This is a genomic window from Yersinia sp. FDAARGOS_228, assembly GCF_002073315.2.
GTDB lineage: Bacteria > Pseudomonadota > Gammaproteobacteria > Enterobacterales > Enterobacteriaceae > Yersinia > Yersinia intermedia.
The window spans coordinates 1,557,132-1,614,802 of sequence record NZ_CP020409.2 but is presented as its reverse complement, the minus strand read 5'-3'; the positions used below and the strand labels follow the sequence as shown (position 1 = coordinate 1,614,802).

The window sequence follows — 57,671 nt, the reverse complement described above, 5'->3', positions numbered from 1 at the left end:
AATTGAGTCAGAACCTGATACTGCTGAGTTCTGAAATCGCCTAGTGAGGCAAACCAGGCTGGTAATGCTCTTTCGCCGTGCCCCAATAAGGCATATGCCACGCCCACCAACCGCACAGGTATCCAGTCCAGCCAGTGTAACAGACGATCAATACCAGATTGAGAACGCTGCAAAGGCGTATGGTGCCGGGCTAACCAAGTTTGGTATCCGCGTAACATCGCGTAACCCGCTAGCGCCACAGGGCCATAGTTAACACACACAACGAACCAGAATATAGGGGCTAAATAATACCGGAAGTTTATCCACAACAAGGCATTTTGCAGGGATTGTAAGCGAGCTTTCTCTCCGCTATCCATGGGTAAACCATGGATTAACGCTAACTCCACTGCCATTTTATCGGTGGCATGAGCATCATTTTGGCGTGCAGCTTTAAGGTAGGCTCGATAGTGTTTACGAATGCCCCCCGCACCAATACACAGCAGGCAAATCAGAATCCAAATCAACAACAGGGGGAAACCAAACAAGATATTCTGCACTAACTGCAAAATCAGCCATACCAAGGCCATCCACACAGCGGTCAGCAAAATAGTTTGTGCCAACGAAAAGCGATGTAAACGCGCAAATACGACTTCAAGGCGATGATCTAACTGCCAATGTTCGCCCAGTTTAAACAAGCGCTCCCATGCTAGTACCAGCAGCAGCGTAAACAGTGTCATTAGCTCTTATTCTCCCTTTAGCACTTAACCAGCCCTGAACAGGGCATATGCCTCCCGGCATGCATAAACCAAACGATAAAACCAGGCGACGAGCAGATGATCCCTCGACAACGAACCTGCGGTAAAGACTAAATCGCCCACATTACGATGGCGATGATAACTTCACCAAATTCTGCTGATACAACGCCCAATCAAAAGCGGGACCAGGGTCGGTTTTACGTTGTGGCGCAATGTCACTATGCCCCGCCACCCGATCAATGGTTATCGGATAATTGGCAAATAACAGCGCACTTATCTCATTCAAACTACGATACTGTGCGGACGTAAACGGTAACACATCCGTTCCTTCCAGCTCGATCCCAATCGAAAAATCATTACACCGCTCACGCCCACCAAAGCTCGATACTCCAGCATGCCAGGCGCGGTGATCAAACGGAACATATTGAATAATTTCACCATCACGACGAATCAGACAGTGGGCTGAAACTCGCAAATGAACAATATCAGCAAAATAAGGATGTTCATCAGCATTTAGTGTGCCAGTGAAGAGTTGATCGATGTATGGGCCACCGAACTCGCCAGGGGGCAAACTGATATTATGAATTACCAGCAGCGAAGGTAACTCGCCTTCTGGCCGTTGATCAAAATGGGGGGAAACAACCCGTTTAACCCCTGAAATCCAGCCATTATCTAACTGCATTGCTTATCTAAGCCCCCTAATAGTACACTTCAACTGGCTCTTTTATGGCACTTCAGCCAGCAACAGAGTAGCATGTTTGAACTATTATCTATCCGCCCTTTCGGAGTTTTCTATGCCGACTCGCAGCTATAATGCCGACAGCCGCCGTGCCGAGCTATTGGAACGAATTCAATGTGATATCCCGTCAACTGTTGCCCAAGCGTTGAGCGAAGACCTTGGTGGTGAGGTTAATGCAGACCGCGACCTCACCGCACAATTGCTCCCAGCGGATAAACAAGCCAATGCCACGATTATTACACGCGAAGCTGGTATTTTTTGTGGTCAGCGCTGGTTGAATGAAGTGTTTATTCAACTTGGCGCCCAAGTGGCAGTTGAATGGTTAGTTAAGGATGGCGACAAGTTGACAGCCAATCAGGTACTTTGCCATCTGACTGGCCCTGCCCGTACCCTACTTACGGGTGAACGCACTGCACTTAACTTCTTACAAACCTTATCCGGTGTCGCTACCGAGGTTGGCCGCTATGTAGCGGAGCTTTCTGGGCTACATACACAATTACTCGATACCAGGAAAACCTTGCCAGGGCTACGTACCGCCTTGAAATATGCCGTCCTCTGCGGTGGTGGCAATAATCACCGACTCGGTTTGTCGGATGCTTTCCTTATCAAGGAAAATCACATTATTGCTGCTGGCTCTATTAAAGAAGCGGTTGCTAAAGCATTTTGGATTCATGCCGATGTCCCCGTCGAGGTTGAAGTTGAATCCCTTGATGAATTACAGCAAGCATTAACCGCAGGTGCCGATATCATTATGCTGGATAACTTTACTATTCCAATGATGCGTGATGCTGTACTCATGCGTAATGAGCTTGCCAAGACCCAAGAGAGCGCACAACTGGAAGTTTCTGGCAACGTTACGCTAGAAACTCTGCGAAGCTATGCCGAAACAGGTATTGATTTCATCTCGGTCGGCGCACTAACCAAACACGTTACCGCATTAGACCTTTCCATGCGATTTCAATAAGCCTATCAAATTATCTTCGGCCGATGATAGCCATTAGCAGATTCGAATTCTGTTTTTGCGAGCATCGCCGAAGATATCTGTGACCCCAACTGTAACAACCTAAATACTCGACAGCCTGCTTCGCAAATCGATGTAATGCCCCTGTTGCTATCAATAAAAAAGCTGCACTCTTGCCTCGTTTTCACACACAAGGAAAGTGGCAAATGAATAAGCAACAGGGTTTTACCTTAATTGAATTAATGGTCGCCATCGCCGTCATTGCAGTGCTCAGCGGTATTGGTATTCCTTCCTACCAGCGCTATATCCAAAAAGCCGCACTCACCGATATGTTACAAGCCATCGTCCCCTACAAAATGGCCGTGGAGCTTTGTGCTCTGGAGCATGCCAAGTTCGATAACTGTAGTGCGGGCAATAACGGCATACCGGCCGGACAATCATCGCGTTATGTCAGTGCAACAACCATTGATAAAGGGGTGATTACTTTTACCGGTCAACATACCCTTGCCGACCTGACTCTAGCGATGACTCCCACATTCAGTAGTAGTGGAAATATCGTCTGGACCAGAACATGTACCACCGTAGATAACAATCTTGCTGATAGCTGTAAGACCGTGTTCCGCTTCAATGATAAGGTTTAATGAAATGACTGAATTTATGGCACACCAACCCGAGCGAATCAGCACTGAATTGCACAAACTCTGTCGTCGTTATAGGGCAATAGCCTTAAAACTCGATGGCAAAAACCTGTCTATCGCATCATCAAAGCCAGTAAGTGACGAATTATTAACTGCCCTGCGTTTTACTTGTGGGCGTAAAATCACCGTAGAATATTGGCCTGAGGCCAAGATTGAACAGTCATTAAACCTTGAGTCATCAGCAAAAGAGCCACTAAACCGGGATGTAAAATCTACCCCAAATAGCCAAGGTGTATCGCGACAAGAGAAAGAACGAGCAAGAGGCGACTTATCTTTACTGCCGCCAAAGGACTTAGATGAAACGTTGCTGGATAATGAAAGTGATACCCCCGTTATTCAATTTATAACTCAAACACTCAGGCTGGCGATTCAGAAACGTGCATCAGATATCCATTTTGAACCTTATCAGCATCATTATCGTATTCGTTTCAGAATTGATGGCGTTCTACACGAATCCCCGGCCCCCACAGCAGAATTAGCCAGCCGCATCAGCAGTTGCCTAAAAGTCATGGCTAAATTGAATATCGCTGAAAAACGGTTGCCGCAAGATGGTCAACTAGCTTTAGTGCTAAATGGCACTCGCTACTCCATAAGAATAGCCACTCTCCCTGTACAGTTCGGTGAAAAAGTGGTGCTACGTATATTGAATATTCATCAACAACCTACACTGGCTAATCTGGGGTTGAATACTATCGCCCACCAACAACTCACACGCGCATTATCTGCTCCGCAAGGCTTAGTTCTGGTTACTGGGCCTACTGGCAGCGGAAAAACAGTGACGCTGTATTGCAGTTTAGACCAACTCAATCAACCGCAAAGAAACATCTGTAGTGTTGAGGATCCTATTGAGATCCAGGCTGATGGCATAAATCAGACTCAAACTAACAATAGGATTGGGTTGGATTTTTCTTGTGTATTACGCGCGATGCTACGGCAGGATCCTGATGTGATTATGCTCGGCGAGATTCGCGATAATGAAACTGCTGAGATAGCAGTTAAGGCCGCTTTAACCGGGCATCTGGTACTTTCAACACTGCATACCAACTCAACGTCTGAAACCCTAATACGCCTGACACAAATGGGAATAGAACGTCACTTAATTGCATCGAGCCTGACATTAGTTATCGCCCAACGACTGGTTCGCAGGCTCTGCCTACACTGTCGTCAGGCCTCTCCTAGCCTTTTTCAGGCTCCGGCAGGCGTTTGGCCGAGTCCATTACAGCATTATCTGGCGGTGGGCTGCGAACACTGCTGTGCAGGTTATTATGGACGCACGGGTATTTACGAAATGCTGAGTGTAACTCCGCAAATTCAACATGCCTTGCTCAGCAATGTCAGCCCGGCAAAACTCACTCAGATTGCGCAAAAGCAGGAACAAGTCACATTGCTTTCTGCTGGTTTGGCATTAGTCGAAAGTGGTGTTACTACACTTAGTGAAATTAATCGTGTTGTAGGAACCCTGAAAGAACCCGAGGCAACATCGTGAGCCACCAGCGTTTATTTTACTGGAAAGCCATTGATAATAAAGGAAAATTACAGACTGGCGCGCAATTAGCAACCGAGCGAAATATTGTTTATGAGCAAATGTTCCGCCAAGGGCTACAACCATTAAATGTTAAGGGTGGCAAGCAATTATCAATTAGTTATTGGCGAGGTGAGCGTCTGGTGGCTGTTACTCGCCAATTGGCGACGCTGTTGCAAGCCGGTCTGCCTTTGGTCAATAGCTTGCAACTGCTAGCGAAAGAAATAGATGCGTTACCATGGCGGTGCTTATTGCAGGACATAAGCCAACAGGTTTCGCAGGGGCTATCACTATCTGAAGCGATGGCGCGTTATCCACATACCTTTCCCCGATTATATCCTCCAGTGATTGCGATGGGGGAACTCACGGGTAACCTTGAACAGTGCTGTATTCAGTTGGTACAGCACCAGGAACGGCAGCAAAAGCTACAGAAGAAAGTGATTAAAGCACTCAAATATCCAGTATTTGTCTGCATTATCGCAATGGTTGTTAGCCTGGTTATGCTGATCATGGTATTGCCTGAATTTGCGCAGATTTATCAATCATTTGATACACCATTACCCACACTGACAGCCACATTGTTGCTGATTTCAGTATTTCTTACTGCTTACGGGCCATATATTGCTGTGTTATTAACATCAATATGTATGGGATACCTTTATGCTCGGCGGCGTCAGGCGCACGTACAACAATGGGAGCAAACGTTGTTATTACGCCTCCCATTCATTTCCACATTAATTCGTGGGGGCTGCCTTAGCCAAATTTTTCAAACATTAGCCATCACGCAACATGCTGGATTACCGCTGACGGCCGGATTGGATGCCGCGATCCTTTCCATCAATAACTGTGCCTATCAGCAAGCATTAAGGCATATTCAACAACAGATCAATCAAGGCGAGCCGCTGCATACCGCCCTTGCACAACAACATCGTCTATTCCCACCGCTATGCCAACAAATGGTTCGTGTGGGTGAGGAATCTGGCGCATTGGATGTGTTATTAGAAAAATTAGCAAGTTGGCATCAGCAAAAAACACAGGATTTAGCCGATAATCTCACTCAAATGTTAGAGCCACTGTTGATGTTAATTATTGGCAGTATCGTCGGGGTTCTAGTGATCGCGATGTATTTACCGATATTTCAACTAGGGGATGTTATTGGGTAATACAGGTATTGAGGGCAGAATGTGGCGGGAAAAAGGCTTCGAAACAGGGCGTTAAATAGCGCCCTGTTTACATCAGTAATCAGTTACTGCCGAATACACGGTTTTCTTGCTCCGCAACGCGGATAAAAGTGGTGCGCTTAGTCAGTTCTTTTAAATGCGAAGCACCCACGTAGGTACAAGCAGAACGCAAGCCACCCATAATGTCGCGTACCGTGTTATCAACTGAACCCCGTAATGGCAGTTTAACAGTTTTACCTTCTGCGGCGCGATATTCAGCGACACCACCAACATGGCGTTTCATGGCGGACTCTGAACTCATACCGTAGAACAGCATAAATTTCTCGCCATTCTCTTCAACCACACGGCCTTCACACTCATCATGCCCTGCCAGCATGCCACCGAGCATGACGAAATCAGCACCACCACCGAAAGCTTTAGCCACATCACCCGGTACAGAGCAGCCGCCATCACTGACAATCTGCCCACCTAAACCGTGGGCAGCATCGGCACACTCGATCACAGCAGATAGCTGTGGATAACCAACACCGGTCTTAACTCGCGTGGTACAGACAGAGCCAGGGCCAATTCCCACTTTAACAATATCCGCACCAGAAAGGATAAGCTCTTCTACCATCTCGCCGGTCACTACATTACCGGCACAAATCACTTTGTCCGGGCAGGCTTCGCGCGCTTTTTGCAGGAAGGAAACAAAATGCTCAGAGTAGCCATTAGCCACATCGATACAGATAAATTTCAGAGTCGGAGATAACGCCAGAATTTGCTTCATTTTGTCGAAATCGGCAGAGGAAGTCCCTGTTGACACCATGACATGGCGCAATACAGATTCAGGAGCCCGTTTTACAAACTCAGCCCATTGTTCAACCGTATAGTGTTTATGAACTGCGGTAAGTACATCAAATGATGCCAAAACTTCAGCCATGCGGAAGGTGCCAACAGTATCCATATTAGCAGCGATGATAGGTACACCAGACCAATTCCAACCTGAATGTTTGAAGGTAAACTGGCGTTCCAGTTCTACTTCAGAGCGGCTTTTCAGTGTGGAACGTTTAGGGCGGATTAACACATCTTTAAAACCTAATTTCAAACCTTCTTCAATACGCATGGCTTATTATTTCCTGGTTAGTGGCGATAGATCGCAAAAGTGATCGGGCGTAAATCACGCCATCCCAGTGAAGCTATCATACGCATGAATAATTCTACGGCAAGACTGCGAATCCACCTTTATTTACGCTATAATCCCACAAATTACTTGAAGAGAGGCAACCGCGCTTTTATCTGCGCGCTCACTTCATTTATTTTTCCACGTAGCTCAAACAGAATGCATACCTTACTATCTCTTCCCACCTGCTTTCAGATACAATTCGACCACTCACTGACAGTATACAAGGCTAGGCAATGACCTATATTGTGGCTCTCACTGGCGGGATTGGCAGCGGCAAAAGCACCGTAGCAGATGCATTCGCCAACTTCGGGGTGCCCCTTGTTGATGCTGACATTATCGCTCGCCAGGTTGTTGAACTGGGTATGCCAGCATTAGCGGCTATCGCATCCCGCTATGGCGACTCTATTTTGCAAGCAGATGGTTCATTAAACCGGAGTGCATTGCGCACAAAAATTTTCAGTGAGCCGCAGGAAAAAGCATGGTTAAATTCATTGCTGCATCCACTTATTCAGCAAGAAACTGAGCGCCAATTAGCGGATATTGATAAACCATACGCACTTTGGATTGTTCCTTTGTTGCTTGAAAATGGTTTACAGCACCGTGCTAATCGTGTGTTAGTGGTAGATGTAGCGCCTGAAATACAACTCACGCGCACGATGGCAAGAGATGGTATTACTCGCCAACAGGCAGAACATATTTTAGCGTCACAGGTTTCGCGGCAGCAACGGCTGGCCTGTGCCGATGACATTATTGACAATAGCGGCGATCCATCCATTATCGCTTCGCAAGTTGCTTCATTACACCAGCAGTATTTAATATTGGCAGCCGTGGCCCAACAGGATTTACACCAATGAGTGACCTCACCTCAACAATACTTTTTGAACATCCGCTAAATGAAAAAATGCGTACCTGGCTAAGAATAGAGTTTTTATTACAACAATTAGAAAGCCACCGTTCATTAGATAATATTGCCACTGCATTAACGTTTTTCCGCGCCGCATGCGATTTGATTGAAGTTTTGGATCGCGGCGAAGTCCGCACTGATTTACTTAAAGAGCTTGAGCGCCAACAACAAAAGTTGCAGCAATGGGCTGATATACCCGGTGTGGATATGTCGCGAGTGGACTCCTTGCGCAGTAAACTAAAAAACCATGCCACAGTATTAATGTCCGCGCCACGTATCGGGCAATCATTAAAAGAAGACCGTTTAATCGCTGTCGTTCGCCAACGTCTTAGTATTCCCGGTGGCTACTGTAGCTTTGATTTACCCACGTTACATACCTGGCTACATCAACCACAGGCGCAGCGTGACCAACATATTGATAAATTGCTGGTAAGCTTAGCGCCACTCAATCAGTCTCTAACCATCATTTTAGATTTAATTCGCCAGTCGGGTCCGTTGCGGGCACAAATCAGCTTGAATGGTTTCTTTCAAGATAATGCCGAAGGTGCTGATCTACTGCGACTGCGCTTGCCATTAGACCCACAACTATACCCACAAATTTCTGGTCATAAAACACGGTATGCTATTCGCTTTTTACCGCTCGACAGTGAAAATGGTACCGTTCCGGCCCGTTTATCGTTTGAATTAGCCTGCTGCTGATGTGGCAATCAATCAGTTGGTTTTTAAGGAGAGAATATGGACTTAGAAGAAATCAAAGTTAACTGCCCTACCTGTAGGAAAATCGTTATCTGGGGAGAGCAAAGCCCATATCGCCCTTTCTGCTGTAAACGCTGTCAACTGATCGACCTAGGCGAGTGGGCTGATGAAGAAAAGCGTATTTCAAGCCATGGCGAGTTATCTGACAGTGATGAATGGAGTGAGGAAGAACCCCCAACGCATTGATGCGCATATCATTGGGGAGCAACCGTGTTTTGCTCCCTTCCCATTGTATTCATTACAATTTTATTAATAAATAATATGGGGTTATCTGGTGAGTAATGCAATGATTGCGGCATTCGCTGGTGGAAACTCCTCGGCAACCAATTCGGATTGCCTTACCCAACGAATGGGCTGCCCTTCACGGCCAAAAGGTTCACCATCCCACGCTTCAACCATATAGAAACTTAATGTCACGATACGATCGGTAAAAGTATGCTCCAAGACGTTGAGTAAAACAGCCTCTTGTACCACGATCCCTACTTCTTCTGATAGCTCACGTTTTAAAGCAAGCTCAGCTGTTTCACCCTGCTCAACCTTGCCACCGGGAAACTCCCAAAAACCTGCCATATGAGAATCAGCAGCGCGTTGAGTAATAAAAATCTCCTGCTGGGAGTTGCGGATAATCCCTACCGCGATCTGTAAATGTTTCAATTCTCTTTCTCCTGATCAGAGCATAAACAGTAAGTTATGTGGCCTCTTGGTATCTGTTCTAAAAAGAACGACAAAAAAACTAAAATAAAGGGCGGTTTTTAAGCCGCCCTCATTTTCAGTATCACCAATGGCCTAAAGTATTACTGTAGGCTGCCATGACACTGTTTATATTTTTTGCCTGAACCACATGGGCACGGATCATTACGACCCACTTTACGCTCAAGGCTAGCGGCAACATTGACTTCATCCTTTGACATCAAAGCACTGTTGTCAGACTGATGGCTTAGTTGCTGCTGTTTCGCCAAACGCTCGGCTTCTTCACGACGTTGTACTTCCAGCGCTTCTACCTCTTCTGGCATCCGCACTTGTACTTTGCTCAGCACACTGATCACTTCATATTTTAGTGATTCCAACATGGCAGCGAACATGGCGAAAGATTCGCGCTTATATTCCTGTTTAGGATCTTTTTGCGCATAGCCACGTAAATGAATCCCCTGACGCAGATAATCCATTGCAGCCAAGTGCTCTTTCCACAAGGAGTCGAGTGTTTGTAGCATCACGCCTTTTTCGAAGTTACGCATCATATCGATGCCAACAACTTCTTCTTTGCGGTGATACACCTCAATCGCTTGTTGAAGAATGCGCTCACGTAACGTTTCTTCATGCAGTTGTGGCTCATCTTGCAACCATTGTGCAATTGGCATATCCAAGTCGAAATCATTTTTCAGGCGCAGTTCAAGGCCTTCAACATCCCACATTTCTTCCAGTGACTGGGTTGGAATGTAGCTGTCGATAACTGTTTTGAATACGTCTTCACGGATGCTGTTAATAGTTTCACTAACGTCAGATACATCCAGCAATTCATTACGCTGGCTGTAGATGGCACGACGCTGATCACTGGCGACATCATCATATTCAAGCAGTTGCTTACGAATATCAAAGTTACGGCTTTCAACTTTACGCTGTGCGTTAGCAATGGCCTTCGTCACCCATGGATGTTCAATGGCTTCGCCCGGTTTCATCCCCAATTTACGCATCATGCCAGACACACGGTCAGAGGCAAAAATACGCATCAAGGCATCTTCCATTGACAAGTAGAAGCGTGAAGAACCGGCATCACCCTGACGACCCGCACGACCACGTAACTGGTTATCGATACGACGTGACTCATGACGTTCGGTACCAATAATGTGCAAGCCACCTGATGCCAGCACCGCATCATGGCGAATCTGCCAGGCGGCCTTAATGGCGGCGATTTGATCTTCAGTCGGATCTTCCAGCAAAGCAATCTCACTCTGCCAGCTACCACCCAACACGATATCGGTACCACGACCTGCCATGTTGGTAGCGATAGTTACCGCACCGGGTTGACCCGCCTGGGAGACTATTTCTGCTTCCATGGCATGGAACTTAGCGTTCAGAACTTTGTGCTCAATGCCCGCTTTGGTCAATTCAGCCGATACCACTTCGGACTTCTCAATTGAGATAGTACCAACCAATACTGGCTGACCGTTCGCTGTACGCTCACGGATATCTTCGATAATCGCACCAATCTTTTCCTGCTCGGTCATATAGACCAAATCAGCTAAATCCTTACGAATCATTGGGCGGTTAGTAGGTACAACAATAGTATCAAGCTTGTAGATTGAGCTAAATTCAAATGCTTCGGTATCCGCCGTACCGGTCATACCGGCCAATTTTTCATAAAGGCGGAAATAGTTCTGGAAGGTAATGGAAGCCAGTGTTTGGTTTTCGTTCTGGATTTCCACGCCTTCTTTGGCTTCAACAGCCTGATGCAGGCCATCTGACCAACGACGCCCTTGCATGGTACGGCCGGTGTGTTCGTCGACGATGATAACTTCACCATCTTTCACAATGTAGTCAACATCACGGGCAAACAGCACATGGGCGCGTAGCGCGGCCGTGACGTGGTGCATCAGCATAATGTTGGTTGGAGAGTACAGCGACTCACCTTCTTCCATGATGCCCGCTTCCACTAACATTTGCTCAATCAGAATCAGGCCACGTTCGGTTAAGTGAACCTGACGTGATTTTTCATCTACCGAGAAGTGACCTTCACCCTGGAAGGTGTCTGAGTCTTCTTTTTCCTGACGAATCAGTTTTGGAATCAGTTTATTAACCCGAATATACATCTCGGAACTGTCTTCCGCCGGGCCAGAGATAATCAGCGGGGTACGAGCCTCATCGATCAAGATGGAGTCAACCTCATCCACCAGTGCATAGTGCAATTTACGCTGCACACGCTCTTCCGGGCTGAATGCCATGTTATCGCGCAGATAGTCAAAACCGTATTCGTTGTTAGTACCGTAAGTGATGTCAGCAGCATAAGCAGCACGCTTAGCGGGTGCAGCCATATTCGGCAGGTTGATACCAACGCTCAGACCGAGGAATTCGAACAATGGACGGTTATTTTCGGCGTCACGTTGAGCCAAATAGTCGTTGACGGTAACTACGTGAACGCCACGGCCACTCAGCGCATTCAGGTAAGCTGGCAGGGTTGCAGTCAGGGTTTTACCTTCACCAGTACGCATTTCTGCGATGCAACGCTCATTCAGTACCATACCGCCCAGCAACTGCACGTCGAAGTGACGCATGCCAAATACGCGTTTACTTGATTCGCGAACTACCGCAAAAGCTTCAGGAATCAAGGTTTCCAGCACAGCGCCTTTTGCCAGACGCTCGCGGAATTCATCTGTTTTGGCACGCAACTCAGCATCGGTCAGTTTTTCAATTTCTGGCTCCATACGGCTGATTTGATCAACCACTTTGCGCATACGGCGTAGAGTACGATCGTTACGGCTGCCAAAGACTTTGGTTAATAATTTGATTAGCATGATTCTTAATATCTCTTACAAGACCACCAAACCGGCGGCCAAAGGTTGTATAAAATTGAGGTAAACCAAGAGAATAATTAGCTTATACCCGTCATACTTCAAGCTGCATGTGCGTTGGCTACATTCAATCACCCGAATCACTTACTTATGTAAGCTCATCGAGATTTTCTCGCTTGCCGCCTTCCTGCAACTCGAATTATTTAAGGTATAGGATAGTAGGCCCGGCACGAATGCCTTGCACTTGTGCAAGCCAGAGTCCAGGTTTGTGTAACGAAAGAACAGGCCGCTTAACTTGCTCGGTGTAACGAATGATAGCCGGTGGCTTAAACTCGTGTGTTAGCAGTGCATTGAGGGTATCCAACAGTGCAAGTTGCTGAATTTGTGATGGTTCAGCTTGCTCGACTGCGGCAACTTCTTGCACCCGCGCATAAGCGACCTGAGGTGCCAATGCAAATGAGAGGTGACGAATAACCGTGCGCAGTGCATGCTGTTGCCAGTAGTCTACGCTGAATGAAGGACGGCGATGCATATCATGCAACAATGCCAAACTGTTAAAGTTTGTCACACCGTAATTCTGACGGCTTTGGCTTGATGATGTGTTCGGTATTGCAGTTTGGTCTGGAACGCCAGACAGGTTTGATGGCACGCCAAGACTCGCCGCTACCATCCCTAACAAGAGATGCGGCCAGAAATAACGTCTGCCAAATTGTCGCCAACGATTTAGAATACCGATCACAAGTTTAAAATCCGCCGGAGCCTTGTCAATGCGTGAAAACCGCCCACAATTATTAGATGTTCTGTTCGACGATGCCATTGCAGCAGAAAACGGACCGCTACATAACGTACAACAACGCGCTACTGCACTGTTAAAACTGAACCGTGCGGTAAAAGGATTGCTCCCTTCACAAATGCAGCCGTGGTGCCGTGTCGCTAACTATCGACAGAGTGTTTTAGTGCTAGAGACCGCGAACGCTAGCTGGTTAATGCGCTTACGTTATGAACAACCCGCGCTGCTCTCTGCACTACGAGCGCAAATTCTACCATCATTGTCTTCAATCGACATCAGGATTAATCCGTCGTTAATGGCCCAAGGCCATAACATTACGCAAGATGCGGCAAAATCAGCGCAAGATCCTGACAAATCGCCGCCATTACGTCATCTAAGTTTGGAAAGTGCTAAGGAATTAAGAGGATTAGCGAGCCGTAGCCCTGAAAAACTTAGAATAATATTGGAACGATTGGCTGCGTTGGCCGGAGAGAGTGCCAACGCAACCAAAAGTGATAAGTAGCTTTACCCTTTGCACTTACAGCGAGGTTAGCTAGCTGTAATGCCAATGACTTTGGGTATAAAAGTACTTAGTAAGCTAATACTGTAGACGGAGCTTTGAATGCCAGTGGCATTTCAGCTTCGTCTTGGAACGTCACAAATTCCCAAGCTTCTTGCTTAGCTAGAACAGCCTGCAACAACTTGTTATTTAAGGCATGGCCCGATTTAAACGCAGTGAATGCGCCAATAATATTATGGCCACACATAAACAGGTCGCCAATCGCGTCCAGCATTTTGTGACGAACAAACTCATCTTCAAAGCGCAAGCCATCTTCATTAAGCACGCGGTAATCATCTACCACAATGGCACAATCGAAACTACCGCCCAGGCACAAACCACGGGACTGTAGATATTCGATATCACGCATGAAACCAAAAGTACGCGCACGGCTGATTTGACGGACGAATGAATCGGCCGAGAAATCCAGACGGTAACGCTGAGTACTTGAGTCAATCGCCGGATGATTAAAATCAATGGTAAAATCTAAACGGAATCCATTGAATGGAGACAATTCAGCCCACTTATCACCGTCTTCAACCCGTACAGTCTCTTTCAGACGCAGGAATTTCTTCGCAGAGTTTAACTCTTCGATACCGGCATCCAGCAGCAAGTACACGAATGGACTGGCACTACCGTCCATAATCGGCACTTCGGGAGCGTTAACTTCAATAATAATGTTATCAATCCCTAACCCTGCCAAAGCAGCGTTGAGATGCTCAACAGTAGAAATACGCACGTCATGCTCATTGACCAGGCAAGTACAGAGCATGGTATCACGCACGGATTTTGCATCTGCCGGAAAATCAACCGGTGGATTCAAGTCAGTGCGACGATAGATGACCCCGGTATTAGCCGGCGCGGGTCGCATTGTCAGCGTGACTTTCTTACCGGTGTGCAAACCGACGCCAGTTGCCTGAACAATACGTTTTAAAGTCCTTTGTTTGATCATCGTTTTATCTCGCAATGTTATCCATCCTACCGACCAAGTTTATAACAAGGTCGGTGGGACAGTTTAGCACAAAGAGCGGAGATTCCAAATATTCGAAAATTAATCGGCTTGCTTGCGCAAAAATGCCGGGATATCCAAATAATCGGGCTCTTTATTGGTTTGAGCAGTAGGGTCATTGACCACTTTAGCCGCAGGTTTAACTTCCTGAGGTAAAGGTGACATGCCATGCTGCTGGTAACGATGGTCCATTACAGGCTGAGTCTGCTTGTTGGTAACCAACGTAATTTCTGGGCGTTTATCCATACCGATACCGGTCGCAACAACAGTTACGCGCAGTTCGTCGTTCATTTCCGGGTCTAACGATGTACCGATAACAACGGTGGCATTGTCGGACGCGAATGCACGGATAGTATTACCCACGGTTTCGAATTCATCCAAACGCAAATCGAAACCAGCAGTGATGTTAACCAACACACCACGGGCACCAGACAGGTCGATATCTTCCAACAACGGGCTGGAGATAGCCATTTCTGCTGCTTCTTCTGCACGGTCTTCACCACAAGCCACACCAGAACCCATCATGGCATAACCCATTTCGGACATCACGGTGCGCACGTCGGCAAAGTCAACGTTCATCAGGCCTGGGCGGGTAATCAGTTCGGCGATCCCCTGAACAGCACCTTTTAACACGTCGTTAGCTGCACCGAATGCATCCAGTAAAGAAATGCCACGACCCAGAACTTTCAATAATTTGTCATTCGGGATAGTGATCAGTGAGTCCACATGCTTGGACAACTCAGCAATACCCTGCTCAGCAAATGCCATGCGCTTCTTGCCTTCGAAGTTGAAAGGCTTGGTAACCACGGCGACTGTCAGAATACCCAGTTCTTTTGCCACTTCGGCAACAACAGGAGCAGCACCAGTACCGGTACCACCACCCATACCTGCGGCGATAAAGACCATGTCCGCGCCTTCAAGAGCCGCACGCAGTGCTTCACGGTCTTCTTCGGCTGAATTACGGCCCACTTCTGGGTTCGCGCCAGCACCCAAACCTTTGGTAATACCGCTACCAATTTGGATGGTTTGGCCAACAGCCGTCTTACGTAGCGCCTGAGCGTCTGTATTAACGGCGAAGAATTCAACACCTTCGATGCGCTCGCGCACCATGTGTTCGACGGCATTACCACCGCCACCACCGACGCCGATGACTTTAATCACCGCGTCATTGGTTAGTTCCATAGGTTCAAACATAGTTTCTCTCCGTTTTGTGCCTGTCGCTTCGAGATCAAAAAATATGTTCAGCATGATCTCTTTGTTGAAACATTAAAACTCTTTTCTCAGCCAGCTATTGATACGTTTAAACCAATTGCCCACTGAGGCACGTTTTTCTACTTCTGACTCACCACTGAGATGAGATTCTTTACCGTAATGCAATAACCCAACAGCAGTGGAGTAATAAGGTTCCTGTGCATAATCCGTCAGCCCGGTGATATTGAGCGGTTGACCGATACGAACCTGGGCATGGAACACCCGTTGTGCGCATTCAGCCAGCCCATCAATTTGTGCAGCACCGCCAGTCAGCACGATACCGGCTGCCAGATGATGCTTCACGCCTTGCTGACGCAACTGCTCCTGCAATTGTAAAATCTCGTCATTAACTAAATTCAGCAACTCGGTGTAGCGTGGTTCTATAACCTCAGCGAGCGTCTGTCTTTGCAGACTACGGGGAGGGCGTCCGCCAACACTTGGCACTTCTACACTTTCGTCCTTGCTGACTATCGACCCGAGCGCACAGCCGTGCCGAACTTTAATCGCTTCCGCATCTGTAGGCGGCGTACCAAAAGCATAAGCTATGTCGCTGGTGACCACATTCCCGGCGTAAGGGATAACTTTGGTGTGCCGTAACGCGCCACCGGTATAAACCGCCATATCCATGGTGCCACCGCCGATGTCAACGACACAGACACCCAGCTCACGCTCATCTTCAGTCAATACTGCATAACTTGCTGCCAAACCGGCGAAAATCAGTTGGTCCACTTTCAGACCACAACGCTCCACCGCTTTAACAATATTCTTCGCCATATCGTTATGGCAGGTAATCAGGTGCACTTTAGCCTGCATCCGCACGCCAGACAGACCAACAGGGTTTTTGATTCCTTCCTGATAATCGATGGCATATTCCTGTGGAATAACGTGCAGGATACGATGCTCATCACGCACACGCACCGACTTCGCGGTATGCACTACGTTCTCTACATCTTCCTGAGTTACTTCTTCTTCTGAAATAGGAACCATCCCTATTTCATTCTGACAACTGATATGTTTACCCGATAAAGCCAAATAAACAGATGAAATTTGGCAATCCGCCATTAACTCCGCCTGATCGATAGCGCGCTGCACGCATTTCACTACCGATTCAAGATCATTAACTCCACCCTTATCCATGCCACGGGATGGGCAACTGCCGACCCCAATAATATTGACCATGCCATCGGGCAGAACTTCCCCTACCAATGCGGAGACCTTTGCCGTGCCGATCTCAAGACCTACTACCAGTTTTCTGTCCGTCGACTTGATCATTGTTGTTTTGCCTGTGCCTGATTCTGTTGCGGATTACTGTTCTGCTGGCCATTTATTGGTGGCTCACCACCCTGACTGTCGATAAATACTGGAGCCCAACCTATTGCAGCCCCTGTCTCATATCGCAAATCAACATAACTGACTCGTTTATCTGGCTGCTGTTGCAACATCGGATATAACTCGATGAAACGTTGCAAACGCCCCATCCGGTCATCCCGTCCCAGCTCCAGCCGAACATCATTATCTAAGGCCAACTGCCAAGAATGCCTGGCGCTCATTGCCACCATTTTTAGCTGATATTTATTGGCCGCTAACACCTTATTTATTGCCCGGTAGCCTTCCAGAACATCCTGTTCACTGCCTTCCGGGCCATACAGTAATGGCAATTTCTGTTTGCCGACCCGCTCGGATGGCACACTAAATGACCGCCCTTGCTCATCGACCATATGTAAATCATTCCAGCGGGCAAAAGGCACATACTCCACCAGATGGATTTTCAGCTCATCCGGCCACTGTTTACGCACACTGGCCTGCTGAATCCATGGCAACCTTTCAATCTGCTGTTGGATGATGTTCACATCCTGCGTCATAAAAGTACCCGGTGCACCCAATGCCAGAATTGCCTGGCGGATATCATCGTTAGTGGTGTAATGGCGCTCACCAGTCACCACCAATTTTGACAGTGGTAATCGGCTGGCATCTTTCATCCACCCCACAACGACCCACCCACCCCAGAGCATGGTACCCAAAACCATCAGCAGGAAAATTAGACCTGCTAATTGGCCTCCGTTACTGCGCCGGGCTACGCTGTTTTCCGCCGCACGTTCGCGCGCATTCAGGGCAGCTTGCGACATATCAGTCAGCCAACGTCAGAATTCGCGCCACTAACTGGGAGAAACTCAACCCAGACTGGCGGGCTGCCATCGGCACTAAACTGTGGCTGGTCATACCCGGTGAAGTGTTCACTTCAAGTAGGTAGAAATTGCCGTCACTGTCTTGCATGACATCAACCCGGCCCCAACCACTGCAACCCAGCGCCTGGTAAGCCTGCAATGACAGTGTTGCTAACTGCTGTTCCAGCTCATCACTTAAGCCACTTGGACAAAAATACTGTGTCTCATCAGAAAGATACTTGGCTTCATAATCATAGAACACACCAGGCGCCTGAATACGGATTGACGGTAAAACGTTGTCTCCGAGGATCGCGACGGTATATTCCGGGCCACTCAACCATTTTTCTATCAGCACATCACTGTCGTGGCGGAAGGCTTCTTCCAAGGCACCGTGCAATTGATCGGCCTGATCAACCTTGCTCATGCCAACACTGGAGCCTTCGTGGCTTGGCTTCACAATTAATGGCAGGCCAAGCTTAGCGACACCTGCCATTAATTCCACTGACGAAAGTGTTTCAAACTGTTGACGATTCAACGCGATATACGGTGAAATCGGTAAACCTGAGGCTTGCCACACCAATTTGGTGCGTAATTTGTCCATCGTCAGGGCTGATGCCATCACGCCGCTGCCGGTATAAGGCAGTTGCAGGAACTCCAACACCCCTTGCAGGGTGCCATCTTCGCCACCACGACCGTGTAAGGCGATAAAGACCTTATCAAAGCCCTGTTCTTTAAGCTGAGTCACTGGGAAGTCTTTGGTATCTATCCCATGGGCATCGATACCCGCTTCTCTCAAGCCCGCTAATACCGCCTGACCTGATAGCAATGACACTTCACGTTCAGCGGAGGTACCACCTAGCAGTACTGCGACTTTCTCAGCCATGATGTTCCTCATCTTTTGTCTGTGGCTGCAATTTAATATCAGCCAATTTACGAGCAATTTTACCAATGTTACCTGCGCCCTGAACCAGAATCAGGTCATCGCCATTCAGCACTTGCGCCAATACTTCCGGTACGGTTTCACTGTCTGAAACCAAAATTGGGTCTAACTTGCCACGATTACGGATGGTACGGCACAACGAGCGGCTATCAGCCCCTGGGATCGGCGGTTCACCGGCAGCGTACACATCCAACATCAGTAGGACATCAACCTGCGATAACACATTGGCGAAGTCGTCGTACAGGTCACGGGTACGGGTATAACGGTGCGGCTGGAAGACCATCACGATGCGCTTATCCGGCCAACCCGCGCGCGCAGCTTTGATGGTGGCATCCACTTCAGTTGGATGATGGCCGTAGTCATCAACCAGCATCGCACTGCCTTCTTTGCCATTGACCGGCATCAGCGGGAAGTTGCCGAGGAAATCAAAGCGGCGGCCAGTCCCCTGGAACCCTACCAACGCACGCAGAATATCCTCGTCTTCGATACCTTCTTCTGTCGCCACGGCAACCGCCGCCGCTGCATTTAGCGCATTGTGACGACCCGGCGCATTCAACGTCACCGTCATCAATGGCTTATCCAAGCGTTTGAGCGTGAAGTGCCCCTGTGGGCCTTCCTGCCGGTAGCTGGCTATCTGCACATCAGCGTCATCACTGAAACCGTAGGTGGTAATGTGGCGGCCTACCCGTGGTAGCAACTCGCGCACCACAGGATCGTCAATACACATCACTGCACGGCCATAGAATGGCAAGTTATGCAAAAAGTTAATAAACGTCTGTTTTAAGTTCTCAAAGTCGCCCTGATAAGTATCCATATGGTCGGCTTCGATATTCGTGACAATCGCCACCATCGGTTGCAGATGCAAAAATGACGCATCACTTTCATCGGCTTCCGCTATCAGGTAACGGCTGGACCCAAGACGAGCATGGGTACCTGCCGCTTTCACCAACCCGCCGTTAACAAAGGTTGGATCCAGACCGGCTTCAGCATAGATACTGGAAACCATTGCCGTGGTGGTGGTTTTGCCGTGGGTGCCCGCAACCGCAATCCCATGACGGAAACGCATCAACTCTGCCAGCATTTCTGCGCGGCGGATCACCGGAATACGCGCCTCGCGAGCTGCAACAATCTCTGGATTATCCGCAGAGATTGCGGTTGAAACCACGACCACACTGGCGTCCAGAACGTTTTCAGGACGGTGATGGAAATAAATCTGTGCGCCCAAAGAAGTCAAATGCTGGGTGACCGGGTTAGGTGCCAAATCTGAACCGCTAATCTGATAACCTTCGTTAGCCAACACTTCAGCGATACCACCCATGCCAGCACCACCGATGCCAACAAAGTGAATGTGCCGGACGCGACGCATCTCGGGCACGATAGTTCGTAGTTTCGCCAGTTGTTGTGTATTCACGTTTCTCTTCACTTTTTTGTCTGTTGCATATTCACAGCCCGCATTAACCTAACTGCCCGCTGTTCATTATCTGTTTTTACTATTACTTACTGGCCGCGACCACTTCGGCGGCTACGCGCTCAGTGGCATCCGGGATAGCCACGGACCTTGCCCGTTCTGCCATGGTCAGTAAGGTTGCTCGATCCCACTGTTCCAATAGGCTGCTGACCGCCTCGGCGCTAAATTGCGGTTGTTCGATAATTTTGGCCGCACCGGCCTTTTCCAGCGGCAATGCATTCCAATATTGCTGCCGATCTTTATGCTGAAACGGCACAAAAATCGCGGGTAAACCTGCGGCGGCAACTTCACTGACCGTCAATGCGCCCGAACGACACACCACGACATCGGCCCAACTATAAGCGGCTGCCATATCGTCGATAAACTCAGTAATTTGGTGCTTATCGCCACCCTGCCCTACTTGCTGGTATGCCTGTAATACTTCTGGCAATGCGCCTTTACCTACCTGATGCCACAGCGTGATTTTCTCACCCAACAGTGCGGCAACCTGCGGCATCGTCTGATTTAGCACCCGCGCACCTTGGCTACCACCGATAACCAATACACGAATCGGCCCTTCACGGCCTACCAAACGTTGCGCCGGCAATGGCAGCGCAAGAACATCGGTACGAACCGGATTACCAACAACATCTGCATTTGGGAATGCGCCGGGGAAGGCCTGTAACACCTTTTTAGCAATTCTGGCCAGCCAGCGATTAGTCAGACCCGCGATGCCATTCTGCTCATGCAACACCACTGGAATACCGCACAGCCATGCGGCCAAACCACCGGGCCCGGAAACATAACCGCCCATGCCCAGCACTACATCCGGCTGGTAATCACGCATGATTTTCTTGGCCTGACGCACCGCGCGATAAATCCGCACTGGTGCCATCAGTTGGGCCATCAGCCCCTTGCCGCGTAAACCAGAAATCTGGATGAAATCGATCTCAATGCCATTTTGAGGTACCAATGACGCTTCCATTCGGTCTGCGGTGCCGAGCCAACGCACCTGCCAGCCTTGCGCCATCAGATGATGTGCCACGGCCAATCCGGGGAAGACATGCCCCCCTGTGCCACCCGCCATCACCATTAAACGCTTGGTCTTGCCACTCATCGGGCACTCCTTACAAACGCCTGGGCTTTTGCCAGACGTGTTTCAAAATCAATACGTAACAACAGCACAATTGCCGTTGACATAATAATCAGGCTCGAACCACCGTAACTGATCAGTGGCAATGTCAAACCTTTGGTCGGCAACATCCCGGCAGCAGCCCCAACGTTAACCAGTGCCTGAAAACTAAACCAGACGCCGATTGAGCAAGCCAAAAAGCCAGAAAACCGCTGATCTATCTCTAATGCGCGACGCCCGATGGACATAGCACGAAAAGCGACGAAGAATACCATTAACAGTGCCAGAACCACACCGAAATACCCCAGTTCCTCGCCTAAAATCGAGAAAATAAAGTCAGTGTGCGCTTCCGGCAAATACTCCAGTTTCTGCACTGAGTTCCCTAAGCCTTGCCCCCAGAATTCACCTCGGCCAAAAGCCATCAGTGACTGGGTTAACTGATAGCCACTGCCGAACGGATCAGCCCATGGATTCCAGAAGGATGTCACACGGCGCATACGGTAGGGTTCAGCAACAATCAGCAGACAAACCGCAAACACACCAGAGCCGATAATCGCCAAAAACTGCCACATTTTCGCGCCAGCCAGAAACAGCATCGCCAGGGTAGTAATAAACAGCACTACCACCGTGCCTAGATCGGGCTGTGCCAGCAGTAACACCGCCAGAATGACCATGACCCCCATCGGTTTGCAAAAGCCCCAGAAGTTACTGCGAACCTCTTCAACCTTGCGCACCAGATAGCTGGCCAGATAACAAAACAGTGACAGCTTGGATAATTCCGCAGGCTGAATACGTAGCGGCCCCAGTGAAATCCAGCGTGACGCCCCGTTTACCGAGCTACCCACCACCAATACCACCAGCAGCATCACTATCGAAATCAGCAGCATAATGTTGCTATAGCGCTGCCAAACCGCCATCGGGATACGTAATGTCACCAGCGACAAACCAAATGCCAGCGCCAGATAGAGGGCATCACGCTTGGCAAACAGGAAGGGGTCACTGGCCAGACGCTGACCAATCGGCATTGATGCCGATGTCACCATCACAAAACCGATAATCGCCAAACCAAATGTCAGCCACAGCAAGGTTCTGTCGTAAAGCACCATGCTGGTGGTATCGCTCTCCCGCGATCCCATCACAAAGTGTTTTACGGTATTAAACAGCCCCAGCCCCGGCATCCGCATCAGCCCAACTCCTCTGCCAGGCGAGCAAACTCATCACCACGTTGCTCAAAACTGCGGAATTGGTCCAAACTGGCGCAAGCAGGAGACAGCAACACCATATCCCCCGGAGCCAAGCTCTTCGCCAGCAGTACCATGGCCTGTTCCATTGTCTCGGTAAGCTGAGAGACTTCGGGCCGCAGTTCAGCCAGTTGCTCACCATCACGGCCAAAACAGTAAACTTTGATATGGTCGCCTTGCAGAAAACGCGTCAACCCTGAGAAATCAGCGGATTTACCGTCGCCCCCCAGCAATAAATGCAAGGTGCCTTCAACCTGTATGCCATCCAACGCTGCTTCCGTACTGCCCACATTGGTTGCTTTAGAGTCATTAATCCAACGCACGCCGTTGTGCTCAAACACCAGTTGGAAGCGGTGTGATAAGCCGGTAAATGTGGTCAATGCTTTCAAACTTGACGAACGGGGAATCCCTACGGCATCAGCCAGTGCCAGTGCTGCCAACGCATTGGTATAGTTATGGCGACCGGTCAATTTCATTTCGCGGGTATTCAAGACTTTTTCACCCCGAACCCGCAGCCAGATTTCTCCCTGCTGCTTATTCAGATGGTAGTCACCCACATCCACACCAAAGCTAATACAGCGGCTATCAGCGCCACGCACCGGCATGGTAAGCGCGTCATCGGCATTCACAACACAGACTTTAGCGTTTTCATAAACTCGCAGTTTAGCTGCGCGATATTGCTGCAAACCGAACGGATAACGGTCAGTATGATCTTCTGTTACGTTCAAGATGGTGGCCGCACTGGCATGCAAGCTTGAGGTGGTTTCCAACTGGAAGCTCGACAGCTCTAGTACTACCAGTTGGTTTTCTTGTCTCAATAACGTCAGTGCCGGAACACCGATATTGCCACCGACGCCTACCTGCCAGCCCGCCGCTTTAGCCATCTCGCCCACCAGCGTGGTCACCGTGCTTTTACCGTTAGAGCCGGTAATCGCCACTACAGGCGCCTGATTCTCACGGCAGAACAGCTCGATATCGCCGACAATCTCGACACCGGCCTCGGCTGCGTCATTCAAGGCAGGATGTGCCAGCGCAATGCCTGGGCTGGCCACAATCAAATCTGCATCTAATAACCACTGCTGATTAAGATCGCCGACATGGCGCTCAACGCTTTCAGGCAATTTATCCAGGCCTGGCGGATTAATACGGGTATCCATCACACGCGGCGTAACACCACGCGCCATAAAGAAATCAACGCAGGAAAGGCCGGTTAGCCCCAGCCCGATAATGACTACTTTTTTACCCTGATAATCAGCCATAATTACCGCACCTTCAGCGTCGCCAGGCCAATCAGCACCAGCATCAGCGAAATAATCCAGAAACGCACGATAACCCGTGGTTCCGGCCAGCCTTTAAGTTCGTAGTGATGATGAATCGGAGCCATGCGGAAAATACGCTGCCCACGCAACTTAAAGGAACCTACCTGTAGGATTACCGACAGCGTTTCAACCACGAATACCCCGCCCATAATCACTAATAAGAACTCTTGGCGCAGTAATACCGCGATAGTGCCTAACGCACCACCCAAGGCCAACGAGCCGACATCACCCATAAAGACCTGTGCCGGATAGGTGTTAAACCATAAGAAGCCCAACCCGGCACCGACAATCGCGGTACAGACAATCACCAGTTCACCGGCATGGCGCAGATAAGGAATGTGCAAGTATGCGGCGAAGTTCACGTTACCGGTCGCCCAGGCAACCAATGCAAAACCACCGGCGACGAACACGGTCGGCATGATAGCTAAACCATCCAATCCGTCAGTCAGGTTCACCGCGTTACTGGTACCGACAATCACAAAGTAAGCCAGCAAGATATACATCAAACCCAGTTGCGGCATGACGTCTTTGAAAAATGGCACCACCAGCTCGGTAGCCGCGGTGTCTTTACCGATGCTGTACATGGCGAATGCTGCCGCCAGTGCAATCACTGACTGCCAGAAATACTTCCAGCGGGCGATCAAACCTTTGGTGTTCTTACGCACCACTTTGCGGTAATCATCGATAAAACCGACGATGCCATAACCCACAAGAATGAATAGCACACACCAGACATATGGATTGGAAGGGTAAGCCCACATCAGCACCGAAATGGTGATAGAGAACAAAATCATCAGGCCGCCCATGGTTGGCGTGCCGCGTTTACTGAAATGTGACTCTGGCCCATCGTTACGGACTACCTGACCAATCTGCAATTTCTGCAAATAAGCAATCAGGTGCGGCCCCATCCACAAAGAAATAAACAGTGCCGTCAACAGACTGACAATGGCTCGGAACGTCAAATAGGAAAAGACGTTAAAGCCCGAGTAAAATTTTACTAAGTATTCAGCCAACCAAACTAACATGATGCATTCTCCTGTAACGCACGCACGACATTTTCCATGGCGGCGCTACGTGAACCTTTAATTAAAACGGTGATAACCGGATGTTCGAGCAGCAATTCACTCACACGGGCTGCCAATGTGTTCTTATCCTGAAAATGTTCGCCGTTACCGCTCGCATCACTCAGCGTCTGACTCAATGAGCCAACACTCAGCACTTTATCAATACCCGCCTGTCTGGCAGCTTCCCCCACCTGACGATGGCAATCCACCGCGGTATCGCCCAATTCAGCCATATCCCCCACCACCAGCACGCGGTAACCGGGCATTTCCGCCAGCACTTGTGCCGCAGCAGTCATAGAACCGACGTTGGCGTTGTAAGAGTCATCGAGCAGCAATTTACCTGCCGATAATTGAATCGGGAATAAACGGCCCGGTACAGCTTTTAATTGTGCCAGCCCTTGGCGGACGGCAGCTAAATCCGCGCCAACTGACATGGCTAACGCCGTTGCAGCTAAGGCGTTGGCAATGTTGTGCCGCCCCGGCAGGGGTAATTCGATGGCTATGGTGCCAAAGGGCGAATGCAGGGTGAAATGCGTCGTCTGTGGTGTAATACGCACATCACTGGCATAGAAATCGATATCTTCCGCACCGCGAGGTGAAAAATACCAAACGCGCTTGTTGTGCAGCATTTCCTGCCAGTGCGGCCAGTCATTGCTGTCGGCATTAATAATTGCCGTCCCGTTAGCAGGCAACCCGGCAAAAATTTCACCTTTGGCTTTCGCCACTCCCGCCAGTGAACCAAAACCTTCCAGATGAGCGGCAGCTAAATTGTTAACCAAAGCACTCTCAGGGCGGCTTAAATCCGTGGTATAGGCGATTTCGCCAACATGATTCGCCCCCAGTTCAATCACGGCGAAATCATGCTCAGGCGACAAACGCAGTAAAGTCAGTGGCACCCCAATATCGTTATTGAAGTTGCCAGCGGTATACAGCACATTGCCGCATTGACGTAAAATGGCAGCCACCATTTCTTTTACTGAGGTTTTACCGGATGAGCCGGTTAAAGCCACCACCCGAGCAGGCACTTGTTCACGCACCCACGCCGCAAGTTGCCCCAGCGCCAGACGAGTGTCTTTGACCACTAACTGCGGTGCCCCCACCAGTAAGCGTTTACTTACCAGCAAAGCGCCAGCGCCTGCGGCAACAGCATCTTCTGCAAAATCATGTCCATCAAAACGCTCGCCTTTCAGTGCCACGAACAAACAACCCGCTGTAACCTTACGGGTATCAATGGTCACTTCAGTGATATCGACGTTTTCACTGCCAATATATTCAGCGTTAAGCAGCGTAGACAGGAAATGCAGCGAGACCTTAATCATGCCATCACCCCCAACAAACGGGCGACGGTAACTCTGTCTGAATAATCCAGGCGGCGATTACCCACTAATTGATAATCTTCATGTCCCTTACCTGCCACCAGGACGACATCTTCTTCTTTGGCTTGCATAATGGCGCTGGTCACCGCTTCGGCGCGGCCATGAATTGCCAATGCATGCCCAGCATCCAACAAGCCACTGAGGATATCCGCCACGATAGCCTGCGGCTCTTCACTGCGTGGGTTATCGTCGGTGACGACCACCCGATCCGCCAGTTGTTCTGCGATACCGCCCATAAGTGGGCGCTTACCTTTGTCACGATCACCACCGCAACCAAACACACACCACAACTGACCTTTGCAATGTAAGCGGGCCGCAGCCAAGGCTTTTTCCAAAGCATCCGGGGTATGAGCATAATCCACGACCACCGTCGGTTTACCTGGCGCGTTAAACACTTCCATACGCCCACATACCGGTTGCAGGTTTGGTGCGGTTGCTAATAATTGTGCTAGCGGATAACCCAGTGAAAGGAGTGTTGACAGTGCCACCAGCAGATTACTGACGTTAAACGCCCCCATCAAACGGCTTTCTAATTGGCCTTCGCCCCAGCTTGAGTCAAAAGCGATGCTGGCACCGTTATCGTGATAATGAACGTTATTCGCCGATAACCACGGGCCATTCCAGCCCGTAGGAACCTGGCCTTCCATGCTGACAGCGACTGCTTGCGGCAACTGCCCTAACCAGCGGCGACCGACTTCGTCATCAGCATTGATAATTTTGTGTTCGGATTGATGGGTGGAGAACAGCAACCATTTTGCCGCCTCATAACTCGCCATATTGCCGTGATAATCCAGATGATCGCGGCTTAAGTTAGTGAACACGGCGACAGCAAACGGCAATGCAGCTACGCGGTTTTGAATCAAACCGTGGGAAGAAACTTCCATCGCCGCAAAAGTAGCCCCTTGATCAACCAAATTGCGCAGTAAATGCTGGATATCAACCGCTGAACCGGTGGTATTTTCCGTCGGGATCACTTGCCCTAACAAACCATTGCCAACCGTACCCATTACCGCGCTGGTTTCCCCCAGTGCCTGGCTCCATTGTGCCAACAATTGGGTGGTGGTGGTTTTGCCGTTGGTCCCCGTCACACCGACCAAACGTAATGCTGCACCCGGCTGATGGTAGAATTGCCCCGCCAGCTTGGATAAATGTTGATTCAAATTACGCAAATAAATAACAGGAACACCATGCATCTCTACCACACTGGCATCCGGTGCCACGCCACCGGCTTCGGCTATCACGGCTGCAACACCTTGTGCGATAGCTTGCGGGATATAGCGACGCCCGTCCGTCTGGTGGCCGACAATGGCGACAAACAAATCCCCGGCAGCGGCAACACGGCTGTCTAATGTCATTTCCCGTAGCGCACGCTCCGGGACGTCTAGCCCCCAAGGAGCGAGTAAGTCGCGCAAGTTACGATCTGCCACCTGAACCCTCTTTTGTATTAATCACTAATTCGCTTTTATCACCGGTGGGTAACGCATCTGGCTCAATGTTCATGGTACGCAGAACGCCGCCCATGATGGCACCGAACACCGGTGCAGAAACCGCACCACCGTAATATTTCCCTGCCTGCGGGTCATTGATGACCACAACCAGAGCAAATCGAGGGTTACTCGCGGGCGCAACGCCGGCGGTGTAAGCGAGGTATCGGTCCATATACTTGCCATCCGGGCCAACCTTCTTGGCAGTACCGGTTTTAATGGCAATACGGTAGCCTTTAATGGCGGCTTTCGTGCCCCCGCCGCCAGGTAATGCCACACTTTCCATCATATGCACCACGGTACGAACCAGCGGTTCAGGGAAAATGCGTTCACCGGCCACTGGCGGGTCAACTTTGGTGATCGACAGCGGGCGATAAATCCCCATGCTGCCGATGGTTGCATAGACTCGCGCTAGTTGTAACGGTGTTACCATTAGCCCGTAGCCGAAAGAGAAGGTGGCCCTCTCTATGTCAGACCACCGTTGTTTTTTAGGATATAAGCCACTGCTTTCTCCGACCAACCCCAAATTGGTCGCTTTCCCAAACCCAAACCGTGAGTAAGTATCTACTAACGCTGAGGATGGCATCGCTAACGCCAGCTTAGAAACACCGACGTTACTCGACTTCTGCAAGATCCCGGTCACGGACAGCTCTGCGTAACGGGCCACGTCTTTAATCTGGTGCCCATTAACAAAGTACGGCAAGGTATTCAGCACGCTGTTTTCTTTCACAACGCCATGCTGCAATGCCGTCATCACTACCATTGGCTTCACTGTGGAGCCGGGTTCAAAAATATCGGTTATCGCCCGGTTACGCATCGCATCTTTCGGCGTTCCGGTCAGGTTATTCGGGTTATAAGACGGGCTATTCGCCATTGCTAATACTTCGCCGGTACTCACATCTACCAGCACCGCAGTGCCTGATTCTGCTTTGTTGAATGCCACCGCATTGTTCAATTCGCGATACACCAGCGCCTGTAGGCGCTCGTCAACACTCAACACCAGGTTATGTGCGGCCTGACTATCAACAGAAGAGATATCCTCAATGACACGACCATAGCGGTCTTTACGTACCGTACGCTCACCTGGTTGCCCAGTGAGCCAACGGTCAAAACTTTTCTCAACCCCTTCAATGCCTTGACCATCAATATTGGTGACACCAATAATGTGTGCCATCACCTGACCGGCCGGATAGTAGCGGCGTGATTCCTGCCGCAGATAGATACCGGGGAGTTTCAGTTTATGGATATAGTCGCCAATCGCGGGGTTAACCTGACGCGCCAGATAAACGAAACGCCCTTTAGGATTGGCATTAATACGTGTCGCCAATTGATCCAGTGGGATTTCCAGAGCATCCGATAGCGCTTTCCAGCGAGTATCTAACGTAATACCACCACGCTCGGTCAGCTCTTTCGGATCAGCCCAAACCGCATTGACCGGCACGCTTACCGCCAACGGGCGGCCTGAGCGGTCACTGATCATGCCACGAGCAGTCGGTACTTCCTGCACTCGCAGCGAGCGCATATCACCCTCGCGCACCAGTTTGTCAGGATTAATCACTTGCAGGTACGCGGTACGTAACATCAAACCGACCAATGCCAGCAAAATACAGCCGCACAGCAACGCAAAACGCCAGCTAATAAAGCTGGCTTGTTCTTCCTGGCGCTTTAACTTCCCGGGGCGCGCTGCTTTCATCCGTTACCTTGGCTACTCAACGTCATGGTGGCGACTAATTCCTTTATTTATTGGAAATAACCTATTGTTTAACCACAATATTTTCTTGTGATGGATCAACATGTTGCATTTTCAGTTTGTCAGTCGCGATACTTTCAACACGACTGTGGTCACCCAACGCGTTCTCTTCCAAAATCAGGTTACGCCACTCGATATCCAGCGCATCCCGTTCCAGCACCAACTGCTCACGCTCTGCGGTCAACAAGCGTGTACGGTGAGCGGTGGTTACCACGAAAACAGCAGACACCAACACCGCGATCAGTAAAATTAACGGGATCTTCGCATTGCGGATTAAATCACCGCTGATGACCCCAACTAAACCGTGGCGTTCGTTGCCTATCACTCTTTAATCCTCTCGGCAAAACGCAATACCGAGCTTCGTGCCCGTGGGTTTTCCGCTACCTCAGCATCTGGAGGCATCATTTTGCCAGCCGATTTCAATGTGCGCCCACCCATGCTGCGCAACTGCGCTTCCGTCAATGGCAACCCTGCAGGAACCTGTGGGCCACGGCTATGATGACGAATAAAGTTTTTAACAATGCGATCTTCAAGAGAGTGGAAGCTAATCACTGACAAACGGCCCGCAGGGGCCAGAACTTCAAGTGCGCCATCAAGTGCGCGCTCAATCTCTTCCAATTCACTGTTGATATAGATACGAATAGCCTGGAAGCTACGGGTAGCGGGATGTTTGTGCTTTTCGCGGAATGGGCTGGCGTTGGCAATCAAATCAGCCAGCTCTTTGGTGCGAGTCATCGGTTGAGTAAGGTTGCGCTCAACAATGGCTTTAGCCAGGCGCTTGGCAAAACGCTCTTCACCAAAGGTTTTTAACACCCACGCGATATCGTCGGCGCTGGCTTTCATCAACCACTCAGCAGCAGATAATCCACGGGAGGGGTCCATACGCATATCCAATGGCCCGTCACGCATGAAAGAGAAACCACGTTCAGGGTCATCCAACTGGGGTGATGAAACCCCTAGATCGAGCAATACACCGTCAATGCGGCCAACTAAATCCAGTTCTCGCACATAATGCGCTAACTCGGAAAAAGGACCGTGTACGATAGAGAAACGTGGATCAGTAATAGATTTTGCCGCTTCGATAGCTTGTGGGTCACGGTCAATTGCAATCAGACGCCCTTCTGGCCCAAGCTGGGACAGAATCAGACGCGAATGGCCACCACGGCCAAAAGTGCCGTCAATATAGATGCCGTTATCGCGGATGTTCAGGCCATTTACCGCCTCATCCAGCAATACGCTTGTATGCTTGTAGTTGTTATCTACAATTTTGTTGTTATCTACCATGCTTATAGCGATAAGTCCTGTAGCCGCTCAGACAAGGGTTCCTGAGTGGACTGTTCTGCGTCGATGTCATCCTTGACTTGTTGATACCAGGTCTGTTCATCCCACAGTTCAAACTTGTTGAACTGCCCAACCAGCATCACTTCTTTATTCAGCCCGGCATGCTGTCGCAATGTTCCTGCGATCAGTAAGCGCCCGGCACCATCCATCTGACATTCACTGGCGTGCCCTAACAGCAAACGCTGGACCCGACGCTCAGCCGGATTCATGCTCGACAGACGGGATAATTTTTGTTCAATGATTTCCCATTCAGGGAGTGGATAAAGCAACAGGCATGGTTGGTGAAGGTCTATGGTACAGACCATCTGGCCTTGCGACTCCTCGTTCAGTAAATCCCGATAACGGGTAGGTACGGCAAGCCGCCCTTTACTGTCGAGGTTAACCATCGTTGCACCACGAAACATGACTGAGTTACCCCTTCATGACCCAATTCGCCACTTTACCCCACAAATCCCCACATTAAAGAGTTTACGGATGGTATGAAAACCTTGTCAAGCCAGAGCCGATGCGCTTTGACAATATTTATGGGCCATTTTTGAGATATATCTCGTAGAAGGGGCTATTTTAGTGGTTGTAATAGAAATTAACGTCATGATAAACGGGCTATTTTTCCGCCAATAATTCTAGCTACTTAAATAAATAATTAATTGCCGATTAATTGTCTCATTATTTCCTTCTGCAAGGAATGTCTCATTTTTAGTATGAAAATTGTACGGTCTAAAAATAAACAGCCTGAGTACAAAACCCGCTACCGCTGGCGTCTCCTAAGGAAAAACAGCGATAGTCGGCGGCAAAACCCACAGCAGCACAATAATAACCTTGGGAACAACGAGTGTTACTGGCGCGACATTTTACTTCAATTAACCAATGGGGATTAATCTATTTTGAAATAAATTATTGGTGCATATTTCTTAGCATCACTGAAATATGAATGTCTTCAGGCAGATAAATCTTAAATTAGAAATTTAAGTAAATTAGTTTCTGTTTCACACCTTATTTAAAATTTGAGTTACGTTGCCGGCCCTTTCCTCGCCAACATCAAAAAACACAACCACATGTTTTTAAAGAAAAAATAGACATCCCGCCATTTAAAAAACCACCCAAAGCTCAATTCCTCACAGTACAAAGTATAAAAACCAGACAAATGTTAAAAATAAAAATTTTAAGCTGGTTATATTAATAACGATAGCACTGTAAACTATATCAAAAGCAAAATAGCAATATAATCACCTGCAATTTAAATGATAAGCAATGTATAAATCCTGCTAAAAATCTCATCAATTGGTATTTTGGCAGACTTTTCCCCCAAGTAGGGAGTTAATGACAATGTTTTCAACTGGGTCCCGCCTGCGTAGTGCTGCAGCCGATACTTTTGCGCTCGTGGTGTATTGTTTTGTCATCGGTATGATAATTGAAATCGTGATATCGGGAATGACCTTCCAGCAGTCACTCTCTTCCCGCCTGGTTTCAATACCCGTCAATATCCTTATTGCCTGGCCTTATGGTGTGTATCGGGATGCCTTTATCCGCTTTGCGCGCCATCATGCCGATAAGCATTTTTGGGCGCGGAATCTGGCAGACTTACTGGCCTATGTCAGCTTCCAGTCTCCGGTTTATGCCATAATCTTGTGGTCGGTCGGGGCTGATTTAGAACAAATTACTACGGCGGTTACCAGTAACGCGTTGGTTTCAATGGCGATGGGTGTGGCTTACGGCTACTTTCTGGAATACTGCCGCCGGTTGTTCCGCGTGGCAGGCTATGTTTGAGAATATTCGTCATCTTTCATAATGCAGGTGTGTTGGCGTCACTACTCGGCCCAACAGCGGCCTCACCTCGTTGAGGCCGCTGTTGGCTTCCTACACCATGAAATTTATTGGGTATTAACCGCCCTAACCGGAATATTTATTACTCGGTTACTTGCGGCTCAAACTGCCCCGGCGGAATAAATTGCGGCGAATACGGGTTAACCCCGGTTTCGGTTTATGCGGTTCATCCAGACTGGCTAATACCAACTCCAGCACGCGCTCGGCAACATCACGGTGGCGCTGTGCCACTGCCAGTACTGGGCACTCAAGGAAGTCCAACAGCTCGTTATCACCAAAAGTAGCAATCGCCAGATTACTGGGTAAACGCCCACTTTGCTTTAAGGTCACATCCATAACGCCCTGTAGTAGCTGGAATGAGGTGGTAAATAGCGCCTGTGGCATTGGGTGGGTCTTAAGCCACTGCGCAAACAGCACGCCAGCAGCTTCGCGCTCGTAGCTATTGGCATACAGGTAATCAACTTTACGTGGATCATCTTTCCACGCCTCACGGAATCCCATCTCACGCAAGAAACTGACCGAGAGTTCCGGCAGCGCGCCTAAATACAATACCGACTCTGCGGGGAAGGCACGTAGTTCTTGTGCCAGCATCAGTGCATCTTCTTGATCCGCGCCGACGACGCTAATGAAATGCTCCCGATCAAGCGCCCGATCCAATGCAATGATTGGCAATGGATCATTAGCCCAGCGCTGGTAAAAAGGGTGCTCAGGGGGCAATGCGGTAGAAACGATAATGGCATCAACCTGGCGCTGTAACAGGTGTTCGATACAACGCATCTCATTATCTGGCTGATCTTCAGAACAGGCGATCAACAGTTGATAACCGCGCTGGCGCGCCTGGCGTTCCAGATAATTTGCAATACGGGTATAGCTGGTATTCTCAAGGTCCGGGATCACCAAACCAATGGAACGGGTTCTGCCCGCGCGCAATCCTGCCGCAACAGCATTTGGGTGATAGTTATGTTCCCTGACAACCGCCATAACTTTGTCTACTGTTTTGTCGCTGACTCGGTACTGTTTCGCTTTGCCATTAATGACATAACTGGCCGTTGTACGCGAAACGCCCGCAAGACGCGCGATTTCATCCAGTTTCACATTAACCCCTTATAAACCCAATAAAGTGATGAAAGGCATGATGTCTGCCAGAGCTAAGTATCCCAGTGATTCTCAAAAACGCCGATAAACTGCGGTGTCACAAGCTAAACCACAAGATTTATAGACATAGTTTAACTACGGATATAGCACACTGTAGATCTAACCGCAGAACTCACTCTTGAGCAACCGCTTTAACCGCCATATAACGCTATCTCGGTTAAAAAATAAGAAAAAAAAAGCCCGACACACCTGCCGAGCCTGATTATTGGAGATTAGTCAGTGTTAATAAGTTTCATTAACGCATAATCTTGTCACCGCGTGACACACCGACAATACCTGAGCGGGCAACTTCGACAATTTCTGCCACTTCCCGCACCGCATTGAGGAATGCATCCAGCTTATCACTGGTGCCAGCCAGTTGGACGGTGTAAAGCGTGGCGGTCACATCCACAATTTGCCCACGGAAGATTTCCGCACACCGTTTCACTTCTTCACGCCCGTAACCACTGGCCTGCAACTTCACCAACATGATCTCACGCTCAACATGTGAGCCAGAAACCAACTCACTAACACGCAGTACATCGACCAGTTTATGCAGTTGTTTTTCTATCTGCTCCAGAACCTTAGCATCGCCCACGGTCTGAATCGTCATGCGGGACAGTGTCGGATCGTCGGTCGGCGCGACCGTTAAACTCTCAATGTTGTAACCACGTTGAGAAAACAGGCCCACAACTCTTGAGAGCGCACCTGATTCGTTTTCCAGTAGAACTGATAAAATCCGGCGGCGCATAATTATGTCCTCTCCGTTTTGCTAAGCCACATTTCGTCCATGCCACCACCACGAATCTGCATCGGGTAAACATGCTCCGTTTCATCAACCGTCACATCCACAAATACCAAACGCTTGGTCTCGGATAATTGTGTCAGGGCATCAGCCAGTTTGCTTTCCAATTCATCCGGCGTGCGAATAGAAACGCCAATATGGCCATAGGCTTCAGCCAATTTGACGAAGTCAGGCAGCGAATCCATATAAGACTGTGAGTGTCGGCCAGAGTAGATCATGTCCTGCCACTGTTTCACCATACCGAGATAGCGGTTGTTCAGGTTCAACACCAGCACCGGCAAGTTATATTGCAATGCAGTGGATAATTCCTGAATATTCATCTGGATACTGCCATCACCGGTGACGCAAACTACGGTTTCGTCTGGTAACGCCAGCTTGACGCCAAGTGCTGCGGGCAGGCCAAAGCCCATCGTCCCCAGTCCACCGGAGTTAATCCAACGGCGTGGCTTATCAAACGGATAGTAAAGTGCAGCGAACATCTGGTGTTGACCGACATCAGAGGTGACATAGGCATCACCGCGAGTGAGGCGATGTAAGGTTTCGATCACCGCCTGCGGCTTGATTTTACCGCTGTCTTTGTTGTAACTCAGGCAATTGCGGGCACGCCATTGTTCGATGGATTGCCACCAGTCACGCAAACTATCGCAATCCTGTGTGCAATCAATCTGAGACAACAACTCCAGCATCTGTACCAAGACTTGTTTGGCATCACCAACTATTGGAATATCTGCATTTACGGTTTTCGAAATTGAAGTCGGGTCGATATCGATGTGTACTACCGTGGCATTCGGGCAGTATTTCGCCAGATTGTTGGTGGTACGGTCATCAAAGCGCACGCCAACGGCAAAAATCAGATCCGTATTGTGCATCGCCATATTGGCTTCAAATGTTCCGTGCATCCCCAGCATACCTACGCTTTGGCGATGAGTTCCTGGGAAGCTCCCTAACCCCATCAAAGAGCTGGTCACCGGCAAATTCAGTTTCTCAGCAAGAACGAGCAGCTCTTCGTGACAGGCAGAGTTAATCGCCCCACCGCCGACATACATGATGGGTTTCTTGGCCGCCAGAATAGTTTGCAGCGCGCGTTTAATCTGCCCACGATGGCCTTGTACTGTGGGGTTATAAGAACGCAGGCTAACCTGATCCGGGTAGGCGTAAGGCATTTTTACTGCAGGTCCAACAATATCTTTTGGCAAATCGATAACGACCGGGCCTGGGCGGCCAGTTGATGCCAGATAGAAGGCTTTTTTCAGTACTGTTGGAATATCTTCAGTCCGCTTCACCAGAAAACTGTGTTTCACCACTGGGCGGGAGATCCCCACCATGTCACATTCCTGAAAAGCATCGTAGCCTATCAATGAGCTAGGTACCTGACCGGAAAGCACCACCATCGGTACTGAGTCCATATACGCAGTAGCGATACCGGTAATGGCATTGGTCGCACCTGGGCCTGAAGTAACCAGTACCACGCCAACCTCGCCGGTTGCTCGTGCATAGCCATCGGCCATGTGAACCGCGCCTTGTTCATGGCGCACCAGCACGTGATCGATGCCTCCGACCGTGTGCAGGGCATCGTAGATATCAAGTACGGCCCCGCCGGGATAACCGAATACATGCTTCACGCCCTGATCGATTAACGATCGGACAACCATCTCGGCTCCTGACAACATCTCCATGGGTTTTGCCTCCAGGCTTAGTTTGCTCATTGGATAACGGGAAGTCATTTCCACGGGATCCTGTAGGAAAGGCACTTCGCCCTAATTCCTATATTTATTATTTGTACGTAATAACTTATTAACATAACGTCAGATTTTCTGGCAGGCAAATGGCAATTCGCTGCACTAAAGACAATTTAGTTGGCCGCACTCTGTTTTTGTTCACATTACAAAAACAAAAAACTGCCTGAGAAGGGCTGACCTTAGTTTAAACACCGCCAAGATAATTAATCATAGAACTTAATCAGGCTAAGAATTTTACGCGTTGGTAGAAGAAAAAACGTGGGATGATACCGGGCCAGGTAAGTGAAGGGGCTGAACGTTCAGAAAAACAGCGGCTGCCTGTATCAGAACAGGCAGCAACATGATGACAGTATCGACTAATCGCGGTACATAGAATCAATTTCATTCTGATAACGCTGGAGAATGATTTTACGGCGCAGCTTCATAGTAGGGGTCAATTCACCCGTTTCCATGGTAAATGCCTGCGGTAACAACGTAAAGCGCTTAACCTGCTCGAACAGCGCCAACTCTTTTTGCATATCTTTCAGCCTTTGTTCAAACAAACTGACAATATGGCTATGGCGTAATAACTCTAACCTGTCGTGGTATTTCAGGTTTATCGAACGGGCATACTCTTCAAGTGACTCAAAACAGGGCACTATCAGCGCGGAGACAAATTTGCGCGTATCGGCAATAATCGCAACCTGTTCAATAAAACGATCCTGACCAAGTGTGCCCTCAATCATTTGCGGCGCAATATATTTCCCGCCGGAGGTTTTCATCAAGTCTTTCAGCCGTTCGGTGATAAACAAGTTCCCTTGGGCATCCAACGCCCCGGCATCCCCCGTTTTGAGCCAACCATCTTCGGTGAACGACTCAGCCGTCTCTTGCGGTTTGTTAAAATAGCCGCGCATCACAATGGGACCGCGTACCTGAATTTCATTCTCTGCGCCCAAACGCACATCAATCCCCGGCAGCGGCTTACCGATAGAGCCGAAACGGAAATCTTGCTCTTCCCAACATGAAACGGTGGCACAGGTTTCGGTCATGCCATAGCCGTACTTAATATTGATACCGATTGCCTGGAAAAACAGGATGATATTGTCATCTAACCGAGCACCGGCGGCCGGTAAAAAGCGCACCCGCCCGCCTAATACCCCACGCAATTTACTCAATACCAAGCGATCCGCCAGCTTGTACATCTGCCCGGATAACAATGATAATTTTTGCCCACGTTGCAGGCTTTGGAATTGGCGCTCGCCACACCCTACCGCCCAACGGAACAACATCCGGCGATGCCATTTTGCCAGAGCGACTTTGTCATTGATGGCACTGAACACTTTCTCGTAAAACCGAGGGACAGCACACATCACCGTCGGCTTTACTGCCAGCATCGCTGGTCGCACCCAATCAGTATTGCTGATATACACATTTTGGGCGCCAGTATGCATCACATAGAAGCTCCAGGCCCGCTCAAACACATGGGATAACGGCAGGAAACTAAGAGAGACATCCTCTGCTGTCAGGGTTAAACGCTGATCGTGCAAATAAAGCTGGGCGGCCATATTACGGTAATCCAGCATCACACCTTTCGGTTCACCGGTGGTTCCCGAGGTATAAATCAGTGTGAATAAATCATTTAAGTCGCAGCTATCTATACGTGCAGTGAGTAGATGTTGCTGTACCGCATCAGGCTGCTGCTCAAAATCAGCTAAGTGTTGGGCATATTCACAACCGCGTAAATCAACTGTAGGGTCTAACACAATAATCTGAGCAAGTTGCGGGCACAGCGGCTTTAGCGTTGCGGCTACATCAAATTGCGTTTGTCCGCCGACAAATAAAATACGCACATCGGCATCATTGAGCACATAGGCGGCCTGAGCACTGGTATTGGTGGCATACAATGGAACACTGACACCACGTAACTGCAAAATAGCTAAATCCGCCAACGACCAGGTCATGCTGTTATTGGCAAAAATCCCAATGCGCTCTTGGATGGCAACCCCTAGGGATAACAGAGCGGCTGAAATTTGGGTGACATGGGTATCAACCTGCTGCCAGCTTAATTGCTGTTCGCCCTCTGGCGACCATTCACGCAAGGCTATTTGGTCAGCACGGTGGCTGATTTGTTGGCGCAGTCGGCGCACAAGGTGGTATTGCTCTAATGTGTGGGTCATAACATCGCCGCTCGCTTTGTACTCGCCATCTTTCAAGTTACTGCTGTGAAGCGGCTTGCGCTTATCCAAATCAGGTGACTGGACCAGTTTATCGGGAGCCTTTCGCTTAGCGCCGTCCCGCACCTTGAAATCTATTGGGTATTGATTATCCATTAAAGTGTACTGCAACTTGCAGCTAATTGGCATTCAGCTTACATGTGTTCACTTTTTTTCGCGCAGTCTACCCGCTCTATCGGTTAGAGCAAATAAAATTCAGAGTAGAAGTGTGAGCTGAAATTGACTTTGATGAAAAATAGAGCATTTAGGGCGGCAAGGGGAGTCGGCAGGACAATAGCGTGGCGTTGAACTGAACAATGGCCGACAACAAAAACACACGTTAAGTTAGTTGTTACCTTACCTGCTACTGAGAATAAGATAATTCCAGCAGCAGGGGTTAACAAAAATAATTACGCAGGAATAGTAAGTTGGCTGAGTAGCTCTTTCATCCACTGATGGCCTTTATCTCTATCAGTAGATTCATGCCACGTGAGATAACATGGCCGGTTTGTATTTTTCCAAGGTAAAGAGATAAGTTTCAGATTAAGCGCATCGCTGTATTTTTGAGCAAGCCAACGAGGCGCAATTGCCACAAAGCAAGTTTGAGATACAATATTAAGCACACTATTCATATCAGTACTTTCATATACAATAGTTTGAGCACTGACCTCTGACTCATAATAATGCCCACTGAAAGAACCTACTTTATCCAATGACACTACCGCATGTGACTCTGAAAGGAGTTGTTCTTGCGTAATTGAATTACCAATACGGGGATGGTCTTTCGAGACTACCAGAACGGATTCATCATTAGAGATTGATAAATAATGAAAGTCCGGGCGCTCAAATTTGGTATAACCTATAACAAATTCGGTCTCTTGATAGCGTAACTGATGCTCAATATTATCATTCAAATAGGATTTGATCATGATCTGAACATTAGGCGCTAATTGCTTAATGCATTGTATTATTTGTGCCGTCAATCTGATATCTAACGGACTACAAACAGATAATTTAAAGATTCGCTTACTCTTTTTGGCTTCAAAGCCGGCACCGGGCAACTCATTTTGAACTAATTGCAGGGCTTGCCTCACCGGCCCAAACAACTGACGAGCCCTGGAGGTAGGCTGAATACCTCGGCCATAACGAACGAACAGCTCGTCATTAAACATCACTTTCAAACGGGCAACGGCATTACTCACTGCTGGCTGGGACATTCCCAGTGACTGGGCTGCACGTGTCACGTTATGCATTTGCATCACGGCATCAAAAACGGTTAATAAATTGAGGTCGACACTTCTTAAGTGAACATCACTACCTTCTTTTTTAGTTACTTGGTCGTCGGCTACTAAGTTGTGTTCAAACATGCTTAACTCCACTAAGCTTTATGCAGATGGCATGATTAATAAAAGAACTTTACTGATATTTATATACACCTCAAAATATCTTTATTCTCTTACTATTAACAATACCAATGTTCTCATCACTACTCTTGTTGAGTAAAATGAGTCTCATCCTTGTATAAATGCAAAAGTATTAATTTACTCCCTATCTTTTAGTCAATAACGCCCATAGATAAATTCGCGAACAAAGTATTCACATAAAATATCTTATATATATTTCCACAGAAATTTACATCAAAAATGCCAACCCGTTTAATCATAAGTACCAATAATAAACTTAACAAGATAATCACATCACAAAATGAGATGATTGACAACTATGCCATTAATAAATAATAAATTCATCAATTCAAACTTATTAATCCTTAGTTATTAGCATCAACATATTAAATAATGAATTTAATCTCGTCATTTAATTATACCCACAGAACAAACTCATAACATTTAAAAATAACAAACGCTATTATTTATAATAGTGATGAATATTTATATTAAAAAAATATATATTGTAAAAATAATAAGATTTATTGTGAATTTATCATTGTAATAACTAACAGGCTGCTATTACTTATCTCATTCCCTACCAAGGAGACCTCAATGTGGCATACCAAAACCGACGTTTTCCTCTCTAGGCAGATGATTTATGGCCCAAAATATCAGAGAAGCACAATAATCCATATTATGAAGATTATGCCAAATAAAACAAAATCATCAGTATCTATTTTTAGATTAAAAACCCTATATATTTAATTTTTAGGTTTTTTATGTCGTTATAAGGAATCTATAACCCGCGTAACCAGTTGAACACGCCATTTTAAACAAAAGTTGACATGACCACAAAATTCACGTATCAATTTAGGCAACGCATTATTTTAACCAATGAGAAACTGAAAAATTATGTTCTACTCAACCCGTCTACTAAGCCTACTACTTAACGCATCTCACTTGCGCGGTATGTTGGTGGACGGAAATCAGAACTGATTCAGTCATCAAGATTAACAAGCCCGCGCAAATGCGCGGGTTTTTTTTTACCCGCTAAGCGCAAAAGTAAACACGACAAGGAACAAACCATGAGCCAACAAGTCATTATTTTCGATACAACATTGCGCGACGGTGAACAAGCATTACAAGCCAGCCTGAGTGTTAAAGAGAAGCTGCAAATTGCGCTTGCACTGGAACGAATGGGTGTCGATGTCATGGAAGTCGGTTTCCCGGTTTCCTCCCCTGGTGATTTTGAGTCAGTGCGCACCATCGCTCAGCAAGTCAAAAACAGCCGCGTTTGCGCCTTGGCTCGCTGTGTAGACAAGGATATTGATGTCGCCGCCGAAGCTTTGCGTATTGCTGAAGCCTTCCGTATTCATGTGTTCTTGGCGACATCCACCTTACATATCGAATCTAAATTAAAGCGCTCATTTGATGATGTGTTGGCGATGGCTGTCCACTCGGTGAAACGCGCCCGCAACTATACCAATGACGTAGAGTTCTCTTGTGAAGATGCAGGCCGTACGCCTATTGATAACCTGTGTCGCATCGTAGAAGCCGCGATTAATGCCGGCGCTACTACCATCAATATCCCTGATACTGTCGGTTACACGACCCCTTATCAATTCGGCGGAATTATCACCGACTTGTATGAGCGAGTGCCAAATATTGATAAAGCCATCATCTCGGTCCATTGCCATGACGATTTAGGCATGTCAGTTGCCAACTCCATCACTGCGGTCCAAGCCGGTGCACGTCAGGTAGAAGGTACGATTAATGGTTTAGGCGAACGCGCTGGTAACTGTTCACTGGAAGAAGTGATCATGGCTATTAAAGTGCGTGAAAAGATGTTGGGCGTGCATACCAATATCAATCATCAAGAGATTTACCGCACCAGCCAATTGGTCAGTAAGTTATGCAACATGCCAATACCCGCTAACAAAGCCATTGTCGGCAGTAATGCTTTCGCTCACTCATCCGGTATTCATCAGGATGGCGTGCTGAAAAATCGTGAAAACTACGAAATCATGACACCGCAATCCATCGGCCTGAAAGAAGTGCAGTTGAACCTGACCTCCCGTTCTGGTCGCGCAGCGGTCAAACACCGCATGGAAGAGATGGGTTATCAGGATAAAGATTACAATTTGGACTCCTTGTACGACGCATTCCTGAAGTTGGCGGATAAAAAGGGTCAGGTATTTGATTACGATTTAGAAGCGTTAGCCTTCATTAATAAACAGCAGGAAGAGCCGGAACACTACCGTTTAGACTATTTCAGCGTGCAGTCTGGCTCCAGCGTAATGGCAACGGCATCCGTCAAATTGGTCTGTGGCGAAGACATTAAATCAGAAGCAGCCACAGGTAATGGCCCGGTTGATGCGGTGTATCAGGCCATCAATCGCATTACCGGTTATGAGATTGAACTGGTGAAATATCAACTGTCTGCCAACGGTCAGGGTAAAGATGCATTGGGTCAGGTTGATATCGTGGTTGACCATAAAGGCCGCCGCTTCCACGGCGTGGGTCTGGCAACAGATATTGTCGAGTCATCCGCGAAGGCGTTGGTTCACGTATTAAATAACATCTGGCGCGCTCATCAGGTAGATATTGAGAAGCAGCGCTTGCAACAAAATAATCAGGAAATGGTGTGAACATGACTAAGACTTATCATATTGCCGTTTTGCCCGGAGACGGTATTGGCCCTGAAGTAATGGCTCAGGCAAATAAAGTATTGGATGCGGTGCGTCAGCGTTTCGGCATCAAGATTTCAACCAGCGCTTATGATGTGGGTGGTGCAGCCATCGACCGTCACGGCAGCCCGTTACCCGCAGCGACTGTCAGCGGATGTGAGCAGGCTGACGCTATCTTGTTTGGCTCGGTAGGCGGCCCGAAATGGGAACATTTGCCCCCGGCAGAACAACCTGAGCGTGGTGCGTTGTTGCCATTGCGCAAGCACTTTAAATTATTCAGCAACTTGCGCCCAGCGCGGTTGTATCAAGGGTTAGAAGATTTCTGCCCATTGCGCAGCGATATTGCCGCTAAAGGTTTTGATATTCTGTGTGTGCGTGAATTAACTGGCGGCATCTACTTCGGCCAACCCAAAGGCCGTGAAGGCCAAGGCCAGCACGAGCGCGCTTTTGATACCGAAGTTTATCATCGCTTTGAAATTGAACGTATTGCCCGAATTGCCTTTGAATCTGCGCGTAAACGCCGTGGCAAGGTTACTTCTATTGATAAAGCCAATGTGTTGCAAAGCTCTATTCTGTGGCGTGAAGTGGTAACCGCCATTGCAGCCGATTACCCAGATGTTGCGTTGTCCCATATGTATATCGATAACGCCACCATGCAGTTGATCAAAGACCCTTCCCAGTTTGATGTGTTGCTGTGTTCTAACTTGTTTGGCGATATTTTGTCTGATGAGTGCGCCATGATAACGGGTTCAATGGGGATGTTGCCGTCGGCCAGCTTGAACGAACAAGGTTTCGGTTTATATGAACCCGCAGGTGGCTCCGCACCCGATATCGCGGGCAAAAATATCGCCAACCCGATTGCCCAGATTCTGTCATTAACTCTGCTATTGCGTTTCAGTTTGGGTAAAGACGATGCCGCCGATGCTATTGAGCGCGCGATCAACCAGGCATTAGAACAAGGCTATCGCACGGCTGATTTGGCTGGCGAAGGTAAAGCCATCGGTACCAACGAAATGGGCGATGTTATCGCTAAATTCGTAATGGAGGGAGTGTAAAATGGGCAAGACGTTATATCAAAACAAGACTTTATATCAAAAATTGTACGATGCGCACATCGTTTACGAAGCGCCAAATGAAACGCCATTGTTGTACATCGACCGCCATCTGGTACATGAAGTTACCTCGCCGCAAGCCTTTGATGGTTTGCGCGCGATGGGTCGCCCGGTGCGTCAGCCGGGTAAAACCTTTGCCACGATGGACCACAACGTTTCAACCCAAACCAAAGATATCAATGCCAGCGGCGAAATGGCCCGTATTCAGATGCAGGAGCTGATTAAGAACTGTGCTGAGTTTGGTGTCTCTTTATATGACCTGAATCATCCGTTCCAAGGTATCGTCCATGTGATTGGCCCTGAACAAGGCATGACGTTACCGGGCATGACCATCGTCTGTGGTGACTCACACACGGCGACCCATGGCGCATTCGGATCATTGGCCTTCGGTATCGGCACCTCAGAGGTTGAGCATGTGCTGGCAACCCAGACCCTGAAACAGGGCCGTGCCAAAACCATGAAAATCGAAGTTAACGGTACTGTCGGTGCAGGGATTACCGCCAAAGACATCGTATTGGCGATTATCGGCAAGACCGGTAGTGCAGGCGGCACCGGGCATGTGGTGGAGTTCTGTGGCAGCGCCATTGAAGCACTGAGCATGGAAGGCCGGATGACATTATGTAACATGGCAATCGAGATGGGTGCTAAAGCCGGTTTAGTCGCCCCGGATGACACCACTTTCGACTACCTGAAAGGTCGTCAGTTCGCCCCAACCGGCGAGCAGTGGGAACAAGGTGTGGCCTACTGGCGCACGTTGAAATCTGATGCTGATGCCAAATTTGACACTATCGTCACCCTGGATGCCGCAGATATCGCGCCACAAGTCACTTGGGGCACCAACCCAGGCCAGGTCATTGCGGTTAATGACATGATTCCTGCGCCTGAGTCATTCAATGATCCAGTTGAACGTGCCTCGGCGGAAAAAGCCTTGGCGTATATGGATTTGCGCCCCGGCATTAAGTTGACCGAGGTAGCAATTGATAAAGTCTTTATCGGTTCCTGCACCAACTCACGTATTGAAGATTTGCGTGCCGCCGCCGCTGTGGCACAAGGGCGTAAAGTCGCGACGGGCGTGCAAGCCATTGTAGTACCTGGCTCAGGCCCGGTAAAAGCGCAGGCAGAAGCGGAAGGTCTGGACAAGATCTTTATCGATGCCGGTTTTGAGTGGCGCTTGCCCGGTTGTTCCATGTGCTTGGCGATGAACAACGACCGCCTGGAACCCGGAGAGCGTTGTGCCTCCACCAGCAACCGTAACTTTGAAGGCCGTCAGGGCCGTGGTGGCCGCACACATTTGGTTAGCCCGGCCATGGCCGCCGCCGCCGCTGTCAGTGGTCATTTTGCTGATGTTCGCGACTTAGAAGCCGCTACCCACTAACCGGAGACACCATTATGGCTAAATTTACTCAACACACGGGTTTGGTCGCTCCGTTGGATGCGGCAAATGTCGATACCGACGCGATTATCCCAAAACAGTTTTTACAAAAAGTGACTCGCACTGGCTTCGGCCAACACTTATTTAACGACTGGCGTTTTCTTGACGATGCAGGCCAGGTGCCAAACCCTGAGTTTGTGCTGAACCAACCCCGCTATCTGGGTGCAACTATTCTGTTGGCGCGTGAGAATTTCGGTTGTGGCTCCTCGCGGGAACATGCGCCATGGGCGCTGACCGATTTCGGTTTCAAAGTGGTTATTGCCCCTAGTTTCGCTGATATATTTTACGGTAACTCGTTTAATAACCAATTATTACCGGTGACCCTAAGCGAAGCGGATATCGATACCTTATTCCAATTGGTTAACGACAATGAAGGCATTGAGTTTATTGTTGATTTGGAAGAGCAAACCGTGAAGGCCGGTGGCAATAGTTATTCTTTTGAAATAGACAGCTTCCGCCGCCATTGTATGATTAATGGCTTGGACAGTATTGGCCTGACGTTGCAGCATGAAAGTAATATTTCTGCATATGAAAAACAGCAACCGGCATTTTTACGTTAATTTATTTTAAGTTAATTTTGTGAGTATATTGTTGGTGTCAGGTAAGCCCTGACCCAACAATTCAAAATCTATAAAAATACTAATTAAAAACGCATCCTTTCTTAGTTCATTTTTCACGAAAAAAGCCAAATCCCATATCAATCAACTTGTTATATAACAGTTTCTCAAGTTATTATTTTAACTAAGTATTAATGATTCTGATATTGACTAATTTGATTATATTTTGTGCTGGCGGTCACTTTTTATTTCTTCAACCACGGTATGCTGTCATCCTCCATCCACACCTAGAGGGCGCCTTATGACACGCATTGCATTGCGTTACGAAGCTCGCATCTCCGGCGATAGCCGAGCCTGGTTTAATATAGATTACCGCCTCGCCAACGATTTCCCGCGTTAACACCTCCATTGCTTATTCAGCTTAGGCTGAAAACACTCATTTATTTATTTTATTGCCGTCATTGGTAATGCGAATAACTATTTTCGCTCGCCACACATGACTGCATTTTTAATATTAATATATATGCCCAAAGTAATTGGAGTTGCAGAGCCGTTAGCTGCGACTGCAAGTATCAAGGGTATTTGGAGTCATAAGCCATGAAACGTATCCCAGAACCCTTCCGTATTAAAATGGTTGAAAATATTCGGATGACCAACCGGGAAGATCGTGAGAAAGCATTAATCGAAGCAGGCTATAACCCATTCTTACTGCCAAGTGAAGATGTCTATATTGATTTGCTCACCGACTCTGGCACCGGTGCGATGAGTGACCGCCAATGGGCCGGGTTAATGATGGGCGATGAGGCCTATGCCGGCTCGCGTAACTACTATCACTTGTGTGACCAAGTGAAGAAACTGATTGGCTATCCGTTTACTATCCCAACCCATCAGGGGCGTGGCGCTGAACAGATTCTGTTCCCTTGCCTGATTGCGAAAAAACAAAAGGCCGGTGGGGGTAAGAAGCCAGTCTTTATTTCCAATTTCCACTTTGATACCACGGCGGCTCACGTTGAGATGAATGGTGCGAAGGCAATTAACGTAGTCACACCGAAAGCCTTTGATACCGTTGCATATTATGACTGGAAAGGGGATTTCGATTTAGATCAGTTAAAAGCAACCATTGCCGAACATGGTGCAGAAAACGTGGTTTCTATTATTACCACCGTGACCTGTAATAGCTCCGGCGGCCAGCCTATTTCTATGAGCAATATGCGCGAAGTGTATCGCATCGCTCAGCAGCACAATATTCCAGTGGTGATCGACTCCGCTCGCTTCTGTGAAAATGCCTGGTTTATCAAACAAAGAGAGCCGGGTTACGCGGATAAATCCGTCAAAGAAATCATTTTAGAGATGTACCAATATGGCGATATGTTAACCATGTCTGCCAAAAAAGACCCCATGGTAAATATTGGTGGATTATGTTGTTTCCGTACCGATGAAGACCTATTCAACGATGTTCGCATCCGTTGTGTGCCAATGGAAGGGTTTGTCACCTATGGCGGTTTAGCTGGTCGTGATATGGAAGCACTGGCCATCGGGCTGGAAGAAGGAATGAACGAGGACTTCCTGAAGTACCGTATCGGACAGGTAGAATATTTGGGTGACCGCCTGCGGGCGGGCGGGATCCCAATTCAGTATCCTACCGGCGGCCACGCGGTATTTGTCGATGCCAAGATTCTGCTGCCACATATTCCGGCTGAGCAATTCCCAGCCCAAGCCTTGAATAACGAACTGTATCTGGAGGCAGGTATCCGCAGTGTGGAAATTGGCTCGCTACTGCTGGGGCGAGATCCAGAAACGGGTAAACAAAAACCGTCACCGCTGGAACTGCTGCGCCTGACGATCCCGCGCCGGGTCTACACCAACGACCATATGGATTACATCGCCGACGCACTGATTTCGCTCAAATCACGCGCTCATGATATCAAAGGCTTAACCTTTACTTACGAACCCCCTGTTCTGCGCCACTTTGTTGCCCGGTTAAAACCGGTCGAATAAAGCGCGACTACCACTCTAACAACACGCCCCCTGTTCACTTCAGGCAGGGGGAATATTGCTGCCAAATCGCTACCTCTATAAGTGGTAAAACCACACGAGGACACCCTACTATGGCCCAAACAACACTGGAAGATCAGGTCGCAGCACGTAAAATTAAAAATCCTTCCCTGCTCGGCGGAGCAATGATTATTGCAGGAACCATCGTCGGCGCAGGTATGTTTTCATTACCGGTCGTTATGTCAGGGATCTGGTTTTATTGGTCTATTGCCGTTTTGGTTTTTACCTGGTTTTGTATGCTTCATTCAGGATTAATGATCCTCGAAGCTAACCTCAATTATCATACCGGTGCCAGTTTTGACACCATCACCAAAGACTTACTGGGTAACGGCTGGAATGTAATCAATGGCCTGACTGTCGCCTTTGTGCTCTACATTCTGACTTACGCTTATATCTCTGCCAGCGGTTCGGTTATTCAACACACGTTGCGCGGGATGGGGATCGATTTTCCGGCCCGATTAGGCGGACTGTTCTTTGCTCTGTTTGTCGCCTTTATTGTCTGGCTCAGCACCACAGCCGTCAGCCGGATGACCACCATCGTGCTGGGCGCTAAAATTCTCACCTTCTTTATGACGTTCGGCGGGCTGTTGGGCCATGTCGAACCGGTGAAACTGTTTAACCTGAGCGAAGCCAATCCCAGCTATCTGCCTTACCTGCTGATGACCTTGCCGTTCTGCCTGGCATCATTCGGTTACCACGGCAACGTCCCCAGTTTGATGAAGTATTACGGCAAGAATCCACATCGTATCCGTAACTGCCTGCTGATTGGTACTCTGCTGGCGCTGACCCTCTATATCATCTGGCTGGTCGGCACGATGGGCAATATCCCACGGCCACAATTTCGCGAGATAGCCAGCCAGGGCGGCAATATTGATGTATTGGTCAGTGCGCTTGGTGGGATTTTGCAAAGTTCATCGATGGACCTGCTGCTAACTGTCTTCTCAAACTTCGCGGTCGCCAGCTCATTCCTTGGCGTAACATTGGGACTATTTGATTATCTTGCGGATTTATTTAAGTTTGACGACAGTCGCTTAGGACGTGGGAAGACTGCGGTTATCACCTTCCTGCCGCCAATATTGGGTGGGCTGATATATCCAGATGGTTTCATTTACGCTATCGGCTATGCCGGGCTGGCAGCTACCGTCTGGGCGGCCATCGTACCGGCACTGCTGGCACGCGCTTCACGTAAGCGCTTCGGCAGCCCACTGTATCGTGTGTGGGGCGGTACCCCATTGATTATTGTGATTTTACTGTTTGGGGCGGTTAACGCCATCGCCCATATTTTATCCAGTCTGAACCTGTTACCCATCTATTAAGCTCTTTCGCAAGCGCCCTGCGGGGCGCTATGCCTCTCTCACCCGAGCACAGATGATTAACGCCAGAATCGCTAATCCCATCGCCACCACATATACCGAATTATGGCCCCAGGTTTCGGTCAATACCCCTTGCAGAACCCCAGCCAAAATCACCCCAGTGGAAATACTATTGGTAAACAGCGTGGTTGCTGCTCCGGCCCTGCCAGGCATTAAATCCTGAAAATAGAGCATGCCAATCCCGGCGACAATACCAATAAAAATGGCATTAAAAATCTGCAAAAGCATCAGTGCAGTTTTGAATTTGAATAACACCAATCCGGTATAAAACAGCACACCCGCCAGCACCGCAAACAGCATAATTTTGCGCTTACCAAAACGCCTGACCGAGTAACCCGCCAGCAGCATAATAGGGATTTCCAGTCCGGCAGCGGTCCCCATCAACAGACCAGCCAACCGCTCAGGCAACCCCAAGTTTGCCGTGATATACAGCGGCATATCAATGATGTACATGGTGTTGCAAGTCCACATCAACATTGACGCAATAAACAACAACAAAACGTCTTTATCGGCAAACAAACTGCCCTGCACCACCGCTGACGCATCCACCTCCGGCTCTGCTCGCTGCACCGAAGGCAGAATAAACCACACCACCAGCGCACTGAGGACAAAAATACCGGCGGCGATACTGAACATCAGCGTAAAACCATAATTCAGCGCTAACATAAACGACAGCGGCGGGCCGATAACCCAAGCCAATGAAAGCTGCGCACGCATAATCGAGCTAAACATCACCACTTCCCGCGCCGAGCTATCGGCATATTCTCGCGCTAAGGCGAAAATCTGCGGCATCGCGGTATTGGCCACCGCCGCCAGCAGCACACCGGCGGTGATTAGCGTCAGATAGTCACGATTAAAGGCAAATAGCAGGCAGTTCCCCACCGCCATCAAGTAACAAACCATAATTAGCTTACGGCGGTCACCACGTAAATCTGAGCGTTTGGCCAGTACAAAGCTGACGGTAATCCCGGCAATGGCATTGACGGTATAAAACAGTCCAACCCACAGTGGGCGTACTTTCACTTCAGTGCTTAAGAACAGGCTTAATGTCGGTGCCTGTAACGCGCCGGCGATACCGGAAAGAAAAGCCACCACAAAGAAAGCAAGAAACACCGGGTTAATACGGCGGGAAAAGGTCAAAGCAGATTTCATTCCAGGCTCCAGCGCCAGAAATAACAATTAAACGCTATGCTACAGAAGCGTGTAGATTTATATAGAGAAAAGTATATCAGCCACATAAATTTCACATCCAAATAATGGATGCGGTCGACCGTGTTTCAACCTCAAGGAGGCAGGATAAAAAAAGCCAGCAGATTGTTGAACCCACTGGCTGGTGAAAAACACCATTACTCAGAAATTTTTGGTACACAGCAAAATAAGACAGGGTTCGTTTAACAAATATCAACATCCATTATCATTTACTACAGCTCACAAAGTGTGCTCGGTTCGGGCGATAATATCGTCTTGTGCATCTGGCGATAGCGCGGTAAAGAATGCCGAGTAACCCGCAACCCGCACCACCAGATCACGGTAGCGGTCTGGGTGTTGCTTGGCATCAAGCAATGTCTCACGCGATACAATGTTGTACTGCACATGCCAGCCCAGATACTCCTCAAAGAAGGTACGCAACATCATCATCAGCTTTTCGCGATCACGCGGGTTATCTAAGGTCGACGGATTAAGTTTTTGATTCAGTAGCACCCCACCCAGAATAGAAGCTGTCGGCAGTTTTGACAGTGAGTTAAACACCGCCGTTGGCCCCAAATGGTCAGTACCGGAGGCAGGGCTTGCGCCTTCCGCCAGTGGGCTGTGGGCTTTACGTCCATCCGGCGTTGCCATCGTTGCCGCACCAAACGGCACGTTAGCCGAAATAGACGATGTTCCGGCGTAATAGGTACCGCCGATCGGGCCGCGACCAAAACGGGTATTGTGATATTGCTTCAACTCATCAATATACGTCTGATAAGCGCGCACCAGCAGTTGGTCAACATCATCAATATCATTACCGTATTTCGGTGCTGAATTAATCAGATGTTGGCGTAATTGCTCACCGTTCAGGCCAGCAAAGTCATTAGCTAATGCCGTTGCCAGTTGCTGTTGGCCGATAAGCTGTTGTTCAAACACCAGTTTGCGCACCGCTGCCAGACTATTACCCAAATTGGCAATGCCCACCTGCAAGCCAGAAACCCAGTCATAGCGCGCGCCGCCCTGCTTAATACTTTTACCGCGCTCAATACAATCATCCACCAGTGCAGAACAGACAATATCGTGGGCATTCTCTTCCAACACGGTATCTACCACACACTCAATTTCGATGGATTTTCGCGTGTAGTAACGGATCTGCTGATCCCATTGCGCCATCACTTGTGAGAAATCAGTGAAGTTACCTTGTGATAACCCCTGCTCTTGCGGCAAGAATACTTGCCCGGAAGTTGCATCTTTACCTTGCTCCAGCGCCGCTAGCATCACGCGAGCAAAATTAATAAAGCTCATGCCGGTACAGCGATAGCCCCATTTCCCCCCCACCGCAGTTTCAATGCAACCGATGGCAGCGTAATCGTAAGCATCCTGTGGTTCTACGCCCAATTTGATAAATTCAGGAATAACAATTTCGTCATTATTAAATGCCGGCATACCAAAGCCGCAGCGAATGACCTGCACACAAGCATCAAGGAAATCATCACTGATACCGGCATGGTAGCGCACGCTGAGATTCGGCTGAGTCGAACGTAAACGGCCACAGGACTCCAACACCGCATAAGAGAGCGGGTTAACCGCATCAATCGCTTTACCCTGCACCAGCTTCTGCCCACCAATAGTGACATTCTGATACAGCGGGCTGCCCGCCGAGGCCTTAGAGTGCGAACCGGAACGGATCTTGTTCACTTCCAGCAACTTGAGCCAGCAGCTATGCAGCATCTCAATGGCTTTTTCGCGGCTAAGGGTATTTTCCAGCTCCACGTCACGGCGATACCATGGATAGAGGTATTGGTCGAGGCGGCCAAAAGAAACCGAGTGACCATTAGATTCAATTTGCAGCATCAATTGGATGAAATAGCACAACTGCAAGGCTTGCCAGAAGGTTTGTGGCGGTTGGTGAGCAATCAACTCGCAGTTTGTGGCGATAGTGTGTAGTTCAATGCGCCGCCAATCACGGCTCTCTTCTTCTGCCATTTGCCGCGCAACCGCCGCATAACGTTCGATATGTTCGCTCAGTGCCACCAATGAAATATCAATGGCTTTCAGGAATTGCTCTTTATGCAGGTCACTCCAGTCCGTCAGTTGTAACCGTTCGCGGCGACTCGCCACTTTACTGCGCAGGCCATCCAGCCCTTTTTCTAACAATAACGGGAAGTTAACCGCCAAATGCGCATCACCAGAAGTCATATTACCTTCGGCTTTTATAATGCCGGTAGCCAATAACGCTTTTTGCTCATCGGTAAACATGCCGTAGCAGCGGTCCTGCACTGTTTGGCCGCGCCACCACGGGCAAATACTGTGCAATACCGCTTTATCTGCTGCACTGACCGAGAAACCCGCACCGGGGCGATCGGCCAGCTCATCAATTTCGTTTTCAATCCAACTCACGGTGTATTCAGGGAAAATTGGCGCGGCGCGCAGTTGGCTGGCCTGATTACCGATAATCAGCTCGTCATTTTTGATCCAAACGGTGCGAAGCTGTAAGTGATGTGCCAGCGCCAGCGCACGCCTGACGGGGAGAGGTTTGTCCTGATGCTGCTGATAAGCCTCGGTATAATGCTGCGCTCGCTCGGTACAGACCGGCGGTTTCACAATGTGAATCAGTGCGTTTTTATGCTGTTTCGTCCGTTCGCTTAGCGTTACCAAATCAAGAGTGGTCATAGCATTATCCTCGTAAAATTGCGGTCAAGCCTTTATCACGGGCATAGCTTTCCGCGAAGTGAAGCAGTTCAGGAGCGTCCAACGGTGTGCTTGCTGCCCGATACTCTTCACCCAGCAGCGAATATTTGTTGATACCTAGCGTGTGGTAAGGCAAAAAATGAATCTCTTTAACGCCTATCTCATCAGCGGCAAAATCGACGATCTCTTGTATCGAGTGGCGATCCGCATTGAAATCCGGGATCAACGGCACCCGTACCGTAATGTTGGTGCCCGCAGCCGCTAACTGACGAAAGTTGTCCATCACCCGTTTAGCCGAACCACCCGTCCACTGACGAAAACGGTTTTCATCCGTGTGCTTTAAATCCGCCAGCATCAGATCCAGCCACGGCAAAGAGGGTGCGATGTAATGCCACGGCGTATGCAGACAAGACTCAACCGCTGTGTGGATACCAAGCTGATGACAACGTTGCAATAATTCAGCCGCGACATCGGGTTGCATAAATGGCTCACCACCGGATAGCGTCACACCACCGCCACTGCGCCGGTAAAACGGCATATCCCGCAGTAGCGTTGCCATAGTGGCATCAATATCAATCGGGCTGCCACACACCGTAAGCGCACCCGTCGGGCAACGCACGGTGAGTGCCTGAAGGTCATCCTCTTCCAGCCGCTGGCGCGTGATAACAATGCGATCGTCAATGCGCTCAATGGCCTGCGGGCAGGTTTGTTGGCATAACTCACAACCTGATAAGCACAGGCGAGAATCAAATAACACCTCCGCTTTACGTGACCGGCTTTCCGGGTTTTGGCACCAACGGCAACTCAGCGAACAGCCTTTCAGGAATACCACACTGCGAATACCGGGGCCGTCATGGGTGGAATAACGCTGTAAATTAAAAATCATCTTATTCCTCCCGTTGGCGGCATTGCCACGATAACCCGCTTTCATTGGCAACCAGTATCTGCGTAATATAGGGAAAGAAAAATTGATGAAATTTGCCGTGGAGTTCCTCTTTTATGTCTGCCTCACGTCTACAACAGCAGTTTATTCGCCTCTGGCAACGTTTTAATGGTCAGCCCACAGAAACCACCTTACAAGAGCTGGCGGACGTGCTCAGTTGTTCACGCCGCCATGTGCGATCCTTGCTGGGCAGCATGCAGCAAGAGGGGTGGCTAAGCTGGCAGGCCGAAGCGGGCCGCGGTAAACGCTCGCAACTGGCCTTTCTCTACTCCGGGCTGGCACTGCAACAACAGCGGGCCGAAGAACTACTGGAACAGGACCATATCGAGCAGTTAGTGCAGTTGGTGGGGGATAAAAAAGCAGTGCGCCAAATGCTGCTATCCCAGTTGGGGCGCAGTTTCCGCCAAGGGAAACATATCCTACGGGTGCTCTATTATCGCTCGCTACAGAATCTGTTACCCGGTACCGCGCTGCGCCGCTCCGAAACACATATGGTGCGGCAGATTTTTAATGGCCTGACACGAATAAATGAGGAAAATGGGGAACTGGAACCGGATTTATCCCACCACTGGCAAACTATCAGCCCGTTGCATTGGCGCTTTTATTTGCGCCCTGCCATCCATTTTCACCATGGGCGTGAACTGGAAATGGATGATGTTATCAGCAGCCTGACCCGGCTTATTCCGCAGCCCCTGTTCTCACATATCTCCGCCGTGCGCTCACCAACACCCTATGTGATTGATATCCATCTAAGTTGCCCAGATCACTGGTTGCCATGGTTGTTGGGTAGCGTTCACGCCATGATTTTGCCGCAAGAGTGGGAGAATCAACCCGACTTCCGCCGCCACCCTATTGGTACTGGCCCCTACTCGGTGATTAGAAACCATCATAATCAGTTGAAAATACAGGCTTTTGATAACTATTTCGGTTTCCGCGCACTGATTGATGAGGTCAATATCTGGGTACTACCTGAGTTGTCTGAGGAGCTGGTTTATTCCGGGGTGCAATTACAGGCTGACGATACCAGTAAAAATGAGCTGGAAAGTCGGCTGGAGGAAGGCTGCTATTTTTTACTGTTTGATCAACGATCGCCTCAGACCAGTAACCCAGAGATCCGCCGCTGGTTGTGTGAGTTGATAACACCGGTCGCCCTGCTCAGCCATGCAGATCCTTTCTATCAACGCTACTGGTCACCGGCCTATGGCATGCTGCCCCGCTGGCATCACAACCGGCTAACCACCCTTGAGCCAAAGCCCGAAGGGCTGACCGAATTGACGCTGACGTTTTACAGCGAACATTCCGAGTTTGATGCCATCAGCCAAACACTGACCACATTGTTGGCGGCACACGGCGTCACATTGGTGATTCAAGTGTTGGATTATGTCAGTTGGTATCAGGGCGATGCCCACAGTGATATCTGGCTCGGCAGTGCGAACTTCTATCTGCCACTGGAGTTTTCCCTGTTTGCCACCTTGTACGAACTGCCGCTGCTACAACATTGTTTGGATGAAAAACTGCATCAGGATGTTGAATTATGGCGAAATAATACCCTGCCGATGGCGGATTGGAGCCAACGGTTAGTTAGCCAGAATCAATTCCACCCACTGTTCCATCATTGGTTAGAATTATATGGGCAGCACAGTATGCGCGGGGTGCGTATGAACACGCTCGGCTGGTTTGATTTCAAATCGGCCTGGTTTACGCCACCAGAGGGCTAACCCGCTTTCATCCGCCCAGATTAGTCTCTACAATGGCGTTGTCTCAACGGGGTGCGGAAAAACTGTTGTGGTCGTGTCCAGAATTCATACTGGTTCGTTCCATTAACAATGAAACAAAAACGTCGCGAGGTAGGTTCAGTCGGAGGCGGACAGCACGCAGAAACCGGCGCGTACAAGTAGTACGTGAGGATTTCGAGTACTGCCCAACACCGGATCAACCTAACCGCAGCAAGTTTTTCGCTGAGAGCAAACCCGTCGAACCTGATCCGGCTAACCCCGGCGGAGGGATTTGAGAAAAATAACACCGCATTATCATGCTATCGCTGTTATTTACCGCCTCAGATACCTTTGCCACCTTTATTGTTAAGGAGTGCAAAGTGTTTAAACGCATTATTCCCTGCTTGTTTTTGCTATCTGCTGCTGCGGTGGCCGCCGATAAACCGACACTGACGGTTTACACCTATGACTCCTTTGCTGCCGACTGGGGGCCAGGGCCGGCGATTAAAAAAGCCTTTGAAGCCGAGTGTGATTGCCAGCTTAAATTTGTGGCGCTGGAAGACGGTGTTTCATTACTGAACCGCCTGCGGATGGAAGGTAAAAACAGTCAGGCCGACGTGATTTTAGGATTGGATAATAATCTGGTGCAGGCGGCAGAACAAACTGGATTATTCGCACCAAGCCAAGTGAATACTGCGAACCTTACGCTCCCAGAGAAATGGCAGAATAAGACCTTCGTCCCCTACGATTATGGCTATTTCGCCTTTGTGTATAACAAAGACAAACTGAAAAACCCACCGAAGAGCTTGCAAGAATTAGTCGATAGCAAAGAGCCGTGGAAGGTGATTTATCAAGACCCGCGCACCAGCACCCCAGGCCTTGGTCTGATGCTATGGATGCAGAAAGTTTATGGTGATAAAGCGCCACAGGCGTGGCAGCAATTGGCGAAAAAAACCGTCACCGTCACCAAGGGTTGGAGCGAAGCTTATGGCCTGTTCCTGAAAGGTGAAGGGGATTTGGTGCTGAGCTATACCACCTCTCCGGCTTATCATCTGATTGAAGAGAAGAAAAGCAACTATGCAGCGGCTAATTTCAGCGAAGGCCACTATCTGCAAGTTGAAGTCGCAGGCCAGGTTGCCTCAAGCAAACAGCCGCAACTGGCACAGCGCTTTATGCAATTTATTGTGACGCCAGCATTCCAGGACCATATTCCTACCGGTAATTGGATGTATCCGGTGATTAAAATGGATTTACCGGCTGGGTTTGAAGCCCTTACCGTGCCGCAAAAAGCGTTGCAGTTTGATGCTAAAGATGTGGCAGATAATCGCGGCAAATGGATTCAGGCATGGCAATCCGCCGTCAGCCACTGATCCCTTCATGGTTGTGGCCAGGGCTACTGGCTGCCTTACTGATAGTCGGTGTCGCCTTACTGGCGTTCACCGCTATCTGGCGTCACGCGCCTGCGGCAGACTGGCAAAGTATCTGGCATGACCGCTATCTGTGGCATGTGATCCGCTTTACCTTTTGGCAGGCATTCTTATCTGCCCTGCTGTCCGTCATCCCTGCCATTTTCTTAGCGCGAGCCTTGTATCGCCGCCGCTTTCCCGGCCGACAACTGATGTTGCGTTTATGCGCCATGACACTGGTGCTACCCGTGCTAGTGGCGCTATTTGGTATTCTGACGGTTTATGGTCGTCAGGGTTGGTTGGCGGCTTTGTTTAACTGGCTGGGGGTTGATTACCGCTTCTCACCTTATGGTTTACAGGGCATTTTGCTGGCGCATATCTTCTTCAATATGCCACTGGCGACTCGCTTGCTATTGC

At 48.9% G+C, this 57,671-nt stretch carries 49 protein-coding genes (2 of these 49 cut by a window edge); 19 read left to right on the top strand and 30 right to left on the bottom strand.

Annotation, left to right across the window (positions count from 1 at the left end; all coding sequences use genetic code 11):
* Both ampE and ampD read right to left on the bottom strand, forming a co-directional pair.
* Positions 1 to 716, bottom strand: partial view of a beta-lactamase regulator AmpE gene (gene ampE / locus A6J67_RS07375; RefSeq protein WP_042568556.1) — the 5' portion only. 139 nt of this gene lie to the left of the window's left edge; 716 of the gene's 855 nt are visible here — the first part of the coding sequence; its start codon is at positions 714 to 716; its stop codon lies beyond the left edge, outside the window.
* 142 nt (positions 717 to 858) lie between these two features.
* Complete coding sequence (ampD, locus tag A6J67_RS07370; protein ID WP_050288117.1) at positions 859 to 1,416, bottom strand: 1,6-anhydro-N-acetylmuramyl-L-alanine amidase AmpD; 558 nt, start codon at positions 1,414 to 1,416, stop codon at positions 859 to 861.
* Positions 1,417 to 1,528: 112 nt separating this feature from the next.
* Here ampD and nadC point away from each other — a divergent pair, with 112 nt between their 5' ends.
* The 4 genes from nadC to hofC all read left to right on the top strand — a co-directional run bounded on the left by nadC (position 1,529) and on the right by hofC (position 5,817).
* The gene (gene nadC / locus A6J67_RS07365) at positions 1,529 to 2,437 is read left to right on the top strand and encodes a carboxylating nicotinate-nucleotide diphosphorylase (protein ID WP_042568557.1); all 909 of its coding nucleotides are present in this window, start codon (positions 1,529 to 1,531) and stop codon (positions 2,435 to 2,437) included.
* Positions 2,438 to 2,640: 203 nt separating this feature from the next.
* A complete protein-coding gene (gene ppdD, locus A6J67_RS07360; protein ID WP_042568558.1) occupies positions 2,641 to 3,075 on the top strand; it encodes a prepilin peptidase-dependent pilin in 435 nt (144 codons plus the stop codon).
* 4 nt (positions 3,076 to 3,079) lie between these two features.
* Positions 3,080 to 4,618, top strand: a complete 1,539-nt coding sequence (gspE, locus tag A6J67_RS07355; protein WP_050072529.1) for a type II secretion system protein GspE — start codon at positions 3,080 to 3,082, stop codon at positions 4,616 to 4,618.
* Entirely contained in the window at positions 4,615 to 5,817 is a 1,203-nt protein-coding gene (gene hofC, locus A6J67_RS07350) for a protein transport protein HofC (protein WP_050288118.1), read from the top strand. The genes gspE and hofC overlap by 4 nt, the downstream gene beginning before the upstream one ends.
* Before the next feature lie 79 nt (positions 5,818 to 5,896).
* On the opposite strand, the gene A6J67_RS07345 is transcribed toward hofC, so the two are convergent.
* On the bottom strand, positions 5,897 to 6,940 hold the full coding sequence (locus A6J67_RS07345) for a GMP reductase (protein ID WP_005181452.1): 1,044 nt from the start codon (positions 6,938 to 6,940) through the stop codon (positions 5,897 to 5,899).
* A gap of 293 nt (positions 6,941 to 7,233) precedes the next feature.
* On the opposite strand from A6J67_RS07345, the gene coaE reads away from it, so the two are divergent.
* From coaE to yacG, 3 genes are read left to right on the top strand one after another with little or no spacing between them, the layout of a single operon-like run.
* Complete coding sequence (coaE, locus tag A6J67_RS07335) at positions 7,234 to 7,854, top strand: dephospho-CoA kinase (protein ID WP_042568562.1); 621 nt, start codon at positions 7,234 to 7,236, stop codon at positions 7,852 to 7,854.
* On the top strand, positions 7,851 to 8,603 hold the full coding sequence (gene zapD / locus A6J67_RS07330; RefSeq protein WP_032905464.1) for a cell division protein ZapD: 753 nt from the start codon (positions 7,851 to 7,853) through the stop codon (positions 8,601 to 8,603). The genes coaE and zapD overlap by 4 nt, the downstream gene beginning before the upstream one ends.
* A gap of 36 nt (positions 8,604 to 8,639) precedes the next feature.
* Entirely contained in the window at positions 8,640 to 8,846 is a 207-nt protein-coding gene (yacG, locus tag A6J67_RS07325; RefSeq protein WP_080608109.1) for a DNA gyrase inhibitor YacG, read from the top strand.
* Positions 8,847 to 8,927: 81 nt separating this feature from the next.
* On the opposite strand, the gene mutT is transcribed toward yacG, so the two are convergent.
* The 3 genes from mutT to secM all read right to left on the bottom strand — a co-directional run bounded on the left by mutT (position 8,928) and on the right by secM (position 12,905).
* Positions 8,928 to 9,314 (bottom strand): 8-oxo-dGTP diphosphatase MutT, encoded by a 387-nt coding sequence (gene mutT, locus A6J67_RS07320; protein ID WP_005181440.1) that lies wholly within the window; start codon positions 9,312 to 9,314, stop codon positions 8,928 to 8,930.
* Between the two features lie 140 nt (positions 9,315 to 9,454).
* The gene (gene secA / locus A6J67_RS07315) at positions 9,455 to 12,169 is read right to left on the bottom strand and encodes a preprotein translocase subunit SecA (protein ID WP_005181439.1); all 2,715 of its coding nucleotides are present in this window, start codon (positions 12,167 to 12,169) and stop codon (positions 9,455 to 9,457) included.
* A 196-nt stretch (positions 12,170 to 12,365) separates the two neighbouring features.
* Positions 12,366 to 12,905 (bottom strand): secA translation cis-regulator SecM, encoded by a 540-nt coding sequence (secM, locus tag A6J67_RS07305; RefSeq protein ID WP_005181437.1) that lies wholly within the window; start codon positions 12,903 to 12,905, stop codon positions 12,366 to 12,368.
* A 28-nt stretch (positions 12,906 to 12,933) separates the two neighbouring features.
* On the opposite strand from secM, the gene A6J67_RS07300 reads away from it, so the two are divergent.
* Positions 12,934 to 13,458, top strand: a complete 525-nt coding sequence (locus A6J67_RS07300; RefSeq protein WP_005181434.1) for a DUF721 domain-containing protein — start codon at positions 12,934 to 12,936, stop codon at positions 13,456 to 13,458.
* Between the two features lie 67 nt (positions 13,459 to 13,525).
* Here the strand turns inward: A6J67_RS07300 and lpxC are convergent, their stop codons facing one another.
* The 16 genes from lpxC to mraZ form a co-directional block, all read right to left on the bottom strand.
* Positions 13,526 to 14,446, bottom strand: coding sequence for a UDP-3-O-acyl-N-acetylglucosamine deacetylase (gene lpxC, locus A6J67_RS07295; protein WP_005181431.1), 921 nt, complete (start codon positions 14,444 to 14,446; stop codon positions 13,526 to 13,528).
* Positions 14,447 to 14,545: 99 nt separating this feature from the next.
* On the bottom strand, positions 14,546 to 15,697 hold the full coding sequence (gene ftsZ / locus A6J67_RS07290) for a cell division protein FtsZ (protein ID WP_004389003.1): 1,152 nt from the start codon (positions 15,695 to 15,697) through the stop codon (positions 14,546 to 14,548).
* A 72-nt stretch (positions 15,698 to 15,769) separates the two neighbouring features.
* Positions 15,770 to 17,026 carry a cell division protein FtsA gene (gene ftsA / locus A6J67_RS07285; RefSeq protein WP_002210431.1) on the bottom strand — a complete coding sequence of 419 codons (1,257 nt, stop codon included), beginning with the start codon at positions 17,024 to 17,026 and terminating at the stop codon, positions 15,770 to 15,772.
* The gene (gene ftsQ / locus A6J67_RS07280) at positions 17,023 to 17,880 is read right to left on the bottom strand and encodes a cell division protein FtsQ (protein ID WP_005181422.1); all 858 of its coding nucleotides are present in this window, start codon (positions 17,878 to 17,880) and stop codon (positions 17,023 to 17,025) included. Before ftsQ ends, ftsA begins: the two co-directional genes overlap by 4 nt.
* A gap of 1 nt (position 17,881) precedes the next feature.
* Positions 17,882 to 18,802, bottom strand: a complete 921-nt coding sequence (locus A6J67_RS07275; protein WP_042568563.1) for a D-alanine--D-alanine ligase — start codon at positions 18,800 to 18,802, stop codon at positions 17,882 to 17,884.
* Positions 18,795 to 20,270 carry a UDP-N-acetylmuramate--L-alanine ligase gene (murC, locus tag A6J67_RS07270; protein WP_005181419.1) on the bottom strand — a complete coding sequence of 492 codons (1,476 nt, stop codon included), beginning with the start codon at positions 20,268 to 20,270 and terminating at the stop codon, positions 18,795 to 18,797. Before murC ends, A6J67_RS07275 begins: the two co-directional genes overlap by 8 nt.
* 82 nt (positions 20,271 to 20,352) lie before the next feature.
* A complete protein-coding gene (gene murG / locus A6J67_RS07265) occupies positions 20,353 to 21,423 on the bottom strand; it encodes an undecaprenyldiphospho-muramoylpentapeptide beta-N-acetylglucosaminyltransferase (protein WP_050296837.1) in 1,071 nt (356 codons plus the stop codon).
* On the bottom strand, positions 21,420 to 22,622 hold the full coding sequence (ftsW, locus tag A6J67_RS07260; RefSeq protein WP_032905460.1) for a cell division protein FtsW: 1,203 nt from the start codon (positions 22,620 to 22,622) through the stop codon (positions 21,420 to 21,422). Before ftsW ends, murG begins: the two co-directional genes overlap by 4 nt.
* Positions 22,622 to 23,938, bottom strand: coding sequence for a UDP-N-acetylmuramoyl-L-alanine--D-glutamate ligase (gene murD / locus A6J67_RS07255; protein WP_005181416.1), 1,317 nt, complete (start codon positions 23,936 to 23,938; stop codon positions 22,622 to 22,624). The genes ftsW and murD overlap by 1 nt, the downstream gene beginning before the upstream one ends.
* Positions 23,939 to 23,940: 2 nt before the next feature.
* Positions 23,941 to 25,023, bottom strand: a complete 1,083-nt coding sequence (gene mraY, locus A6J67_RS07250; protein WP_032905459.1) for a phospho-N-acetylmuramoyl-pentapeptide-transferase — start codon at positions 25,021 to 25,023, stop codon at positions 23,941 to 23,943.
* Positions 25,017 to 26,381, bottom strand: a complete 1,365-nt coding sequence (murF, locus tag A6J67_RS07245) for a UDP-N-acetylmuramoyl-tripeptide--D-alanyl-D-alanine ligase (protein WP_050288120.1) — start codon at positions 26,379 to 26,381, stop codon at positions 25,017 to 25,019. The genes mraY and murF overlap by 7 nt, the downstream gene beginning before the upstream one ends.
* Positions 26,378 to 27,865: a UDP-N-acetylmuramoyl-L-alanyl-D-glutamate--2,6-diaminopimelate ligase gene (murE, locus tag A6J67_RS07240; RefSeq protein ID WP_192945363.1), complete on the bottom strand. Its 1,488-nt coding sequence runs from the start codon at positions 27,863 to 27,865 to the stop codon at positions 26,378 to 26,380. Before murE ends, murF begins: the two co-directional genes overlap by 4 nt.
* On the bottom strand, positions 27,852 to 29,615 hold the full coding sequence (locus A6J67_RS07235; RefSeq protein WP_005181406.1) for a peptidoglycan glycosyltransferase FtsI: 1,764 nt from the start codon (positions 29,613 to 29,615) through the stop codon (positions 27,852 to 27,854). The genes murE and A6J67_RS07235 overlap by 14 nt, the downstream gene beginning before the upstream one ends.
* A gap of 61 nt (positions 29,616 to 29,676) precedes the next feature.
* Positions 29,677 to 29,997 (bottom strand): cell division protein FtsL, encoded by a 321-nt coding sequence (gene ftsL, locus A6J67_RS07230; protein WP_032905456.1) that lies wholly within the window; start codon positions 29,995 to 29,997, stop codon positions 29,677 to 29,679.
* Positions 29,994 to 30,956, bottom strand: coding sequence for a 16S rRNA (cytosine(1402)-N(4))-methyltransferase RsmH (rsmH, locus tag A6J67_RS07225; RefSeq protein WP_005181402.1), 963 nt, complete (start codon positions 30,954 to 30,956; stop codon positions 29,994 to 29,996). Before rsmH ends, ftsL begins: the two co-directional genes overlap by 4 nt.
* Positions 30,957 to 30,958: 2 nt before the next feature.
* Positions 30,959 to 31,417, bottom strand: coding sequence for a division/cell wall cluster transcriptional repressor MraZ (gene mraZ / locus A6J67_RS07220; RefSeq protein ID WP_004875568.1), 459 nt, complete (start codon positions 31,415 to 31,417; stop codon positions 30,959 to 30,961).
* 922 nt (positions 31,418 to 32,339) lie between these two features.
* Here mraZ and A6J67_RS07215 point away from each other — a divergent pair.
* Positions 32,340 to 32,780, top strand: coding sequence for an L-alanine exporter AlaE (locus A6J67_RS07215; RefSeq protein ID WP_050072520.1), 441 nt, complete (start codon positions 32,340 to 32,342; stop codon positions 32,778 to 32,780).
* 147 nt (positions 32,781 to 32,927) lie between these two features.
* On the opposite strand, the gene cra is transcribed toward A6J67_RS07215, so the two are convergent.
* The 5 genes from cra to leuO form a co-directional block, all read right to left on the bottom strand.
* Positions 32,928 to 33,932, bottom strand: coding sequence for a catabolite repressor/activator (gene cra / locus A6J67_RS07210; RefSeq protein ID WP_005181395.1), 1,005 nt, complete (start codon positions 33,930 to 33,932; stop codon positions 32,928 to 32,930).
* A gap of 295 nt (positions 33,933 to 34,227) precedes the next feature.
* Complete coding sequence (gene ilvN, locus A6J67_RS07205; RefSeq protein WP_004388986.1) at positions 34,228 to 34,722, bottom strand: acetolactate synthase small subunit; 495 nt, start codon at positions 34,720 to 34,722, stop codon at positions 34,228 to 34,230.
* Between the two features lie 2 nt (positions 34,723 to 34,724).
* Positions 34,725 to 36,452 carry an acetolactate synthase 3 large subunit gene (ilvI, locus tag A6J67_RS07200; protein ID WP_050288168.1) on the bottom strand — a complete coding sequence of 576 codons (1,728 nt, stop codon included), beginning with the start codon at positions 36,450 to 36,452 and terminating at the stop codon, positions 34,725 to 34,727.
* Positions 36,453 to 36,871: 419 nt separating this feature from the next.
* Positions 36,872 to 38,671, bottom strand: a complete 1,800-nt coding sequence (locus tag A6J67_RS07195) for an AMP-dependent synthetase/ligase (RefSeq protein WP_032905549.1) — start codon at positions 38,669 to 38,671, stop codon at positions 36,872 to 36,874.
* Positions 38,672 to 39,117: 446 nt separating this feature from the next.
* Positions 39,118 to 40,074 carry a transcriptional regulator LeuO gene (gene leuO, locus A6J67_RS07190; RefSeq protein WP_042568569.1) on the bottom strand — a complete coding sequence of 319 codons (957 nt, stop codon included), beginning with the start codon at positions 40,072 to 40,074 and terminating at the stop codon, positions 39,118 to 39,120.
* Between the two features lie 1,106 nt (positions 40,075 to 41,180).
* On the opposite strand from leuO, the gene leuA reads away from it, so the two are divergent.
* The 7 genes from leuA to mtr all read left to right on the top strand — a co-directional run bounded on the left by leuA (position 41,181) and on the right by mtr (position 49,254).
* Positions 41,181 to 42,743 (top strand): 2-isopropylmalate synthase, encoded by a 1,563-nt coding sequence (leuA, locus tag A6J67_RS07185; protein ID WP_005181379.1) that lies wholly within the window; start codon positions 41,181 to 41,183, stop codon positions 42,741 to 42,743.
* A gap of 2 nt (positions 42,744 to 42,745) precedes the next feature.
* Positions 42,746 to 43,837 carry a 3-isopropylmalate dehydrogenase gene (gene leuB, locus A6J67_RS07180; protein ID WP_005181376.1) on the top strand — a complete coding sequence of 364 codons (1,092 nt, stop codon included), beginning with the start codon at positions 42,746 to 42,748 and terminating at the stop codon, positions 43,835 to 43,837.
* A 1-nt stretch (position 43,838) separates the two neighbouring features.
* The gene (gene leuC / locus A6J67_RS07175; RefSeq protein ID WP_050296835.1) at positions 43,839 to 45,269 is read left to right on the top strand and encodes a 3-isopropylmalate dehydratase large subunit; all 1,431 of its coding nucleotides are present in this window, start codon (positions 43,839 to 43,841) and stop codon (positions 45,267 to 45,269) included.
* Positions 45,270 to 45,283: 14 nt separating this feature from the next.
* On the top strand, positions 45,284 to 45,886 hold the full coding sequence (gene leuD, locus A6J67_RS07170) for a 3-isopropylmalate dehydratase small subunit (protein WP_005181370.1): 603 nt from the start codon (positions 45,284 to 45,286) through the stop codon (positions 45,884 to 45,886).
* A 298-nt stretch (positions 45,887 to 46,184) separates the two neighbouring features.
* On the top strand, positions 46,185 to 46,283 hold the full coding sequence (gene tnaC / locus A6J67_RS07165; protein ID WP_071843463.1) for a tryptophanase leader peptide: 99 nt from the start codon (positions 46,185 to 46,187) through the stop codon (positions 46,281 to 46,283).
* Between the two features lie 197 nt (positions 46,284 to 46,480).
* Entirely contained in the window at positions 46,481 to 47,881 is a 1,401-nt protein-coding gene (gene tnaA / locus A6J67_RS07160) for a tryptophanase (RefSeq protein ID WP_005181367.1), read from the top strand.
* Positions 47,882 to 47,991: 110 nt separating this feature from the next.
* Positions 47,992 to 49,254 (top strand): tryptophan permease, encoded by a 1,263-nt coding sequence (gene mtr, locus A6J67_RS07155; RefSeq protein ID WP_005181363.1) that lies wholly within the window; start codon positions 47,992 to 47,994, stop codon positions 49,252 to 49,254.
* A 27-nt stretch (positions 49,255 to 49,281) separates the two neighbouring features.
* On the opposite strand, the gene A6J67_RS07150 is transcribed toward mtr, so the two are convergent.
* From A6J67_RS07150 to A6J67_RS07140, 3 genes are all read right to left on the bottom strand, one after another.
* Positions 49,282 to 50,463: a sugar efflux transporter gene (locus tag A6J67_RS07150; RefSeq protein WP_032905453.1), complete on the bottom strand. Its 1,182-nt coding sequence runs from the start codon at positions 50,461 to 50,463 to the stop codon at positions 49,282 to 49,284.
* 276 nt (positions 50,464 to 50,739) lie between these two features.
* Positions 50,740 to 53,172 (bottom strand): formate C-acetyltransferase/glycerol dehydratase family glycyl radical enzyme, encoded by a 2,433-nt coding sequence (locus A6J67_RS07145; protein ID WP_050296834.1) that lies wholly within the window; start codon positions 53,170 to 53,172, stop codon positions 50,740 to 50,742.
* A gap of 4 nt (positions 53,173 to 53,176) precedes the next feature.
* The gene (locus tag A6J67_RS07140; RefSeq protein ID WP_050296833.1) at positions 53,177 to 54,076 is read right to left on the bottom strand and encodes a glycyl-radical enzyme activating protein; all 900 of its coding nucleotides are present in this window, start codon (positions 54,074 to 54,076) and stop codon (positions 53,177 to 53,179) included.
* A 113-nt stretch (positions 54,077 to 54,189) separates the two neighbouring features.
* Between A6J67_RS07140 and sgrR the strand changes: the two genes are divergently transcribed.
* The 3 genes from sgrR to thiP all read left to right on the top strand — a co-directional run.
* Positions 54,190 to 55,851 (top strand): HTH-type transcriptional regulator SgrR, encoded by a 1,662-nt coding sequence (gene sgrR / locus A6J67_RS07135; protein WP_005181351.1) that lies wholly within the window; start codon positions 54,190 to 54,192, stop codon positions 55,849 to 55,851.
* 377 nt (positions 55,852 to 56,228) lie between these two features.
* The gene (thiB, locus tag A6J67_RS07125) at positions 56,229 to 57,218 is read left to right on the top strand and encodes a thiamine ABC transporter substrate binding subunit (RefSeq protein ID WP_074010353.1); all 990 of its coding nucleotides are present in this window, start codon (positions 56,229 to 56,231) and stop codon (positions 57,216 to 57,218) included.
* On the top strand, positions 57,194 to 57,671 hold the beginning of the coding sequence (gene thiP / locus A6J67_RS07120) for a thiamine/thiamine pyrophosphate ABC transporter permease ThiP (RefSeq protein WP_050072515.1). Its footprint extends 1,130 nt past the window's final position; the window shows 478 of its 1,608 coding nt (coding positions 1-478); the start codon lies at positions 57,194 to 57,196; the stop codon falls past the right edge of the window. Before thiB ends, thiP begins: the two co-directional genes overlap by 25 nt.

Bases quoted from the DNA above. Each gene is read 5' to 3' on its own strand.
- ampD (WP_050288117.1), bottom strand. From the start codon at position 1,416: ATGCAGTTAGATAATGGCTGGATTTCAGGGGTTAAACGGGTTGTTTCC.
- nadC (WP_042568557.1), top strand. From the start codon at position 1,529: ATGCCGACTCGCAGCTATAATGCCGACAGCCGCCGTGCCGAGCTATTG.
- ppdD (WP_042568558.1), top strand. From the start codon at position 2,641: ATGAATAAGCAACAGGGTTTTACCTTAATTGAATTAATGGTCGCCATC.
- gspE (WP_050072529.1), top strand. From the start codon at position 3,080: ATGACTGAATTTATGGCACACCAACCCGAGCGAATCAGCACTGAATTG.
- A6J67_RS07345 (WP_005181452.1), bottom strand. From the start codon at position 6,940: ATGCGTATTGAAGAAGGTTTGAAATTAGGTTTTAAAGATGTGTTAATC.
- coaE (WP_042568562.1), top strand. From the start codon at position 7,234: ATGACCTATATTGTGGCTCTCACTGGCGGGATTGGCAGCGGCAAAAGC.
- zapD (WP_032905464.1), top strand. From the start codon at position 7,851: ATGAGTGACCTCACCTCAACAATACTTTTTGAACATCCGCTAAATGAA.
- yacG (WP_080608109.1), top strand. From the start codon at position 8,640: ATGGACTTAGAAGAAATCAAAGTTAACTGCCCTACCTGTAGGAAAATC.
- secA (WP_005181439.1), bottom strand. From the start codon at position 12,169: ATGCTAATCAAATTATTAACCAAAGTCTTTGGCAGCCGTAACGATCGT.
- A6J67_RS07300 (WP_005181434.1), top strand. From the start codon at position 12,934: ATGCGTGAAAACCGCCCACAATTATTAGATGTTCTGTTCGACGATGCC.
- lpxC (WP_005181431.1), bottom strand. From the start codon at position 14,446: ATGATCAAACAAAGGACTTTAAAACGTATTGTTCAGGCAACTGGCGTC.
- ftsZ (WP_004389003.1), bottom strand. From the start codon at position 15,697: ATGTTTGAACCTATGGAACTAACCAATGACGCGGTGATTAAAGTCATC.
- ftsA (WP_002210431.1), bottom strand. From the start codon at position 17,026: ATGATCAAGTCGACGGACAGAAAACTGGTAGTAGGTCTTGAGATCGGC.
- ftsQ (WP_005181422.1), bottom strand. From the start codon at position 17,880: ATGTCGCAAGCTGCCCTGAATGCGCGCGAACGTGCGGCGGAAAACAGC.
- A6J67_RS07275 (WP_042568563.1), bottom strand. From the start codon at position 18,802: ATGGCTGAGAAAGTCGCAGTACTGCTAGGTGGTACCTCCGCTGAACGT.
- murG (WP_050296837.1), bottom strand. From the start codon at position 21,423: ATGAGTGGCAAGACCAAGCGTTTAATGGTGATGGCGGGTGGCACAGGG.
- ftsW (WP_032905460.1), bottom strand. From the start codon at position 22,622: ATGCGGATGCCGGGGCTGGGGCTGTTTAATACCGTAAAACACTTTGTG.
- murD (WP_005181416.1), bottom strand. From the start codon at position 23,938: ATGGCTGATTATCAGGGTAAAAAAGTAGTCATTATCGGGCTGGGGCTA.
- mraY (WP_032905459.1), bottom strand. From the start codon at position 25,023: ATGTTAGTTTGGTTGGCTGAATACTTAGTAAAATTTTACTCGGGCTTT.
- murF (WP_050288120.1), bottom strand. From the start codon at position 26,381: ATGATTAAGGTCTCGCTGCATTTCCTGTCTACGCTGCTTAACGCTGAA.
- A6J67_RS07235 (WP_005181406.1), bottom strand. From the start codon at position 29,615: ATGAAAGCAGCGCGCCCCGGGAAGTTAAAGCGCCAGGAAGAACAAGCC.
- rsmH (WP_005181402.1), bottom strand. From the start codon at position 30,956: ATGGTAGATAACAACAAAATTGTAGATAACAACTACAAGCATACAAGC.
- mraZ (WP_004875568.1), bottom strand. From the start codon at position 31,417: ATGTTTCGTGGTGCAACGATGGTTAACCTCGACAGTAAAGGGCGGCTT.
- A6J67_RS07215 (WP_050072520.1), top strand. From the start codon at position 32,340: ATGTTTTCAACTGGGTCCCGCCTGCGTAGTGCTGCAGCCGATACTTTT.
- ilvN (WP_004388986.1), bottom strand. From the start codon at position 34,722: ATGCGCCGCCGGATTTTATCAGTTCTACTGGAAAACGAATCAGGTGCG.
- ilvI (WP_050288168.1), bottom strand. From the start codon at position 36,452: ATGGAGATGTTGTCAGGAGCCGAGATGGTTGTCCGATCGTTAATCGAT.
- A6J67_RS07195 (WP_032905549.1), bottom strand. From the start codon at position 38,671: ATGACCCACACATTAGAGCAATACCACCTTGTGCGCCGACTGCGCCAA.
- leuO (WP_042568569.1), bottom strand. From the start codon at position 40,074: ATGTTTGAACACAACTTAGTAGCCGACGACCAAGTAACTAAAAAAGAA.
- leuA (WP_005181379.1), top strand. From the start codon at position 41,181: ATGAGCCAACAAGTCATTATTTTCGATACAACATTGCGCGACGGTGAA.
- leuB (WP_005181376.1), top strand. From the start codon at position 42,746: ATGACTAAGACTTATCATATTGCCGTTTTGCCCGGAGACGGTATTGGC.
- leuC (WP_050296835.1), top strand. From the start codon at position 43,839: ATGGGCAAGACGTTATATCAAAACAAGACTTTATATCAAAAATTGTAC.
- leuD (WP_005181370.1), top strand. From the start codon at position 45,284: ATGGCTAAATTTACTCAACACACGGGTTTGGTCGCTCCGTTGGATGCG.
- tnaC (WP_071843463.1), top strand. From the start codon at position 46,185: ATGACACGCATTGCATTGCGTTACGAAGCTCGCATCTCCGGCGATAGC.
- tnaA (WP_005181367.1), top strand. From the start codon at position 46,481: ATGAAACGTATCCCAGAACCCTTCCGTATTAAAATGGTTGAAAATATT.
- mtr (WP_005181363.1), top strand. From the start codon at position 47,992: ATGGCCCAAACAACACTGGAAGATCAGGTCGCAGCACGTAAAATTAAA.
- A6J67_RS07150 (WP_032905453.1), bottom strand. From the start codon at position 50,463: ATGAAATCTGCTTTGACCTTTTCCCGCCGTATTAACCCGGTGTTTCTT.
- A6J67_RS07145 (WP_050296834.1), bottom strand. From the start codon at position 53,172: ATGACCACTCTTGATTTGGTAACGCTAAGCGAACGGACGAAACAGCAT.
- A6J67_RS07140 (WP_050296833.1), bottom strand. From the start codon at position 54,076: ATGATTTTTAATTTACAGCGTTATTCCACCCATGACGGCCCCGGTATT.
- sgrR (WP_005181351.1), top strand. From the start codon at position 54,190: ATGTCTGCCTCACGTCTACAACAGCAGTTTATTCGCCTCTGGCAACGT.